This is a genomic window from Rathayibacter sp. AY1B5 (genome assembly GCF_002932795.1).
GTDB lineage: Bacteria > Actinomycetota > Actinomycetes > Actinomycetales > Microbacteriaceae > Rathayibacter.
Genome location: NZ_PSWM01000021.1, coordinates 1 through 56,894, shown reverse-complemented (window position 1 = coordinate 56,894; position 56,894 = coordinate 1). Strand labels below are relative to the sequence as shown.

Genomic DNA, 56,894 nt, shown 5'->3' with positions numbered 1-56,894 from the left:
GCCGGCTCCGCGGCGCCGACGCGGGCGACGAGGAGGAGCGAGCCGACACCGGCGAGGACCGCGGCGATGATGTACACCGCGATGCGCACGCGCCCGGCCTTGATGCCGTTGGCGACCGCGCTCTCCTCGTTGCCGCCGACCGCCTGCACGTGCAGGCCGAAGCGGGTGCGGAACATGACGACCCAGGCGACGACTCCGATGACCGCGGCCAGGATGATCGGGTAGCCGATGATCCCGATCGAGCCGGTGGTGAGGCGGAGCAGCTCGGGGCTGCCGACCGTGATCGGCTTGCCGTCGGAGACGATCAGCGCGAGGCCGGTGGCCACCGAGAGCGTGCCCAGTGTCGCGATGAAGTCGGTGACCTTGCCCTTCGCGATCAGGAAGCCGTTGATCACTCCGATCAGCCCCGCGAAGAGCAGGGCCGCGAGCGCCGAGAGCCAGAAGCCCCAGCCGGCGCTCCAGCCGATGCCGAAGCCGACCGCTCCGACGGTCATCGTCGCCGAGATCGAGAGGTCGATGCCGCCGGTGGTGATGACGAAGGACTGGCCGATCGAGAGGATGACCAGGATCGCGGCGGCGACGAGCATCGCCTTGATGTTGCCGAGGCTGAGGAACGTCGGCGTCGCGATCGAGAACACGATCACCAGAGCGACGAGCCCGATCGGTGCGGCGTTCTCGGCCCAGAAGCTGAGCTGACGGAGGTTCGCCAGCAGCGGGGAGGCGCTGGCCGGGGGTCGGGCGGTGACTGAGGTCATGGTCGCTTCCTGGGTTGCCATGGGCGGGAGGTCCTACTTGCTGGGGACGAGCGCGGCGAGCGGGTTGTCGAACTCCTCGAACGGCTGGGGGAAGGCGCCGAGGGCCTGCTCCGCGGTCTCGGAGGTCACGAGCGCGGTGGGCGACTCGATCTCGGCGGGGATCTCCTCGCCGGCGCCGACGGCCTCGCACGCCTGCACGCCGAGCTGGCCGATCGCGTACGGGTACTGGGCGACGGTGGCGGTGAGGCCGCCGTCCTTCACGGACTGCAGCGCGTCCTCGTTGCCGTCGACGCTGACCACCTGGACGGAGCCGGTGAGGCCCGCGTTCTCGACGGCCTTGACGATGCCGAGGCCCATGTCGTCGTTCGCGGCGAAGAACGCCTTCACGTCGGGGTTCGCGGCGAGGATGTCGGTCGCCTTGGTCAGCGCCACCTCGCGCTTCCAGTCGGCCGCGGCCTCCTGGACGACGGTGAGGTCGGAGCCGATCGCGGCGGTGAAGCCGTCGACGCGGGCGGCGCTGGTGACGTCTCCCGAGACTCCGCCGATGACGGCGACCTCGGAGCCGGCGGGCAGCTGCTTCAGGAGGAAGTCGCCGGCCTTGCCGCCTGCGGCCTCGTTGTCGGTGCCGATGTAGGTGGTGACGTCGAGGTTCGCGGCCTGCACCGCGTCGGGGTCGAGCGGGCTGTCGATGTTGACGATCGTCTTGCCGGTGGCGGAGGCGAGGGCCTGCACCAGGTTCGTGCCGCTGATCGGGTTGACGATCAGGCAGCCGAAGTCCTGACCGGCGACGGTGGTGAGCTTGTCGGCCTGGCCGGTGGTGTCGCCGATGTCGGCGGCGGCCTGCACCGAGACGTCCACGGAGTCGTCCTTCGCGGTGTCCTCGATGCCGTTCTCCATCGCCTGGAAGAACGGGTTGTCGAGGCCCTTGATGACCGCGGCGACCTTGGTCGATCCGGAGCCGCCGGCGGCCGTGTCGCCACCCGAGGCGCAGCCGGTGAGGAGGAGTGCGAGGGCGCCGACCGGTGCGAGAACCGGGAGGAGGCGGCGTGCTGTGCGGTTCATCGTCATCCTTGAAGATCAGGGCACCACTGCGTGCCGGTGTACGAAAACTACCCGGGCTTTCGCGTTACCGCAATACGAAAGTCGGGGAACTTCAAGTTCCTCGTCGGCAGCCATGTACGCTGACCGTGACAAGAGGGGGAGCGATGACGGGGTACTCCACCGGCGAGGCCGGTTCGCACGTGGCCGACGTCCTCGCGCTGTTCCGCGAGCAGGGCGAGGTCTCGCGCAACGCGGTGATGGAGCAGACGGGGCTCTCCCGCTCCACCGTCAACCAGCGCCTCGCGACCCTCGTGGAGCTCGGCCTGATCGCCCCCACCACCGGCGGCGAGTCCACGGGCGGGCGCCCCTCGAGCATGTTCGCGATGAACCTGGTCGGCACGGTGTTCCTCACCGCCGACATCGGGGCGAGCGGATTCGTCGCCGCCGCCTGCGACCTGCGCGGCACACCCCTCCGGCACGAGAGCGGTGTCGTCGACGTCTGGGAGGGGCCGGACGCCGTGCTCACGCTGGTGCTCGCCGCGTTCGAGCGGCTGCAGCAGGGCGACGCGGTCGCCGGCATCGGCGTCGGAGTCCCGGGGCCGGTCGAGTTCGCCGCCGGGCGCGTGCGCAACCCGCCGATCATGACCGGCTGGGACGACTTCGACATCGCCGGCTACTTCGCCGAGCCCTACGAGGGCGTGCAGGTCGTCATCGAGAACGACGCCAACGCCCGCGCCCTCGCCGAGTCGCGCCATCACGGCTCCGACAACCTGATCAGCCTCAAGCTCGGCACCGGGATCGGCTCGGGCCTCGTCTTCAACGGAGCGACGATCCGCGGAGCCGTCGGCGCGGCCGGCGACATCGGCCACACCCGCGCGGTCACCGGCACGGTCGACGCGGATCCGCTGCCCTGCCGCTGCGGCAACGCCGGCTGCGTGGAGGCCTACGCGAGCGGCTGGGCCCTCGTCCGCGACCTCTCTGCCGACGACCCCTCGATCAAGCACGTCGCCGACGTCACGGCCCGCGTGCTCCGCGGCGACATGCGCGCGACGCAGGCCGTGCGCCAGGCCGGCCGCGTCCTCGGCGAGGCGGTCGCCGACCTCGTCAACATCCTCAACCCGCGGACCATCGTCATCTCGGGCCAGCTCGGCGACTGCGGAGAGGTGCTGATGTCCGGCCTGCGCGAGCGCGTCTACCTGCGCACCCACCCGCTCGCCACGCGGCACCTGACCATCCACACGTCGGACCTGGGCGAGCTGGCCGGCGTGATCGGCCTCGCCCTGACGACCGCCGACCAGGTCTTCAGCCGCGAGCGCTTCGACCGCGAGGCGAGCGCCGACACCCCCCGCGCGGCGGCCGCCGCGAGCTGAGCGGGAGCGCGAGCGGGTTCAGTGACGCAGGGTCGCGGTGATCCGGCAGAGCACCTGGATGTGGGACGGGGCCTCGGGGTTCACCTTCTCGGCGACCGCCTCGAACTCCCATCCGGACGCCATGAGCGCGGCGACCTCAGCGCACAGCCAGTCCGGCACCCATCCGATCCGCTCTCCTGACACCGAGGCCACTTCGTAGGCCTCCGGGTTGCGGCAGTTCGAGGCGTCGGGCACGAGGACCAGCCCGCCGCCCTGCTCGAGAGGCAGCACCGGAAGCGGGAGCTCCGCCCGATGGCGGACTCCCGACACGAAGAAGCGACTGATGAGGGTCTGCGCGGTGCGGAGAGGCTTCTCCACGACGTGGAAGGTGTCGGTCGCTCGCGTCGCGCCGGTCCGGACCATGATCTCGACGGGGAGGTCGGGGGACGCCGCCTCGAGACCGAGCCATCCCAGGTAGTCCTCGTACGAGCCGCGCTCGGACGACATCACCCTGTTGGCGAAGAACGGCGGAAGGGACGAGCTCCGGTACTCCGCATCCACAAGGGGGAACTCCGCGAGCGGGAAGAAGTCCTCGTCGGCGACAGCGTCCGGCTCGTACCGGAAGAGGAAGCCGTCGACCCCGACGGACAGCACCGCCGCGCGGAGGAATCGGCGGGTACGAGGGTTCTGCCAGACGAGCAGCAGCTCACGGACACCAGGGGCCGGACGCGGCGCCGGTCGATCAACGAGGAGAGTCATCGAGGATCCTCCTCCGTGTCGCTGCCAGCAGTCCTTCCGTGAAACTAGCGCACGTCTCCGACATCAGGGTCGGAGGAACCGCCGCGAGGACCTCGCGGACCGCAGAGGGATCGATCGCTCGGAGTCGAGCAGGCCAGAACGCCTGCGCCTCCGGAGAGGCCGCCGCGAGGGCCTCCATCGCGAGGTCGACCAGCAGCGGCCTCCCGGCGAAATGGTGACTCCTTCCTCTCCGCACCCACCGGTCGAAGAGAGCCTCATCGGCGAGGCAGGCGGCGCGCTTCTCCTCGGTCTCCTGGAACCCGAGGGCGTTGCCGTGATCGAACGAGGGCGAGAGGGTCCGATGACCGCGTCCGGCGATGACCGCCCAGTTCTCGTCGTGTCGATCCCGTCCCGCGACCCAGGCATCGAACAGCAGGTAGCCCGCCCACACGTCGAAACCGCTCAGTCCGGCGACGGCGTCGAAGCCTGTGGGAGCGTCGACGCCGTCGAGAGCACGTCTCACCGCATCGACGGTGTAGCGGTCGTTGGGCCGCCTCCGAGTGGGGTCGTAGTGGCGATCGGAGTGGCGCAGCAGGCTGTTCCCGATCTCGAGGCTCTGGATCTGCTCGCGCTCGATGACGTTCCTCGACATGATTCCGCGCCGACCGCCCACCGTCGCAGGTCGGATCTCCGCGCACGGGACGTCGAGCATCCGCGCGAGATGGAACGACACCCACTCCGCCCAGTCCTCACCGCGGGTCTCGTCTCCTCGCTGGCGGGCGAACTTGAAGAGCCACAGATCGCGGTCGGCGACGAGCCAGAACTTCTCCTTCGTCCCCATCGGCTCGTCCGACCACCCCTCGTCGAAGGCGCGCTCGATGGTCGTCGACTCCCACTTCGGCTGCATCCGGTCAAGGTAGCCCGCGTGCTGCCGGCCGCGGCGGACCTGTCGCGTCTCGCGGCCTCGCCCCCTCCGCTCCGCGCAGTGTTACGCCCGGCGACGAAGGATGACGCCGGGCGACGCGGGCCGGGACGAGCGGACCCGCGGTGCTCCATCATCGTGTCCGGGACGACGCGGAGAGGCCGCGGCCGCCCGACCCGTCCGAAGGAACACGATGATCCGGCTCGAGCAGCTCAGCAAGTCGTACGGTCAGGCGACCGTGCTCGACCGCCTCGACTTCTCGGTCGCGACCGGCGAGATCTTCGCCGTCGTCGGCCCGAGCGGTGCGGGCAAGAGCACGCTCGCCGCCTGCGTGAACCTCCTGGAGCGGCCCACCTCGGGCACGGTCGTCGTCAACGGGGAGGCGCTCTCGCAGCTCTCGGAGGAGCGGCTGCGCGTCGCCCGCCGCCGCATCGGCACCGTCTTCCAGTCCGACGGCCTCTTCAGCCGCCGCACCGCCGAGCAGAACGTGGCCCTGCCGCTGGAGTACCTCGGCGTCACCGCCGCCGAGACGAAGCGCCGCGTCGCGGAGCTGCTCGAGCGCGTCGGTCTCTCCGACCGCGCCCGCTACTACCCGCACCAGCTCTCCGGCGGTCAGCGCCAGCGCATCGGCATCGCCCGCGCGCTCGCCCTCCGCCCCTCGGTGCTGCTCTCGGACGAGGCCACCTCGGGCCTCGATCCCGCCTCGACCAGCGCGATCACCACGCTCCTGAAGGAGGTGCGCGACGACCTGGGCCTCTCGATCCTCTTCATCACCCACGAGATGGAGACGGTGCGCCAGGTGGCCGACTCCGTCGCCCGCCTCGACCACGGCCGCATCGTGGAGTCGGGGCGCCTCGTCGACCTGCTGCGCGACCCCGCGTCCCCGCTCGGCCTCGCCCTCAACCCGGTGCGCCCCTCCGTCGCGCCCGGCCCGGGCCTGGGCGAATGGGTGGTGGGCTACTCCCGCTCCGGAGTGCCGTCCGACTGGGTCACCCGGCTCACGGAGGCGGTCGGTCCGGTCGCGCTGCTCGGCGCGGCGATCGAGACGGTGGACGGGCAGGCGGTCGGCCACGCGACGATCGGGCTCGGCCCGGTCGACGAGGCGCGGCTCACCCGCGCGGCGGCCGAGCTCGGCCTGTCCGTCCGGTCCGCCGGCGTGCGCGTCCTCGCCGAGGGGGTGGCGGCGTGATCCTCCACCTCGACAACAAGGTCCCGCTCGAGCAGATCCCCGCGCTGGTGCTGCCGGCGCTCGGCGAGACGCTGATCATGGTCGGCATCGTCATGGCGGTCGTGGTGCTGGTCGGCGTGCCGCTGGGCGCTCTCGTGCACAACCTCGCTCCGGGCGGGCTGGCCGAGAACCGGGCCGCCCACCAGGTGCTCAGCGCCGTGATCAGCGTCGGCCGCTCGCTGCCGTTCCTCATCCTGATGGCGTCGATCATGCCGTTCACGCGCCTGATCACCGGCACCAACATCGGGATCGCGGCCGCCGTCGTGCCGATGTCGATCGCGGGGATCGCCTTCTTCACCCGGATCGTCGAGAACGCGCTGCGGAGCGTGCCGCTCTCGCTCACCCGCGTCGCCCGCGCCTCCGGAGCGTCGCGGCTGCAGGTGGTGCGGACCGCCCAGCTGAGCGAGGCGGTGCCGCAGATCATCGGCGGCCTGACGATCAACACGATCGCGATGATCGAGTACTCGGCGATCGCCGGGACGATCGGCGCCGGCGGCATCGGCTACGTCGCGGTGACCTACGGCTACCAGCGCTTCGACACCACGGTCATGCTCGCGACCATCGTGATCCTGGTCGCCACCGTCGCGACCGTGCAGCTCACCGGCGACGCCCTCGTCCGCGCCACCACCCCGGGAGCCTCCCGCTCGCGGCGAGCGCCGCGGGTCGCGGCCGCCGTCTAGAACCACCACTCCTCCTCCTGCGCCCTCGGGCGTCCCTCCCGCGCGCCCGCGCACCCCCTCCTCGAAAGGCACCGCCATGTCCACTCCCGACGACCTCGGATTCGACCTCAAGAAGAAGCGCCGCTGGCCCTGGATCGCCGGAGCGGCCGTCGTCGTGGTCGGCGTCGCCTCCGCGATCGCCGTCCCGCTCCTCTCCCCCGCCGTCTCGGCCAACGAGCAGGAGGGCGCGACCCTCTACGTCGCGACCGCCGAGGGCAACGCCTCCGAGCAGGCCCTGGTCGACTTCGTCGCGAAGGAGGTGGCGCCGCGCTACGGGATCACCGTCGCCTTCAAGGGGCTCTCGGACAGCAACACCATCAACCGCGCGGTGAGCAAGGGCGAGGTCGCGGCCACGGTGTACCAGCACAAGCTCTGGCTGGGGCAGGTGCTCGAGGCCAACCCCGACTTCGAGGAGGAGGCCGCCACTCCCGTCTTCCGCTGGGGCTTCGGGCTCTGGAGCGACAAGTACTCCGACGTCTCCCAGATCCCCGACGGCGGCACGGTCTCGCTCTACTCCGACCCCGCCAACGAGGCGCAGGGCCTCTGGCTGCTGCAGAACGCCGGCCTGATCACGCTGAAGCCGGGCACGGAGCCGGGCACCGCGACCCAGGACGACATCGCCGAGAACCCGAAGAACCTGCAGTTCACCCTGCTCGACTTCGCCGCCCAGTCGCGCGCGCTCCCGGACCTCGATGCGGCCGTCGGCTACACCGAGTACTACCTCGCCGCCGGCATCCCGATCGAGCAGCAGATCTTCGCCCCGCAGGCCCCCGACGACTTCGCCGGGCAGCTCACCATCGGCTCGGAGTACCGCGACACCGAGAACGTGAAGAAGCTCGTCCAGGCCTTCCAGGACCCGGCCGTGCAGGAGTTCCTCGCCACGGACGAGACGGTGAAGGGGATCCTGCTGCCGATCGACGGCTGAGCAGGGCCGGAGCGACGGGGTCGCCTGAGGAGTCGCGCGCGGCTTCTCGGGCGACTCGGCGTCTGCGGTCGTAGCGTGAGCTCATGAACACGTTCACTCTCCACAACGGTGTCGAGATCCCCGCCCTCGGACTCGGCGTCTTCCAGACTCCGCCCGACGAGACCCGCGCGGCCGTCGCCGCCGCGCTCGACGCGGGATACCGGCACATCGACACGGCGGCGGCCTACGGCAACGAGCGCGAGGTGGGCGAGGCGATCGCCGGCCGCGACGACGTCTTCCTCGAGACGAAGGTGTGGATCAGCGACTACGGCTACGACGAGACGTTGCACGCCTTCGACAAGAGCGCGGGCAAACTCGGCGTCGAGCGGATCGACCTGCTGATCCTGCACCAGGCCCTGCCCGAGGCCTTCGACCGCACTCTCGACGCCTACCGGGCGCTCGAGCGGCTGCTCGCCGACGGGAGGGTGCGGGCGATCGGGGTGAGCAACTTCATGGTCGAGCACCTCACGCGCCTGCTCGCCGAGACCGACGTCGTCCCCGCGGTCAACCAGCTCGAGGTGCACCCGTACTTCCAGCAGCGGCGGGTCGAGCGCTTCGGCTGCGAGAACGACATCCTCACCCAGGCCTGGTCGCCCATCGGCGGGATCACCGCCTACCGCGACTCCCCGCGCCGCAGCTTCGACGACCCGGTGCTCCTCGAGCTCGGCGCCAAGTACGGGAAGACGGCCGCGCAGGTGATGCTGCGCTGGCACCTGCAGGAGGGCCGCCAGGTCATCCCGAAGTCGACCCGCCCCGAGCGCATCGCCGAGAACATCGACGTGTTCGACTTCGCGCTCTCCGGCTCGGAGCTCGCCCGCATCGACGCCCTCGAGGCCGGCGTGCGCGGCGGACCGGAGCCCGAGGCCGTGACGCTGGAGGCGTTCGGCCGCGCCATCCCCGAGGCGTGAGGAAGGCGCCCGCGACGGGAACACCGGAGCCGTCGCGGGCGTTGCCCTCACCATGAGCGTTCCCCTCTCCATCCTCGACCTCGCCCCCATCGCCCCCGGTGAGACCGCTCGCGACAGCTTCGCCGCCTCCGTCGCCCTGGCCCAGGAGGCCGAGCGGAACGGCTACCGCCGCGTCTGGTACGCCGAGCACCACAACATGGCGAGCATCGCCTCCAGCGCGACCTCGGTGCTCATCGCGCACGTCGCCTCGCAGACCTCCACGATCCGCCTCGGCTCCGGCGGTGTCATGCTGCCGAACCACTCCCCGCTCACCATCGCCGAGCAGTTCGGCACCCTCGAGACGCTGCACCCGGGCCGGATCGACCTGGGGCTCGGCCGCGCCCCCGGCAGTGACCAGGCGACCTTCCGCGCGCTCCGCCGCGACCCCGACTCCTCCGAGCGCTTCCCGCAGGACGTGCTCGAGCTGCAGGCCTTCCTCGCCGGCGAGTCCCGCATCCCCGGCGTCAGCGCGACGCCGGGCGCCCGCACCCGTGTCCCCCTCTACATCCTCGGCTCCTCGCTCTTCGGCGCGCAGCTCGCCGCCGCCCTGGGCCTGCCCTACGCGTTCGCCTCGCACTTCGCTCCGGACGCGCTCCACCAGGCCGTCGCGGAGTACCGCCGCGGCTTCCGCCCCTCCGAGCAGCTCGATGCGCCGTACGTGATCGCCGGGATGAACGCCATCGCCTCCGACACCGAGGAGGACGCGCAGGAGCAGTTCGCGCAGATGAAGCGCGCCCGCCTGATGATGCTGCTGCGCCAGAGCGGGCAGATCCCCGTCGGCCAGACCTTCGACGACGAGGAGCTCGACGCCCTGCTCAGCGCACCGATCGGCGCCCACGTCGCGAGCATGACCACCTACACCGGTGTCGGCACCGGCGACCAGGTGGCCGACTACGCCGCCGACTTCGCCCGCTCCGCCGACGCCGACGAGGTCATCGTCGCCCACGCGTCGCTGCAGACGGAGGCCCGCCTGCGCTCGGTCGCGCTCCTCGCGCAGTCGAACGCGCGCGTCGCCGCCTGAGCCCGTCCGCAACCGAGGTCGAGCGGCCCGGCACTGGCCTGATGGGCCCCGTCGGACGCTCCGAGCCTCGGTTGCGAACGGCCGGCCCTGCACAGAGGGGGGACGGGCGGCGCGCATCGGCGGACGCGAGCAGAAGTGAGCCTCTAACGGGGGCCATCTTTGGGGGCACGACCCCGGGAGGAGCGCGTCCGCGGTGCCAGGCTGAGCCCTGTGTCGACGATGACAGGCAAGCGGCGTGAGCCCGGGGACGGCCCTGCGCGGTCGGCGGCCCTGCTGCTGCGGGTCTGCGCGGGCGACCGGACCGCCTTCCGGCAGCTCTACTCGCTCACCGCGAGCAGGGTCCTCTCCGTCGCGGACGCGGTGCTCGACGACCGCGCCGCCGCCGAGGAGGTCGCGCAGGAGGTCTACCTCGAGCTCTGGCGCACGGCGCGCTCGCTCGACCCGGGCCGTCCCGTCCTCGCCTTCCTGGCCCAGGTCGCGCACCGTCGGGCCGTGGACCGCGCCCGGGCGGACCGGTCGGCGCGGCGCCGGGAGGTGCAGTACACGGTCCTCGACCGGCCGAGGGATCACGAGTGGGAGCGCTCGGACGTCCGACTGGCCCTGGCGCCCGCGGCCGGCGCGATCCGGCAGCTCGCCGCCATCCACCACGACGTCCTCTACCTCGCCTACGTCCGCGGATACAGCCACTCCGAGATCGCCGAGGAGCTGTCGATCCCCCTCGGCACCGTCAAGACGCGGCTGCGCGACACCCTCATCCGCCTGCACACGCAGCTGCAGCCCCGCAGCCCGGCGGACCCGGACGACGGACCGGGGCGGCGCATCCGGCGGTGACCGCCGGTGCGGACAGAACTGCGCCACCGGGTTCGCACGCCCGAGGACCGGTGCCCGGCGCCCTCAGCCCGCCTGCGTCGCGCCCGAGACGGCGAGCCCGACGATCACCGTCAGCACCGTCGTCCACAGTGCGATCGCGACGCCCTGCCAGAGCAGGATCCGCCCGCGGCCGACTCCCGCGCCCGCCAGCATCACCGCGGTGAAGTGCGTCGGGAGCAGCAGCGGCCCGAGCAGGCTCACGCCCGGGACGCCGTAGCGGGTGAAGGCCCGCTGGAACTTCTCGCGCCGCGGACTCGTCCGCTTCGCCTCCGAGCGGCCGGTGATCGCCGAGCGGACGCCGGTGCCCAGCAATACGAGCAGCGCCACGCAGACGAAGTTGCCGATCGCCCCGGCGAGTCCGGCGACCACCGGGTGGATGCCGCCGATGATGCCGATCGACGCCGCCCCCTCGCCCTCGATGAAGGGGACGGCCCCGGCCGCCGCGACGACGAGGGGCTGTACGAGTTCCGGAACGCGGCCGATCAGGTCCTGGAATCCGAGGATCGCGTCGCTGATGATCGTCATGGTCGTGCCTTCCGATGCGGGGCCCCGGCTCTCGGGACTCCTCCATCCGACCGTGTCCGGGAGCGCCGCGGCAGTGCCGCCGGGTCACCGCTGTCCGGGACGATCGACGGTCCGAGGGGTGACAAGTGTCATGGTCGTAGCCTGGGCCGCATGGTGAACACGACCGAGGCGGATCCGCCCGTGCGCGCAGGCCGCGGCGTCGCAGTGACCTGGTGGTACACCCTCGCGTCAGCCGCCTCCTTCGTGGTGGTCGTCATGGCCGTCTGGTCCGTGGCGGTGCTGAGCGCCGAGGCCGAGGAGTGGCGGAAGGGCGCGTACTTCCTGGGCGCGGCCGTCTGGGTCGCGGTGTTCTCGCCGACCGCGCTCGCGTACCGGCGCGCCGACCGCGAGGGCCCGGTGCGCCTCCGGGCCGCGCCGACCCTGGTCTTCTGCCTCGGAGTGGCGGCCGCCGCGCTCACCGGCGCGGCCGCCGGGAGCCTCGCGCTCGGGCTCTCGCTCGCCGCGACCCTGGTCGCCGTGCTGCCCTGGCAGAGCGGGGTGCGGCTCCGGGTGATGGTGCTCTGCACGATCGTCCTCGGGGTCGCGGCGGTGCTCGAGCAGACGCGCGCGGCACCGGACGCGTCGGCCGCGCTCTCGACCCTCCTGCTGTTCGCGACGCTGCTGCCCCTGACCGTCGTCAGCGCGCTGTGGTGGTGGGACATCGTCCGCGAGCTCGACCGGGCGCGCGCCGCCGAGGGCCGGCTCGCCGCCGCCCAGGAGCGCCTGCTGCTCGCCGGCGACGTGCACGACCTCCAGGGCCACCACCTCCAGGTCATCGCGCTGCAGCTCGAGCTCGCCGAGCGTCTCCTCGGGAGCGACCCGGAGGCCGCGCTCGAGCAGCTGCGCGCCGCCCAGCGCTCGGTCGACGGCGCCCGCACCGGCACCCGCGAGCTGGCGACGCGCTTCCGCAGCGTCCCGCTCGTCGACGAGCTGGCCAACGCCGCCGACCTGCTCCGCTCGGCCGGGCTCCGCGTCGAGCTCGAGGTCGACCCGGCGGCGGCCCAGGCGCCCGCCGAGACGCTCGGGCCGGTGGTCCGCGAGACGACGACGAACATCCTCAAGCACGGAGGCGGCACCAGCGCGCGGCTGCGGCTCGCGCGGGAGCGCGACGAGTGGCGGTTCGAGGCGGTGAACGACCTGGCACCGGATGCGGAGGAGGCGGACGGGACCGGCTCGGGCGTCCTCGGCATGGCGGAGCGGGTCGAGCGGGCAGGCGGGACGCTGCGCACCGGGGCGGTCCGCCGCTCCTTCGAGCTGGACGCGCGCCTGCCGGTCGGGAGCGACTCGTGATCCGGGTGCTGATCGCCGACGACGAGGACATGATCCGCACGGCGCTGGCCGCGCTCCTCCGCCTCGAGGAGGACCTCGAGATCGTGGGCGAGTGCCGCGACGGCGAGCAGGCGGTCGCGGAGGCGCTGCGCCTGCAGCCCGACGTGTGCCTCTTCGACGTCGAGATGCCCGGGCTCGACGGGATCGAGGCGGCGGAGCGGCTGCGCCGGGTCTCGGCGACGCGGGTCGTGGTCGTCACCCGGCACGCGCGGCCGGGGGTCCTGCGGCGGGCGCTCGGAGCGGGCGTCAGCGGCTTCCTGCCGAAGTCGCGCCGGGTCGAGGACGTCGCCGAGGTGATCCGCCAGGTCGCGAGCGGACGCCGCTACGTCGATCCGGAGATCGCCGCCGACGCCCTGGCGAACACGCGCAGCCCGCTGACCGACCGCGAGCTCGACGTGCTCAGCGCCGGCTCCCGCGGCGAGACGATCGGCGAGATCGGCGCGGCGCTGCACCTCTCCTCCGGCACCGTCCGCAATCACGTCTCGTCGATCCTCCGCAAGCTCGACGTCGACACGCGCCAGCGCGCGGTCATCGAGGCCCGCGAGCGCGGCTGGATCTGAGCGCACGGCCCGGCTGCACCACCGCCGACAACGCAGAAGTCGTCGCACTCGCGCTCGAGTGCGACGACTTCCGCGTTCTCGCGGGCGCCGCCGGGTCAGGCCGTCGGCGTCCAGATCCGCATCGTCGACGGTCCGCGGTTCGCCCAGCGGTGGTACGGCCGGAACTCCGCCTCGAAGCGGCGCCCCTCCTCCACCGGCACGGAGCCGTAGGGCCAGCCGGGAGCCGCCTCCCGCGCCACGAGAGCCACGCGCGCACCCTCCGCGGTCGCGACGGGCGGCACCGAGGCGTCGACCGCGATGTGCTCGGTGTCCAGACCCTCGGGCAGGTCGAGCGACTCGATCGCCAGCACGAACGGCCCGCGCTCGAGGGCGACCTGGCCGCGCACCGCGTCGATCCGGGGGTGCGGGGCCACGAAGCGGGCCGTCATCGGCAGCGAGAGCCGCACGGTGTCGCCGGCGGAGAACGCCCGGCGGACGGTGACGGTCGGCGTCGAGACCGGCTCGCCGTCGAGCAGCGCCGAGCCCCGCGCGAACGGCGGGACCCGCAGCGTCAGCGCGAACTCCGCGTCCTCGAGGATCCGCACGACGATCTCGCCGTCGGCCGGGTACTCCGTCTCGACGCGCAGCGCGACGCCTCCGGTGCGCACCTCGTAGGCGCCGTACTGGTGCAGCTGCACGCCCTCGTCGGTGGCGGTCGCGAAGCCGAGCTCCACGCTCGCCAGGGTGCGGGCGGTGTTGGTCGGGCAGCACGAGACCCAGAACCAGGGCGCGCGGAGGCTGGACTGCGCGCGGTCGGTCTCGCGCGACTCGTCCGGAGCCACTCCGTCGACGCGCTGCTGCAGCGTGTTCGTGTAGAAGAAGGCGCGGCCGTCGTCGCGGGTCGCGGGGAGCACCGCGTTCAGCAGCGTCCGCTCCATGAGGTCCGCGTAGCGGGGCTCGTTCGAGCCGAGCAGGAGGCGCCAGCTGAGCATCGTGGAGCCGATCGCCGCGCAGGTCTCGGCGTAGGCGCGGTCCGGGGGCAGCTCGTAGTCGGCGCCGAACGCCTCGTCCTGGTGGTGCGAGCCCATCCCGCCCGTGACGTAGGTGCGCCGTTCGACGGTCGCCTCCCACTGGCGGCGGACCGCCTCCTCCAGCTCGGCGTCGCCGGTCTCGACCGCGACGTCGAGGGCTCCGGAGGCGAGGTAGAGCGCCCGCACCGCGTGGCCGCGCAGCACCTCCGCGTCGCGGACGGGCACGTCGTCCTGGAAGTACTCGGCGCCGAACGCGATCGGCTTCAGCGTCCCGGTGCCGCGCCTCTCGACGAACAGGCGGGCGAGCTCGAGGTAGCGCTCCTCCCCCGTCGCCCGCGCCAGCTCGGCGAGCGCCGGCTCGATCTCGGGGTGGCCGCACACGGCGACCCTCCCGTCGGGCCCGAACTCGCGGTGCACGTGGTCGGCGAGCCGTCGGGCGACCTGCGGCAGGAGGTCGTCGTGCCCGGTCCGCAGCCGCGCCACAGCGGCCTGGATGAGGTGCCCGAAGCTGTACAGCTCGTGGCCCCACTCCAGATCGGAGTAGCGCGGGCGCTGGCCGGGCCGGCCGAAGCTCGTGTGCAGGTACCCGTCCGGGTCCTGGGCGGAGGCGACCCGCGCGACGAGGTCGTCGTACCGCTCCTGCAGCCCGGCGTCGTCGCTCCGGCCGAGCTCCCAGGCCATGGCCTCGAGGAGCTTGTAGACCTCCGAGTCGACGAACTCGATGCCCGCGTGCGCGTCGCCGCCCTCGGCGGACGAGATCGAGCCGTCGGCCGCGCGGTCGAAGTTGCCGGCCCAGCCGACGCGCTCGATCCACGAGCGGCAGTGCTCGATGACGGCGGAGGAGTTGAGGTCCTGGTAGTGCTTCCAGAAGCCGCCGGTGAGGCGGATCTCGTCCTGGCGGAGCGGCCGGAGCACGCTCCGCGAGGGGGCGACCGGGCCGCCGAGGGCGGTGGCGGTGGGGGCGGTGAGGGTCACGGTGTCTCCTTGGAGGGACGGGTCAGTCCTTGACGGCGCCGGCGGTGACTCCCGCCGAGACGTACCGCTGGGCGACGACGAGGAGGACGGCGGCCGGGAGCGAGGCGACCACGGCGGTCGCCATGATCGAGTTCCACTCCTGGTTGTTGTTGCCGATGTACTTGTAGATGCCGAGGGTGATCGGCTGGAGCTTCCCGCCGCTGTCGAGCGTCGAGGCGAAGATGAAGTCCGACCAGGCCCAGAGGAACGCGAACAGCGAGACGGTGACCACGGAGTTGCGGCTGATCGGCATGATCACCGAGGTGAAGGTGCGCCAGGCGCTCGCTCCGTCCATCCGGGCCGCCTGGGTGAGCTCGTCGGGGATCCCCGACATGAACGCCGTGAAGATCAGCACGCCGAACGGCACCGCGATGGTGGAGTCGGCCACGATCAGGCCCGGGATCGAGTTGAGCAGCCCGAGGTTGAGGTAGATGGCGTAGAAGCCCATCGCCATGATGATCGCCGGGATCATCTGCGCGATCAGGAGCACGAACGAGAGGGCCTGCCCGCCGCGGGGCCGCAGCTTCGCCAGCGAGTAGGCGGCGGGGGCGGCGATGGCGACGGTCAGCAGCACCGTGCCGAGGCCGACGACGAGGCTGGTGCCGAGGTAGGGCAGCTGCTCGCTCAGCACCGCCTGGTAGCCGGTGAACGTGGGCGAGAAGGGGAACCAGTCCGGCGGATCCTTCCGCATCGAGCCGGTCTGGGTGAGGGAGACGTTGATCATCCAGTAGACGGGGAACAGCATGATCGCCGTGAGGGCGATCCCGACCACCGTCAGGTACCAGGGGCGGCGCGCGGTCACGAGTCGGCCTGCTTCCGCTGGACGCGGATGTACACGAGACCGAAGACGAGGGCCAGGATGATCAGCAGGTTGCCGACCGCCGCGGCCGGTCCGAAGTCGGGCAGCATCGAGCCGAAGCCGAGCTGGTAGGTCCAGGTGGCGAGCGTGGTCGAGGAGTCGGCGGGGCCGCCCTTCGTCATGATCCAGATGATGTCGAACACCTTCAGCGTGTAGACGAGGCCGAGCAGGATCGTGATCGCCGACACCGGGCGCAGAAGCGGCAGCGTGATCCGCCAGAACTGCTGGGCGCCGGTCGCGCCGTCGAGCGAGGCCGCCTCGTAGAGGTCCTGCGAGATGTTCTGCAGGCCGGAGTAGAGGATCACCAGGTTGAACGGGATGCCGATCCAGATGTTCGCGATCAGGACCGCGATCAGCGAGGTGCTCGGCGAGGTGAGCCAGTTGATCTGCCCGATCCCGAACGACTCCAGGAACGCGTTGACGATGCCGGAGTCGCTGTTCAGCATCCACGACCAGGTCGACGCCGACACGATCAGCGGCAGCAGCCACGGCACCAGGAACAGCGCCCGGAGCGTGCTCGCGAGCGGGAAGCGGCGGTAGAAGAACACGGCGAGCGCCAGCCCCAGCGTGAACTGGAAGACGAGCGAGACGCCGGTGAACACCGCGGTGTGCAGCAGCGCCGGGCCGAAGGTCGCGTCCTGGAACACCTGGACGTAGTTGTCGAACCAGACGAAGGGCGCGTTCCCCTGCACGAACGAGCGGACCGTGTAGTCCTTCAGGCTCAGCTCGAGGTTGCGGTAGAGCGGGAACGCGTAGAAGACGAGCAGGTAGGCGACGAGCGGAGCGAGGAACGCCCAGGCGACGAGGCGGCCGCCCTCGGGGCGCCAGCGGCGCCGGCGGCTCTCGGCGGCCGGGGCGGGCGGGGCCGGCGGCTCGGTGCCGCGCCGCAGGAGGCGGGCGGTCTCGGTGGCAGTGGTCATGGTCTCTCCCGTCCGCCCGGCCGGTGCGCGGAGCACCGGCCGGGCGGACCTCGTTCGGGGAGCAGGAGCCCCCGGTCGTCCTACTTCGTGGCGGATTCGGCGGCCGACTGGGCGGCCTTCAGGGCGTCCTCGGGCGACTGCGAGCCGCTGAGCACGGTCTGCACCGCGCCCCACAGCTGCTCCGAGATCTTCGGGTACTTCGTCCCGAGGTCGTCCGAGGTGCGGCCCTTCGCGGCCTGCACGGCGGTGACCCACGGCTCGAGGTCGGCGTTGCCGGCGACCTGCTCCTGCTGCGCCTCGGCCGTCGGCGCGATGTACGAGAGCGTGTTGTCGGTCGTGACCAGGCTCTCCGTGGAGGTCAGGCACTCGGCGATCTTCTTCGAGGTCTCGTAGCGCGCCGTGTCCGACTGCATCGGAAGGGTGAGGAACTCGCCTCCGGTCGGTGCGGGGGCCGCTCCGCCGTCCTTCGACGGGATGGTCAGGACGCCGTAGTCGATGCCCGACGCCTTCGCGTTGGCCAGCTGCCAGGTGCCGTTCTCGCCGAACGCGTACTCGCCGGTCTCGAACTCCTGCCAGCTCGTGGTCTGCGTGTTGCCGATCACGGAGTTGGGCGCGTAGCCCTTGTCGAGCCAGTCCTTCCAGAGCGAGACGGCGTCGACGGCGTCGGACGAGTCGAGCTGCGTCAGGTCGGCCCCCGAGCCCCAGAACCAGGGCAGGAACTGGAAGGTCCCCTCCTCCGTGCCGATGCCCGAGAACGTGATGCCCTTGCCTCCGGACGCGGTGACCTTCTCGAGCGCGTCGGTCAGGCTCGCCCAGTCGGTGATCGAGGCGACGTCCACGCCGGCCTTCTCGAGGACGGCCTTGTTGTAGTACAGCGCGAGCGTGTTGGCGCCGATCGGCACTCCGAAGGTGTCGCTGCCGGTCTGACCGGCGGCGAGGATGTTCGCATCGATGCCGTCGGTGGAGAGTCCGTTCTCGGCGGTGGTGGTCAGGATCCCCGATTCGGCGAGCGTCGAGACCACCGGGTTGTCGACGAGCAGGAGGTCGGGCGAGTTGCCCTGCTGGCCCGCGAGCAGCGCCTTGTTGGTCAGGTCGGTGGTGTCGTAGCCGGTGCGCTCGACGGTGACGCCGGCCTCGGTCCCGCAGGAGTCGATGAGCTTCGCCCAGTCGGACGTCTCGTCGAACTGGGGGTACGGATCCCAGAACGTGTAGCTGCCTCCCGCGGCGGAGCCGGAGTCGCCCCCTGTGCCGCTCGCGCAGCCGGTCAGTGCGGCGGCGGCCGTTCCCAGCAGGACGGCGGCGGCGAGGCCCCGAGCGTGCTTCCTCGTCTTCACGGATGATCCCTTCGTCGTTGACGGATTCCTCGGCAGTCGTCCCGATCGTCTGCGCCGGGCCGAAACTACTTTCTGTCGGGTAAACCTAGGCAGAGTGGGGCGTTCCGTCAAGAGAAGCCACCTTTTCGGTCTTTTCGGTTTTTCCGCGGAGTCGTGCGAGGATCGACGCGGCGGCCCGTCGGGCCCGGAACGGAGGACCGGTGTCACCACGAAAGCCCACCGGCACCATCACGCTCACCGACGTGGCGGCCGCCGCCGGCGTCTCGATCGCCACCGCCTCGAAGGCGCTCAACGGCCGCGACCAGGTGCGCGCCGAGACCCGCCAGCGCGTGCTCGACGCCGCCGAGGCCCTCTCCTTCACCCCGAACCCGTTCGCGCAGGCCCTCAACTCCCGGCGCACGGGCACCATCGGGATGCTCACCAACGACCTCGACAACCGCTTCGTGCTCCCCGTGCTGCTCGGCGCCGAGGACGCGTTCGGCGCCGGGTCGACGTCGGTGCTGCTCTGCGACGCCCGCGGCGACTCGATCCGCGAGCAGCACCACATCAAGAACCTGCTCGCCAAGCGCGTCGACGGGATCGTGGTGCTCGGCCGGACGACGAACCCCCGCCCCTCGATCACGCGCACCATCCCGGTGCCGGTCGTCTACGCCTACGCGCCCTCGGAGGATCCCCGCGACTCCTCCTTCACGCCCGACAACGTGCAGGCCGGCGTCCTCGCCGCCCGCCACCTGATCGAGCGCGGACGGACCAGGATCGCGCTCGTCAACGGCGAGCCGAGCTACACCGCCGCGCACGACCGCGCCGGGGGCGTCGAGCAGGCGCTGACGGAGGCGGGGCTCCCGCTGGTCGGCGGCGGCGTCCTCTTCGGGCAGTGGTCCGAGAGCTGGGGCCGCCAGTGCGCCGAGACGCTGCTGCGCGCGCATCCGGACCTCGACGCGATCATCTGCGCGAGCGACCAGATCGCCCGCGGCACCCTCGACCATCTGCGCGAGACCGGCCGGCGCGTGCCGCAGGACGTCGCCGTCGTCGGCTTCGACAACTGGGACCTCCTCGTCGAGGCCGCCCGCCCCCCGCTCTCGAGCATCGACATGATGCTCGACACGCTCGGCCGCGCCGCCGCGGAGGAGCTCTCGAACGCGATCCACGGCCGCCCGACCACCGGCGTGCAGGCCATGCCCGTCCGCTTCGTGCCGCGGGAGTCCTCCGGCTGACGGCGCCCGCCGCCCGCCCGCCGCGAGTCCTCAGAAGTTGTCGCACTCGACGCCGAGTACGACAACTCCTGCGTTCTCGCGGGCGGGCTCCGCCGAGACGCCACCCTGTGACCCGAGACACCGCCGTCACCGGGGCGTCTCGGTGGTTCGAGCGACGGAGCGGAGCGGCGGAGCGACGGAGCGACGGAGCGGAGCGGCGGAGCGACGGAGGAGCAGGTCGGGCGGGCATCCGAGAGACGCCCGTTAGACGAGCGGAGCGGAGTCGTGGGCGCAGACGTGCGCCGGACCCCTCGGGATTCCGGCGCACGGCCTGGCGGTGATCAGCTGCCGGTGGTCATCCGGGATCAGCTGCCGGTGCGCTCACCGCGGCGTCGGAGGGTGAGGAGCATCAGGCCGCCGCCGACCAGGGCGAGCAGACCGAGCACTCCGGCGGTCGCCGTCGCTGCGGAATCGACTCCGGTCGAGGCCAGGGCCGGTCCGCGGGGTCCGTTCGAGCCGGCGGCGGGAACGATCGCTGCGTGCGAGGGTGCCGGGCGCGGCGCTGTGGTCGCGGTCGGCGTGGGCGTCGCGGTCGGGCTCGCGGTGGCAGTGGGAGTGACGGTCGGCGTGACCGTGGGAGTCACCGTCGGAGTCACGGTCGGCGCCACTGTCGGAGTCACCGTGGGCGTGACCGTCGGCGTGACCGTCGGAGTCACCGTCGGAGTGACCGTGGGGGCGACAGTCGGCGTGACCGTGGGGGTCACCGTCGGCGTGATCGTGGGGGTCACAGTCGGAGTGACACTCGGAGTCACCGTCGGAGTGACAGTCGGGGTCACGGTCGGAGTGACCGTGGGGGTGACAGTCGGAGTCACGGTCGGAGTGACCGTGGGGGTGACAGTCGGAGTCACGGTCGGAGTGACCGTGGGGGCGACGGTCGGGGTCACAGTCGGCGTGACCGTCGGGGTCACCGTCGGCGTGACCGTCGGGGTCACCGTCGGCGTGACCGTCGGCGTGATCGTGGGGGTCACGGTCGGCGTGATCGTGGGGGTCACAGTCGGCGTGACCGTCGGCGTGACCGTGGGCGTCACCGTCGGCGTCACAGTCGGCGTCACAGTCGGCGTCACAGTCGGCGTCACCGTCGGAGTCACAGTCGGCGTCGCAGTCGGAGTCACCGTCGGAGTCACCGTCGGGGTCACCGTGGGCGTGACCGTCGGGGTCACAGTCGGCGTCGCCGTCGGCGACGGTCCACCGTCGGAGGGCTCGCAGCCCGGCTCGGTGAAGTCGTCGGAGTCGAGCGTGACCGCCCCCGTGCGGGCCAGTGCGCGGCCCTCGACGGAGACGCCCGTCGTCACCGTGACCGAGACCGAGGCGAGCACGGAGCCCACGAAGTCCGAGTCGGTGCCCAGAGTCGCGGAGCTGCCGATCTGCCAGTAGACGTTGCAGGCCTGCGCCCCGTTGATCAGGGCCACCGAGCTCGACGACGCCGTCGTCAGCGTCGACGCGGCGCGGATCAGGAAGACCGCCTCGTTGACGCCCTCGGCGTCGAGCGTGAGCGTCCCCGTCACTCCGACCGGTCCGGCCGCGGTGTAGACCCCGGGCTTCAGCGTCCGGCCGCCGATCTCGGCGCCGATCTGCGCGGTCGTCGCCTGCGAGGCGAGCTGTCCGTAGGCGGTGCCCACGTCGGCCTGGGCCTGCGCCGCCTCCGCGTCTCCGCGGTGGATCACTCCGTCCGTCCGCCCGGGCGGGAACCCGGTGACGGCGGTCAGCGGGCTGACCCCGACGTTCTGGTCGAGGACGCTCGACCCCGTGTTCGTCACGGTCGACGCGGCCAGGACCGAGTAGTCCTCCGCCGTGCCGAGGTCGGGAGCAGTGGCCGCCTGCGCCGAGACGCCGGCGAAGAGCGCGGCGCCGACGACGGCGAGGACGACACCCGTCCCGATCGCCCCTCTTCTGCGGTTCTGCCGATGACGGCGGAGCGAGGTGCGAGAGGACACGTGCGGCATGAGGCCAGCGATCTGCCCACGTCAGCGTGAGCTCAATAACCCGAGGTGGGAGGCTCGAACCGTAGGTCGCGCTTCTCGCCCGCGTCTACGCCGCGACCCTGACGGGGGGCAGGATCCGCCGACGGTGTCCTCCGCTCCGCGACACCCCCGCCGCCGGAGTCCTCGCCCCGGTGACGGCGGACCGGAGCCGACCCCGGCCAGCAGCGCCCGGTGCCGGCGGACCGGCGCGGACACGGTCGACCGGAGCCGACGCGGCCTCCGCCGCGGACCTCGTCGGGCGACCCGCGCCGCCGCGCCGTCCGGCACCGCTCAGCCGAGAGCCGCCACCCGCTCGATCACGCCCTCGCCCAGCCGGGCGACGTACCCCTCCGGATCCGGCCCGGCCGGCGCCAGCTGCACGTGGTCGATCCCCAGCGCCGCGTACTCCTCCATCGCGCGGACGAAGCCGTCGGGGTCGCCGATCGGATCGCCGCCCCCCGTGATGGTCTTCGTGATCGTCGCGTAGTCGCGCCCGAGGTCGTCGCAGTGCCGCTTGAGCACGTCCAGCTTGTGCGCCACGTCGTCCGCGCCGGTGCCGAACAGGTTGCAGGCGTCGCCGTACTGCGCGACCAGCCGCAGCGTCTTCTTCTCGCCCCCGCCGCCGATGAGGATCGGCGGGCCGGGCTGCTGGATCGGAGCCGGGTGGTTCAGCGTCTCGGCGAGCCGGTAGTGCGTCCCCTCGAACGGCCCGTCGTCGTCGCTCCACATCTGACGGCAGATCCGCAGCGTCTCCTCGAGCCGCTCGAACCGCTCCTTCAGCGGCGGGTACGGCACGCCGAGCCCGAGGTGCTCGCGCTCGTACCAGGCCGCGCCGATGCCGAGCATCGCGCGCCCGCCCGAGAGCACGTCGAGAGTGGTGACGATCTTCGCGAGCAGTCCCGGGTGGCGGTACGTCACGCCGGTGACGAGGAGCCCGAGCCGCATCTTCTCCGTCCGCCCGGCGACGAAGCCGAGCGAGGTGTATCCCTCGAGCATCGGATCCTCGCTGGTCGCGAAGTGCTCCATCTGGAAGTAGTGGTCCATCAGGGTGAACCAGGCGCAGCCGACGTCCTCGGCCGTCCGCGCGGTCGCTCCGAGGATCGGCGCGATCTGCGCGCTCCCCCCGGGCAGAGTGAAGTTCATGAAGTGAATGCCGAGCTGCACGCGCGTCTCCTGTCGTCCCGGGATGTCCAGGAGCCAGTGTGCGCCGAGCCACCGCTCAACACGCCGACGCGCCCGCCTCTGAGCGGCGTCTCATCCGTTCCGCGGTGTCTCGGCCGATCGCACCCGTCGAGGCGCGGCCGCGCTCACTCGCAGACGCGGAAGCGGTTCCGGTCGAACCCGACGACGTCGCCGACGACGAGCTGGCGCCCGCGGCGCAGATCGACTTCGCCGTTGACGGTCACCATCCCCTCGGCGACCGCCTCCTTGGCCTCGCCGCCCGAGAGGATCCCCGCGAACTTGAGGAACTGGCCCAGGCGGATCGACCCGCCGCCCAGCGGGACGTCGACGGGCTCGGGGACGGCAGCGGCGCCCTTCACGTCTGTGAACGCGCCCGCGAAATGTCGCCGCAGGCCCCCTGGATCAGCGGGTTTCCCACGTAAGTGTCGCCGCAGTTTCCAGCACAACGTGTCGCTCCGAACATGCCCGCGTGATTCCGCGGATCTGAGGCCTCGATGGGGTCATTCGGTGGCCCCTCGCCGCGCAGGAAGTGCCCGGCGGCCATACGAGGTCGGGTTGGCACAGACTTCGGGTTCAGTCTCCACGAAGCCTTCCTCGGCGTCGCGGTCGGCGTCGGAGCTGCCGCCCTGCGCGGCCTGCTCGAACGGGCTGGCTGCCGGAAAAGCCGCAACAAGCGAGGCGTCAGGGCGATGTCGGTGCGGCTGTTTCGCATGCATGCCTGCGGGCGAAGCACTAGAGGGCGTTCTTCGTGGTCGCCAGGTACTCCGGCGTGGCGAGCGCTTGCATGGAGAACCAATGTGTCGCCTCGAGGCTCGCCTCCAGGTGTCGCCAACCGTTCGAGACGAACGAGCTCGTCTGCGCGCCGGTGAACATATAGACGACGGCTCGAGCGGCAGTCGGGATATCGACCTCGGCGCGAAGATTGCCTTCAGCTCGTGCCTGTTCGAGAAACAACGCTATCGCGTCGAGCCAGACTGGATCCGGCAACTTCGCAACGCCGGGGAATTCAGATGAGGCTTGTGCGACGAGACGCAGGCCTGCTTGCGCCGTTGGATCGTGCTGCACTGCTCTCGCGAGGGACCGGGACAGCGTGAGCAGTGAAGCGAGGCCGTCGTCGCCCGACTCCAGAATCGAATCCCGGAGGAGGATGAAGCCCTGGTCCTGGCGGCGGATGATCTCCTCCGCCACCTCGATCTTGCCCCTGCGGAAATGAAAGTAGAAACCACCCTGCGTGACGGATGCTGCTTCTAGGATATCGGCGACGCGAGCGGTCGAGTAGTGCAGGCGCGCAAACACCTTCGCCCCACCGAGAACAATCGCCTCTCGTGTGGCGATCCCGCGTTCCTGTTGTGCCACGCGCACCTCCGACTGATCCCAAAGCCACTCTATCGGCCCATGGTTCAGCGTCTCTGCCGTCTGGTCCCCGTTCGGGAGGGTTCACGCTGAGTAGCCGAACGCCGCGCTGGCGCTCGCACCGTGCTCGGATGTCGAGACCAACCTCACGTCGCGGAGGGTTCGGCCGCCGATGACGACCTCGGCGTTCCTGCGCACGGACGTGCGAGCGGAGAATCAAGCCTGGCCGCCGGACGGAGCGGGCGTCCGAGAGACGGAGGCGCGCCTGAGCCAGAGGTTCGGTACAGCGGAGCGGCTGGTGTCATTGACGGCGTCGATGAGGACTTGCGCCAACTGACCGAACATGACGAGTTCATCGACGGCGTCAAGGCGGGGCGGGGCGGCTGAGTACCCTGCCTGGGATGATGTGACGGAATGGGACGTCTCGAGGTGTCCATCGACGAGGTCCACGCGATCGACGTGGGACGACATCTGGATCGAGTCGCCTGCTGCCGCATGGGTGAGGCCGGGTGCCGCCTCGGCTGCGCCCGGTCGGGCTCGGCTCGGGGCGCACTCCAAGTCGACGTTCAGTCCGCCGATACGAGCCCGCAATGACTTGGTGCTGACGAGCGGTCCGCCGTGATCGGTCGTGATGCCGATGGTGACAGAGCCCACATCAGTCGTCGCCACACGTCCGGCGACGACTGAGAACCCTGTGACATCGAACGGCCCTTCCCACCAAGCGCCGCGATTCGTGTTCTCACACAGGCTGATGGTCTTCAGCGCCAGGCTGATCGCATCGATAGAACTGAGATGCACCTCGCGGGGATCTCCTGCCGCGTCCAGCGACCAGCGGGGCGGATAGATCGCCTGCTTAACCGCCGAAAGTCGGATCCTGTCACCGTCGACGTGTTCGGCCACCTGGCTGACGGTATGCCTGATGTGTCGATGACCCGAACCGAAGTATCGGCCGGACTCCTTGCCGAGTATCTCCTTTAAAGGCCGCCCATCAAAGTGGTGCATCTCGTCCCTTCGGATCTTCTGATCGGTCTGGTGATATGTGCACGCCTGGAAGGTGTCTCGCCGGATTCGATCCCAGGATCTCGAGCGGCGTCATGCACCCGGACCGTGCCTCGGCTGCGAGGGCTGCCGGTACTTCCAGGCAGATCGCAGCCGCAAAGGCTGTTCCAGACCCAGCAGTCAGAACGAACGATGCACGATCGCCGGCGCTGCCTTCCACGGTGACTCGGAGACGAGACTTGATGATGGTGTTCGCGGTCGACGTGAGCATCCGAGGCCGCGTTCGCCGATGTGATGGAAGCCTGAGAGGGCGAACTGGGTGCAGCGAAGACAGCACTCGCAGGAGCGGGAGTAGCAGGAGGAGCTGGCCGCGAGGCAACCCGAGCTCGGCGAACACCTGGATGTCGGTCGCCGCCGTCGTCCTCCGCAGAGCGAACAGGTCGCCGGTGTGCAGTGTCAGGTGAGAGCTCGTCTCAGAGGTCTCAACTGCTCTTCCACCTCTCAGCCTGACCAGCGTCCCGGACCGGAAGCGCCAGCTTCCTGAAGCGAGAACTGCCTGCGACGAAGCTGTGACGCCTGGTGACTTCGAAGTCCTGCCACTCGCGAGGCTCGTCAGGCTGACCTTCTGCGGCTGGTCTATCGTTCGGAGCGCATGCTCGGCGAGCACTTCGGCCAGATACGTGCCGAACCCCGCGCCGGGTACCACGGCGATGCCGCATTCTCGCCAGTGGGCATCCCGTTTCCACGCGTACTCGTGTGTGCGGCCCTCATTCGACAGGTCAGCGTAGGAGACGCAACCTTCCGCGCTGGCCTCCATGAGCGGCTGCGCGGTGGAGGACTATGGTCCGGCTGCGTTGAGCACCCCGCTGACGCCGTCGAGGTGTTGCGTCAGGGAGCTCGCACGCTGCCGGAGGTCGAGCTGCATCCTCGCGACGCCGTACCGGTCAGCCAGCATGTCGAGACTCGCGCCGTCGCGCCCGGCGAGGAGGAACGGCATGCCCCGGCGCCTTGCCTGCATCGCGAGTTCCGCTGCAACCGAGCCCGTGCCGTAGATCAGCCAAGGTGTCACCGGATCGACAGGGATGGTGCTCTCCCGGAGTGCATCGTGCTGGACGCTAGGGGAGGGGCGTTTCTCGCCGGTCGTCGTCGACGCCCGGCGGGGGGACCTGGCGTGCCGCGCGCACGGCGATCGCGCTTCCGAGCAGCACGAAGATCAGAAACGCCGACAGGCCTGCGAGCACGAACGCGTTCGAGTGCGTGGGGTCGACCACGAGGCTGAGCGAGCCCCCCGTGACTGCCAAGAATGCGCCGATCCACACGCAGGGTCGGGCTGCCTGATGGCCCCGCTGCCAGGCTTCATCGGAAGCCATGACCGAGGCTGCTCTGATCCCGACCAGGTTGTTCGGGCCGAGTCGCCCTCGGGCGGCGCATTCGACGGCTGCGACGACGGCAGCAGCAGCGAACACGAGGACGAGCACTCCGAAGACCATGAACCAAACATACACGCACGGTTGTATCTCGTCGTTCGCGCCGTCGGTCGTCGCGCCAATTTTCGCGCCTAGAAACAAAGCACCGTACATGTTTGGTTTGATTCGACGAGTCTGCGAAGTGCAGCTCGCGATGTGGCGCTGGCAACTCGCCTCCGCTCCACTGGTCCACGAGCCCGTCCCTGGCGCTCGAGGCCATCACTCTTGGGGGAACATTGGCTATCAGGATGAAGTCGGCTGTCTCGGTGCTGTGTGCGGCAGCGTTGGTACTCGCGGGGAACCTGCCTGCGGTTGCGGCGCCCTCCGGCGCGAGCCTTGTTGCACAGCACGAGGCGGCGACGACGACGTCGTACACGGACCACGACATCATCAGCTTCCTGGTGCTCGGCTCGGGTCCGGTCTACGAGGACCACAAGGCACTCTCGCCGTATGCGCCGGAAGTGGATAGCGTCACCGTCGAAGCACGAGACGAGATGTACGCCCTGTTCATGGGTGTCGAACCGAACTTCAACGAGCTCGTTACCGTGCCGCTGCAGTCCGGTGATCCTCGTCTCGTCGACGTTGCTCTCGAGAACTTCTCCGAGATCTCCTACGGCGTAGCGGAGGTCATGGGGCTCAACGTGCCCGACAAGGAGGAGTTCGTCTCGGCGCGATCGATCGTCTTCGTCGTCGTCGTGGCTGCTGTCGCCGGAGCGGCCGTGGCGACGGTCGCCGCGGCGGGGAACGTGCGATGGGTCTGGAACACCATCGATTTCTGGGGGACGAGCACTGAGCAGAGCCCGATCTCGCATGAGAAGCGCGCGGCCCAGTTCGCTGCGGCTCTCGGCAAGTAGGTGAGGCTGCCTCCGCGCTCGAGGGAGAGGGGAGTGATCGCGGACAAGGCTGTCTGGTTCTTCGGGGCAGCCTTGGCCGTGCTCGCTGTTTGGATCGGGGCAAGCGTGTACTTCGTGCTCCCGCCCAATGTCCTGTCAAGTGAGTCGGACGTGCACAAGAACCTGCAGCTGGCATTCACAACGGTCTCCCCACAGGGGTGGGGGTTCTTCACGAACGCACCACAGGCGACTGAGATCGCCGCATATGACGCGGAGACGATGGCGTCGTTGATGCTTGCACCTCAAGGGCGGGTGGAGAATCTCTTCGGCCTCAGCAGGGCGCAGCGGGCGCAGGGGCCCGAGCTCGCACAGCTCTCCGAAGCCGTCGGGCAGTGGCACGAGTGTGAAACTGGCCAGACCCGCGAACACTGCCTCGCCGAGGCTAGTTCATTGCAGCCACAGAAGATCACCGTGAACCTCGCTCACCGTACGCTTTGCGGCCCGATCATTCTGACCACAGAGACGTTCACGCCCTTCGAATACCGAGAATTCGATCTCCCCATGCACTCCATCGAGACCTTCACGACCGTGGACGCGGTGTGCTGATGCACGAGCGACCCGGGCCAGCGCTACGGCTCCAGATCGCCTTGCAATCGTTGGAGGTTCGGCAGCGTGCCTTCACGCTCGGCCGCGGCGCTCTGGCGGCCGCCCAGATCTCCATCCTCGTTTTCACGCCGTTCAGCGCACTGATGCAAACGGTCGGAGGAGCCGAACCGGCGCCTTACTGTGCTGGGGCGCGGATCATCTCCGCCTTCTGCATCGGTGGTCCAGAGGTGCCCTCGATCGTGCGGGTCATCGTCATGATTGTTTTGCTGGGCCTCGTGCTCGTCGGGTTCCTGCCGAGGGTGATGGCGTTCGTTCATGCCTGGATCGCCATCTCCATCTCCACCGGAATCTCATTGCCCGATGGCGGCGATTCTGTGGCCGCGATCGTCTCGGTGATCATCATCTTCATCATGGCTGCGGATGATCGGAGATGGGCATGGTCCAAGGAGCGCCGGCCCGTCGGACCAGTCGGTCGAGGTGTTGCACTCGCTGGGATCTATGCCCTGCGACTCCAGGTGACCTTGATCTATCTCAATAGTGCATTTGAGAAGTTCAACGTCGATGACTGGTCCAACGGATCGGCCGAGTACTACATCTCTCGCGGGTACATGTTCGGCGCAAGCGGCCTCATCGCAGGTGTGCTGCACTGGGCGACGTCAGTCCCACTCCTCTTAGCCGTCATCACCTGGGGTGTCATCGTCGCAGAGATCTGCATCGGAATTCTCGTTGTGACCATTGACTTCGGTCGACGGATCGCGTTCATTATGGCGGTCGCATTGCACGTCGGGATCATCCTCAGCATCGGGCTGTGGAGTTTCGGGATCATCATGATCGCAACCGTCGGGATCGCGACGATGAAGCTCGTCCCGTCCTCCGCTTCGCCCGGTTCTGCGAGTGACGAGGACGACTCTCCATCGATCCTCGGAGACGACGATGCCGCTCGGCGATCGGAGGTGTTGTGATGCTGCGATTCCTCCGGTCGGCCAGGCCGCGGCAAAGGCGTGAGGCGCCGAGCACGGGTGGTTGCGTCCGGCGCGCAGTCCGCACGGATCACGCCTACTGGCGCAAGCTCGCCGTTCCGCTCCTCCTGTGCTCGGTGCTGGTCGGATGCAGCCTGAATCTGGCAGAAACTGTTCCGACAGCGGGCACAGACCTGACCGCTGAGGAACTCCGGACCCAAGATCTGATGCTGTGGGCGGTCGAACGGCTGAACGCAGAGGAGGACTTGACCACTGAGGCTGTCGAGTCGAAATCGGACGCGGGTGCGTTCGACTCGGAGTCCACCGCGCATCTGGTCACCATGGTGAATTCGAGCCTTCGGCCTCTGGGCCCATACACGGTGAAGTCCTTCGAACTTCGACCCGCGGGAGCTCTTGCTGTCGTCCGCAATCGGCTTGGCATTCTCCTCGATCTGCAGATCACCGCGAACGCGAACGGAGAGCTCAGAGCGCTCGTCGTGAACGCGGCGGTTGCCACTGCATCACCATCGATTGCATCCTTTGCCGAAGCAGCGGCTCGTCTCGAAGCGCTCGTTCCTGCGTCATCACTGCTCATGCAGGTGACACGCGGGTCGCACACGGAGTCGGTTCACGAGCGGGCGCACGACGTTCTCCGTCCGGTTGGATCGGTGATGAAGCTGTACGTTCTGGCAGCTGTAGTGGAAGCGATCAAAGAAGGGGATCTCTCCTGGGAGGACGTGCTCATTATCGACGATGGGAAGAAGAGTCTCCCAACCGGTCGGCTGCACCTCGAGCCGGACGGAACAGAAATTAGCGTGTTCGAGCTCTCACGTTTGATGATGCAGATCAGCGACAACACAGCAGCCGACGTTCTCATGGACGCTGTCGGAGCCCAGCGGTTGTCGGCCGCGGTGCGCGATCTCGGGCATCACCAACCTGACCTCCTCGAACCGTTCCCGACGACGAGGAAAATGTTCCAGTTGACGCTCGGCGGCGACACGTCGCTCGCGAACGACTGGAACGAGGCATCCAGCGCGGCTCGCCATGGCATTCTTGAGAAGTTGAGCAGTCAGCCGCTGACAGTGGACCCGGCATGGATCGAGCGCGCGCCGTTCTGGCCACGCGACATCGATTGGTTCGCGAACGCTGAAGACGTGGCGAATGCGCACCGGGCGGTCGTGGAGCTGGGACGCGACGATCCGCGCATGTCGCAGATCCTCCGGTCACCCGAGATCGCGTCTTCTTCGCCGTTTGTAGAACGCGGGTTGGTGACACTCTCGGAGAAGATCGGAAGCTCGCCGGGCGTCGTGGCGGTCACGCTGGTTGCCGTGGGGAGCGACGGTGCCGTCTATTCCGTGGTTGCCCTGGGCGTATCCGAACAACCCGGTGACCCACTGGAGCTCTATCGATCGAAGTTCATCGATGTTGCCAGGAGCGCCCTTGACCTATTGATCGAGTGACGCGACATCTCGGATTCTCGACAACCGGTTCGGATCCGTTCAGAGCACGGCGCGGCTGGCGTTCACCTGCTGTTCCGGTGAGGCGGGGTGTCCGATGATGGCATTCCCGCTGAGGAGCGCCGACAATTTCGATGCAAGGAGAGCGCTTCGGCAATTGGCTCACCGGCAAGTGTGGGGAGTGGCCGAGATCGATCCGACGCCGATTGTATTCGGACGCGATCGGAAGCAGTCTGCCGTCATCGATGCTATTGCACGGAACGCTGAACAGTACGGTTCCAGCTGCAGTTCGGTCTTGCCTCGGTGCCCTTGCATCCACCTCGCACTGAGTAGGTCAAATTGGGAAGATCATGACCGGGATTCGCCCCTGTCGGTAGCACACGTCAGACCGCCGGGATGTCGGCGAAGCGCGAGAAGTGGCCGTGGAAGCCCACGGTCACCGTGCGGGTCGGGCCGTTGCGGTGCTTGGCGACGATGAGGTCGGCCTCGCCCGCGCGCGGGTTGTCCTTCTCGTAGGCGCTCTCGCGGTGCAGGAGGATCACCATGTCGGCGTCCTGCTCGATCGAGCCGGACTCGCGGAGGTCCGAGATGGCGGGGAGCTTGTCGGCGCGCTGCTCGGGGCCTCGGTTCAGCTGCGAGAGCGCGATGACCGGCACCTGCAGCTCCTTCGCGAGGAGCTTGAGGGCACGCGAGAACTCCGAGACCTCCTGCTGGCGGCTCTCGACCTTCTTGCCGGAGGTCATCAGCTGCAGGTAGTCGATGACGACCATCTTGAGCCCGACCCGCTGCTTGAGCCGGCGGCACTTCGCCCGGATCTCGACGAGGGTCATGTTGGGCGAGTCGTCGATGTAGAGCGGCGCGTCGTTGATCCGGCCGCGGGTCGAGGCGATGGTCGTCCAGTCGCGCTGGTCGACCGTGCCCTTGCGCATGTGCTGCAGCGGCACGGACGCCTCGGCCGAGAGGAGGCGCATCGCGATCTCGCTGCGCCCCATCTCGAGGGAGAAGAAGATCGTGGCCATGTTGTGCTTGATCGCGGCGGCGCGGGCGAAGTCGAGCGCCAGCGTCGACTTTCCGAGCGCGGGGCGCGCGGCGACGATGATCATCTGCCCGGCGTGGAAGCCGTTGGTCAGGTCGTCGAGGTCGGCGAAGCCGGTGGGGACGCCGGTGAAGCTGCCGTCCTTGTGAGCGGCCGCCTCGATCTCGTCGATCGCGACGGTCACCGCGTCGGTCAGCGGGACGTAGTCCTCCGCCGTCTCGGAGCCGGTGACGTTGTAGATCTCGGCCTGCGCCGTGTTGACCAGGTCGAGCACCTCGCCCTCGCCCTGGTAGCCCATCTGCGCGATGCGGGTGCCCGCCTCGACGAGGCGGCGCAGCAGAGCGCGCTCGGCGACGATGGAGGCGTAGTACCCGGCGTTGGCCGCGGTGGGGACCATCGAGGTGAGCGTGTGCAGGTAGTCGGCGCCGCCGGCCCGCTGCAGCTCGCCCTGCTTCGTGAGCTCGTCGGTGACCGCGATGACGTCGGTCGGCTCGCCGTGCGAGTAGAGGGCGAGGATCGCGTCGAAGACGATCTCGTGCTTGGGGATGTAGAAGTCGGTGCCCTTGACGCTCTCGACGACATCGGCGACCGCGTCCTTCGAGAGCAGCATGCCGCCCAGCGCCGACTGCTCGGCGAGGAGGTCGTGCGGAGGGGTCCGCTCGTTCCCGCGCGACTCGCCGCGGTCTCCGCGACCGTCCCGTCCGTCCGAGCCGGGTACCGCCAGGTGCGCGATCGTCATGCCTTCGCCTCCTCCTGTCGGGTGCTGCGCGTCCGGTCGAGCCGGTGTCGGGATCCGGTCTACCAGCGACCTCCGACAGCGGCGCACGGGCGCCTGCCCGCACCCCTCGCGGGGCGCTGCGCCACCCTACGGACCGGCGCCCGGGGCACGCAAACCGCCCTGTGGAGGGAGCTGTGCAGAACCGAGGGGAAACGCCGGGCCCACTGTGGGCAACATGTGGACAACCCTGTGGGAACAGAGGCTATCGGCAAGTTTTTTCCGACCGCTGACCAGGCATTTCCCGCTTTCCACAGGTGTGTGGGGAAAAGAGTCTCAAGACCACAGTGAAGGTTGGTCCCGCCGGAGGGTGTATGTGGATGGAGCTGTGGAGAACGGGAACGACGAAGGGCGGTGCGAGGGGACTCGGAAGTCCCGTCGCACCGCCCTCCGCGGCGTTCTCGCGGCCTTACTTGGCCGCGACCACCTGCAGCTTCACGGTGGCCTGGATGTCGTCGCGCAGACGCACCACGGCCTCGTGCTCGCCGACGTGCTTGATCGCGTTCGAGATGACGATCTTGCGCTTGTCGAGCTCGCCGAATCCGGCCGCCGCCACCGCGTCCGCGATGTCGGAGGTCTTCACCGAGCCGAACAGGCGGCCGTCCTTGCCGGCCTTGACCGTCAGCTTCACGCGGTTGGCCTCGAGGACCTGCTTGGTGTGCTGGGCCTCTTCGATGGTCTTGTGCTCACGAGCGGCTCGCGCCGACTTGATCTGCTCGACCTGCTTCTCGCCACCGCGGGTCCACGCGACGCCGAAGCCCTGCGGGATGAGGTAGTTGCGGGCGAACCCGTTCTTCACGTCGACGACGTCGCCGGCCGAGCCGAGTCCGTCGACCTCGTGGGTCAGGATGACCTTGGACATACCGTTACCTACCTTCCGCTGCCGGCGTAGGGCAGGAGCGCCATCTCGCGGGCGTTCTTGACGGCACGGGCGATGAGGCGCTGCTCCTGAACGGAGACGCCGGTGATACGACGGGCGCGGATCTTCCCGCGCTCCGAGATGAACTTGCGGAGGGTCGCGACGTCCTTGTAGTCGATGACACCCACGCGGACCGACTTCGCGGGGGCCGCGTTCTTCGCGCCCTTGCCGCGGATCGGCTTGCGGCGGTCGCCGCTGCTCTTTCCAGCCATAGTGGTTTCCTTAGATTCTGGTTCGCCCCTGCCCCGCCGCGAGCGATCGCGGTGCGGGGGAGGCGTGATTCAGGTGAGGAGAGCGTCCGAGCCGGGGCTCAGAACGGCGTCTCGTCGTTGTAGCTGCCCGGCGTGCTCCACACGTCGCCACCGGCGGGAGCGCTCGGCGCCCACGGCTCCTCGGCCTGACCGCCACGGTTGCCGCCGGCGTTGCCGGAGCCTCCCTGACCGCCGCCGCCGAAGCCGCCCTGGCCGCCGCCGATCTGACCGCCGTTGCCCTGGCCGCCGCCGGCCTGGCCGCGTCCGCCTCCACCGGAGGCGCGCGTGACCTGCGCGGTCGCGTAGCGCAGCGAGGGCCCGATCTCGTCGATCTCGAGCTCGATGCTGGTGCGCTTCTCGCCTTCCTTCGTCTCGTAGGAGCGCTGCTTCAGGCGGCCCGTCGCGATGACGCGGCTCCCCTTGGTCAGCGTTCCCGCGACGTTCTCGGCGAACTCGCGCCAGACGGAGGCGCGGAGGAACAGCGCTTCGCCGTCCTTCCAGTCGTTCGCCTGACGGTCGAAGGTGCGCGGCGTGGAGGCGATGGTGAAGTTCGCGACCGCGAGCCCGCCCTGCGTGTAGCGCAGCTCGGGGTCGGCGGTGAGGTTCCCCACCACGGTGATGATCGTCTCGCCGGCCATGAGCGCTACGCCTTGGGAGCGGCCGAGGCCTTGGCGGCCTTGCGGGCGGCCTTCTCGTCGGCGAGCTTCGCGGCGGCCGCGACCTGGGCGATGCCCTCTTCGGCCCGCAGCACCTTGGTGCGCATGACGGCCTCGGACAGCTTCAGCTGACGGTCGAGCTCGTTCGCTGCGGCGGAGGTCGACGTGAAGTCGACGACGGCGTAGATGCCCTCGGACTTCTTGTTGATCTCGTACGCCAGACGACGGCGGCCCCAGACGTCGACCTTGTCGATGGATCCACCATCGGTGCGGATGACGTTGAGGAACTTGTCGAGACTCGGAGCGACGGTGCGCTCATCGATCTCGGGGTCCAGGATGACCATGATCTCGTACTGATGCGTCACTAACCCACCTCCTTCGGACTGAACGGCCACGGTATTTCCGTGACAGGAGGGTATGTAGCATCTGCCCACTCCCGCGGACGCGAGTGCGTCTGGTCGTGGACAACCTGTACAGACTACAACAGGACCGCCGCGACGCGCCGGACGGATCCGCTCGAGGCGCACCACTCCGGGGCCGGGCGAGGCAGGCGCGCAGTCCGTGCCGGCTCAGCGCCTCAGCGCGACGCCCACCACTCGCGGAGCCGCTGCGTCGCGACCTCCTCGCCGAGCGGACCCTCCTCCAGCCGCAGCTCGAGCAGGAACCGGTACGCCTGTCCCACCTCGGGGCCCGGGGCGAGGCCGAGGATCTCCATGATCCGCGTGCCGTCGAGGTCGGGGCGCTTGGAGGCGAGCTCCTCCTTCTCGGCGAGCTCCGCGATGCGCGCCTCGAGGTCGTCGTAGGCGTGCGCGAGCCGGTCGGCCTTGCGGCGGTTGCGCGTGGTCACGTCGGCGCGGGTGAGGATGTGCAGCCGCTCGAGCAGGGGCCCGGCGTCGGTCACGTAGCGGCGCACCGCGGAGTCGGTCCACGCGCCGTCGGTGTACCCGAAGAAGCGCAGGTGCAGCTCGATGAGGCGGGCCACGTCCTTCGTGGTCTGGTTGTCGAACTTCAGCGCGCGCATCCGCCTGATCGCGAGCTTGGAGCCGACCAGGTCGTGGTGGTGGAAGCTCACCACTCCGACCGGCTCGAGCCGACGCGTGGCCGGCTTGCCGATGTCGTGCAGGAGCGCGGCGAGCCGCAGCACGACGTCCGGCGCGGATCCGGGGTGCCGCGACTCCTCCAGCGCGATCGCCTGCTCCAGCACGGTGAGGCTGTGGGTGTAGACGTCCTTGTGGTGGTGGTGCTCGTCCTGCTCCAGGCGCAGCGCGGGCAGCTCCGGGAGGAAGCGACCGGCCAGACCGGTGTCGACCAGCAGCTCCAGGCCGGCGCGGGGCGAGGCGGTCGCGAGGAGCTTCCGCAGCTCCTCCTGCACGCGCTCCGCCGAGACGTCGTCGATCCGGCCGGCGAGCTCGGCCATCGCCCACTCGACCTCGTCGGTGGTGCGGAAGCCGAGCTGCGAGGTGAAGCGCGCGCCGCGGAGCATCCGGAGCGGGTCGTCGCCGAAGGAGAGGTCGGCGGGGGAGGGGGTGCGCAGCCGGCCGGCGAGCAGGTCCTCCACTCCTCCCGAGGGATCGACGAGGACGACCTCCGGGAGCCGCAGCGCCATCGCGTTGACGGTGAAGTCGCGCCGCACCAGGTCGCCCTCGAGCGAGTCGCCGAACTCGACCTCGGGCTTGCGGCTCACCCCGTCGTAGCTGTCGCTGCGGTAGGTCGTGATCTCGACCGTCTCGCCGGCCACGCGGGCGCCGATCGTGCCGAACGCCCGGCCGATGTCCCAGTGCGCCTCGGCGATCGGAGCGACGATCCGCACGATGTCGTCGGGGCGCGCGGAGGTGGTGAAGTCGAGGTCGTGCACGCCGTGGCCGAGGAAGGCGTCGCGGACCGGGCCGCCGACCAGCGCGAGCTCGTGGCCCTGCGCTGCGAACGCCGTCGCCAGCCGCGCCACCGTGGGCGTCCCCGCGAGCGCGCGGAGGGTCTCGAGAGCGGTCTGGACGCTGTGCATTCGCACGATCCTAGTAGCGGGGGGTGTCTCGACGACCGGTGACCGTGCCAGGGGGTTACCGGCCCGACCGGGCGCACAGCGGACGCACCGCCTGCCCCGAGGAGGGCTGCCCGTAGAATCACCCGCATGGAGGCCGAGTGAGTCCGATGCATCGGCGCGACCCCTCCCTCCGCTCCCGCCGCTCGCGGGCGGCCCTCCTCCTGCTCCGCTCGGCAGGGGCCGCCGCCCTCGCGCTCGGCCTGTCCGGCGTGGCCTCCCCCGCCCTCGCGGCCCCGGGATCCGTCGCGACGGCGACCTCGACGCCCGCTCCCGGCACCGTCACCACGACCGCGGGAGCCGGCAGCGACGGCGTCCTGCGGCCCGGCCAGGACCTCGAGCTCTCGATCGCCGTGCGCAACGGCACCACGGAGGCGATCGACAGCGCCGACGTGACGGTCGCCCTCTCCTACGCGACCCTCGACACCCGCGCGGAGCTGCACGACTGGCTCGACGCCGAGGCCGACAACGACACCGACCCGGTCCGGACGACCGCTCAGCTGCGACTGCTGCCCTCCAGCACCGCCGAGGCCGGCCTCACCGTGCCGGTGGACCAGATCCCCTTCTCCAACGACCGCACCGCGCTCGGCACCCACGCCGTCCTCGTCACGGTCACCGGTCCAGGCGGTGTCGTCTCGACCGCCCGCACGGCCGTCGAGCTGACCGACGACGCGGCGGCCCCGGAGCGCGAGACCGGCGTCAGCGTCCTCGTCCCGCTCACCGTGCCGGACACGGCCGACGGCCTGCTCTCGGCCGAGGCCCTCGCCGACTACACCGACGGCACGGGGACCCTCACCCGTCAGCTCGACGCGGTCGCGGGGAAGGGCGTCACGATCGGGGTCGACCCGCGCATCCTCGCCTCGATCCGCGTCCTCGGCAGCGCCGCTCCGGAGTCGGCCCTCGACTGGCTCGACCGGCTGCAGTCCGTGCCGAACGAGCGCTTCGCCCTGCCGTACGCCGACGCCGACGTCTCGGCCCAGGCGCAGGCAGGGCTCTCCACGCTCCTCTCTCCCACCTCCTTCGAGTACGCGATCGACGACACCCGCTTCGCCGCGGTCCCCGGCACCGAGAGCCCGGCGCCGACGGCCGCCGTCGACTCCGATCAGCCGGCCGAGGACCTGCCGGCGCGTCCGAGCACGGAGTCGCTGCTCGCCTCCGACTGGAGCACCTCCCTCGGCAGCGTCGCGTGGCCCGACGAGGGCACCCTCCGGGGATCGGACCTCGGTGTCTACGCGGCCAGCGGCGTGAACCGCACGGTCGTCCCCTCCTCCGGGCTCCTGCTGCCGGAGGAGGTGACCACCACCTCGCGCGCCGCCGTCGGCGACTCGGACCTGGTCGTGGCCGACTCGCGCCTCACCGAGGCGTTCGACGCGGCCGCCACCGCCTCCGACGACACCGAGTGGCGCGCCCGCATGTCCGAGATCGCCACCGATCTCGCCGAGGTGCAGGAGGAGGGGACCGCGCCGGACGTCGTGCTCACCCTCGGCCGCGGGTCCGCGATCGGCGCCGCGCGCCTCTCCGAGACCCTCGACGCGATCGAGTCGCTGCCCTGGGCCCGCGGAGTCGCCCTCTCCACCGCCCTCGCCGTCCCCGCGACCGAGGGCGCGAGCGTCGTCGACTCGCCGGAGTCGGAGTCGCGGCTCGACCGCGTGCGCGCCCTGCTCGACGCCGGCTCCGAGGTCGAGGCGTTCTCCTCCGTGCTGCAGGAGCCGGAGCTGCTGTCGGGCAAGAGCCGCAACGACGTGCTGGCGCTGCTCTCGGTGACCTGGCGCGGAGACGGCAGCGGCTGGGGCGACGCCGTCGGCGCGGCCATGACCGAGGCCGACCGGACGCTCTCGCTGGTGTCGATCGACGCGACCGGCAGCATCCTGCAGGTCTCCCGCGACTCGAGCATCCCCGTGTACGTCCGCAACGAGCTCCCCTGGCCGATCGCCGTGCGGATCCAGGCCTCCACCTCCAACGCCGTCCTCGACATCGACGAGGAGGCGATCGAGACCACGGAGATCGACGCCCGCTCGCAGGGCCGCGTCCTCATCCCCGTGAAGGCCCGGGTCGGCAACGGCGAGACGAGCCTCGGCCTGCAGCTGACCTCGGCGCAGGGCGTCCCCATCGGCACCCCGACGGGAATGACGACCAGCGTCCGCGCCGACTGGGAGACCGTCGGCACCCTGGTCATCGGGATCGCGCTCGTCGTCGTCTTCGGCGCCGGCATCCTCCGCAACATCCGCCGTCGCCGTCGAGGCGACACCCCTGAGGACGAGGAGGACCCGAACGCCGTGCTCGAGGTCCAGCCCGACCTCGACGACCAGCGATCGGACCCGCGTGGCTAGCTTCTCCCTCGGACGCGCGAGCGCCGTCCTCGCCTCCGGCACGATGGTCTCGCGGATCCTCGGCTTCGTCATGTCGATCGTCATGGCGAACACGATCGGAGCCGCTGTCGCGCCGGGCGCGGACGCCTTCACGACGGCGAACCTGCTGCCCAACACGATCTACTCGATCATCGCGGGCGGCGCCCTGAACGCCGTCCTCGTCCCGCAGATCGTGCGGGCGGGCCTCGACGCCGACGGCGGCCGCGGCTACATCAACCGCCTGCTCACCCTGGCGCTCGGCCTGCTCCTGGTGACCACGATCGCCGCCACGGTCCTCGCTCCCCTGCTCGTGCGCCTCTATGCGCCCGGCTACGGGCCGGAGCAGTACCGGCTGGCCGTCGCCTTCGCGTTCTGGTGCCTGCCGCAGGTCTTCTTCTACGGCCTCTTCACCATCCTCGGCGAGGTGCTCAACGCCCGCGGCTCGTTCGGCCCCTTCACCTGGGCGCCCGTGCTCAACAACGTCGTGGTGATCGCCGGGCTCGTCGCCTTCATGGTGCTGTTCGGCGCCGATCCCGAGGGGAACCGTCCGGTCGACTCGTGGTCCCCGGCCATGGTCACCCTCCTCGGCGGGAGCGCGACGCTGGGCATCGTCGTCCAGTCGCTGTTCCTGATGCTCTTCTGGCGGAGGGTCGGCCTCAGCTACCGCCCCGACTTCCGCTTCCGGGGCGTCGGCCTCGGCACGGCCGGACGGATGTCGCTGTGGTCGTTCGCCACGGTGCTGCTGACCATCGTCGCCGGCATCGTCGAGAGCCAGGTCTCCTCCACCGCCTCCGGCGAGGGCCCCTCGGCCGCGGCGCTGCAGAAGGCGTGGCTGATCTTCATGCTGCCCCACTCGGTCATCGCGATCTCGATCGCCATGGCGTACTTCACCAAGATGAGCGGCCACACCGCCCGGGGGGAGATGAAGGAGTTCCGCTCCGACATCTCCACCTCGCTCCGCCTGGTGCTGATGATGCTCGTCTTCGCCGCCGCCGCGATCGTCGTGGTCGCGGTGCCGTTCGGCTCCGTCTTCACCGACTCGTTCGCGGACGCGCAGGCCATCGGAGCGATCGCCATGGCCTATGTGATCGCCCTGCCGCTGTTCTCCTCGATCGCCATCATGCAGCGCGCGTTCTACGCCCTGAGCGACGGAGCGCGGCCGTTCCTGTTCACCCTGGTGCAGGTCGTGGTGGCGGTCGCCGGCTACCTGGTCGTGCTCCGCCTCCCCGCCGACCGCACCGCCGTCGGCATCGCCGCTGCGACCTCGCTCGGCATCTGCGTGCAGGCCCTCGTGGCGGCCCTCCTCCTGCGCCGCCGGCTCGGCGGCCGGGGAGGAAGGCGGATCCTCGTCAGGCTCGCGCAGTTCGTCCTCGCCGCGGTGCCCTCCGCTGCCGCCGGCTACGGCGTCCTGGTCGCCCTCGGCGGGACACGCGCGGGCGGCTTCGCGGTGTCGAACTACGTGGAGCCGCTGCTCTCGATGGTGGCGATCGGCACCGTGATGGCGCTCGTCTACTTCGCGGTCCTCTGGTTCCTCCGGGTGCCGGAGCTGCGCGCCGTCCTCGCTCCGGTGCTCCGCCGACTGGGCCGCTGATTCTGTTCCGGTGAACCCCTGGTCAGAGGTCGTTTCACGGACTCTTGAACCGACAGCACCGTGACGCGAGCCACACTCCCGGGCCCGCGGAATAGCGCCCGCCTAGGATGTGTTGTAGCCCACGGAGCCGCGGAACGATTCGAGCGACCGGCTCCGGGTGCTCGGCTCCCGCCCCACCCGTCACCGCTCGTACAGACCCCGAGGAGTTGCCGTGCGCGACATCGTCATCATCGGATCCGGCCCCGCCGGCTGGACCGCCGCCATCTACGCGGCGCGCGCCGAACTGCACCCGGTGGTCGTGGCCTCGTCGGTCGAGATCGGCGGCGACCTGATGAACACGACGGACGTCGAGAACTTCCCCGGCTTCCCCGACGGCGTCCTCGGTCCTGAGCTGATGACCTCGATGCAGGCCCAGGCCGAGAAGTTCGGCGCAGAGACCTTCTACGACGACGTCACCTCCCTCGATCTCGAGGGCGAGGTCAAGACCGTCCACCTCGGCTCCGGCGAGAGCATCGAGGCGAAGACCGTCGTCGTCGCGACCGGATCCGCCTACCGCAAGCTGGGCCTCCACGACGAGGACCGCCTCTCGGGACACGGTGTCTCATGGTGCGCCACCTGCGACGGGTTCTTCTTCAAGGGGAAGACCATCGCCGTCGTCGGCGGAGGCGACTCCGCGATGGAGGAGGCGACCTTCCTCACCAAGCACGCTGCGAAGGTCTACGTGATCCATCGCAAGGACTCGCTCCGCGCCTCGAAGGTCATGCAGAAGCGCGCCTTCGACAACGAGAGGATCGAGTTCGTCTGGAACGCCGAGGTCACCGGCATCACCGGCGAGAACCACGTCGACGGCGTGAAGCTGCGCGACACGGTCGACGGCACCGAGTCCCACCTCGACCTCGACGGCCTGTTCATCGCGATCGGCAACGACCCGCGCACGCACGTCGTGCACGGCAAGCTCGACCTCACCACCGAGGGCACCATCTCGGTGGTCGGCCGTTCCTCCCAGACCTCCGTTCCCGGCGTCTTCGCCGCCGGCGACGTGATCGACCCGACATACCGTCAGGCCGTCACCGCCGCGGCATCCGGAACGGTCGCCGCCCTCGACGCGGAGCACTACCTCGCTGCGCTCGCCGATGGCACCGCGCACACCGAAGGCTCACCCCGGGCCGAGCTCATCACCCGCTGACCGTCCGGTCATCGCACATCGGAGCCGGCAGCCCGCCGACTCGTGAAGGAGAGAACACCATGTCCACCGCGAAGAGCGTCACCGACGCATCGTTCCAGTCCGACGTCCTCGACTCCGAGAAGACCGTCCTGGTCGACTTCTGGGCCGAGTGGTGCGGCCCGTGCCGCATGGTCGCGCCGATCCTCGACCAGATCTCGGCCGAGCACGGCGACAAGATCGAGATCGTCAAGCTGAACGTCGACGAGAACCCGCAGACCGCCGCGAAGTACCAGATCACGTCGATCCCGGCGATGAAGGTCTACCAGAAGGGCGAGGTCGTGAAGACCGTCATCGGCGCCAAGCCGAAGCCGGCCCTCGAGGCCGACCTGGCCGCGTTCCTCTGAGTCCGCACCCCCTGACCGCTCCGCGCGGTCTCCGAGAGCCCCTGTCACGTCGTGACGGGGGCTCTCCTCGTTCCTCGGCCTGTTTCACGTGAAACAGACCCGTTGAGGCGCAGGCCACGATCCCTGCGGTGGCGCCCGACCGCCCCGCCGCAGCACAGGACCGGCCGGTACTGTGGATCCACCCGGCTCCGGCCGGAGAGACCCCGTCCACTGAGCGAAGCGGAACCATCGTGACCAACCGCGGCACCAACCTCGACCCCTGGTACAACTCCTACGCGGAGCGCACGGCCGGTCTGGCCGCCAGCGAGGTCCGAGCCCTGTTCGCCGTCGCGTCGCGCCCCGAAGTCGTCTCGCTCGCGGGCGGGATGCCGTTCGTGTCCGCGCTCCCCCAGGACCTGATCACCGGTGCCATCGACACCGTGATGAGGGAGCAGGGGCCCGTCGCGCTGCAGTACGGCTCGGGCCAGGGCGTCCCTGTCCTGCGGGAGCAGATCCTCGATGTGATGGCCCTCGAGGGCATCTCCGCCAGCGCGGACGACATCGTGGTCACCACGGGCTCTCAGCACGCGCTGGAACTCGTCTCGAAGCTGTTCCTGGACCCGGGGGACGTCGTCCTCTCCGAGGGCCCCAGCTACGTCACGGCGATGGTCATCTTCCGGTCGTACCAGGCCGAGGTCGAGCACGTCCCGATGGACGAGCACGGGCTCATCCCCGCAGCCCTCCGCGAGCACATCGCTCGCGTGCGCGCCGCCGGCAGGACGATCAAGTTCCTGTACACGATCCCCACCTTCCACAACCCGGCGGGCGTGACCCTCAGCTGGGAGCGCCGCGTCGAGATCCTCGAGATCTGCAAGTCCGAGGGCATCCTCGTGCTCGAGGACAACCCGTACGGCCTCCTCTACTTCGAGGACGTCCCGCCGAAGGCGATGCGCTCGCTGGAGGAGGACGGAGTGATCTACCTCGGCACCTTCTCGAAGACTCTGGCTCCCGGATTCCGCGTGGGCTGGGCTCTCGCCCCGCACGCCATCCGTGAGCGGCTGATCCTCGCGAACGAAGCGGCCGTCCTCAGCCCGTCGTCCTTCAGTCAGCTGGTCATCTCGAAGTACCTCGAGACGGCCGACTGGCGCGGACAGATCGACACCTTCCGCGGCGTCTACCGCGAGCGCAAGGAAGCGATGCTGAAGGGCCTGCAGACCCATCTGCCCGGCCTCAGCTGGACGAACCCGAACGGCGGCTTCTACGTCTGGGTCACGCTGCCCGAGGAGCTCGACTCCAAGGCGATGCTGCCGCGTGCCGTGAAGGAGCTCGTCGCCTACACGCCGGGTACCGCGTTCTACGGCAACGGAGACGGACGCCAGAACATCCGCCTCTCCTTCTGCTACCCGACGCCGGAGCGCATCGGGGACGGGATCCGCCGCCTCGCCACGGTCATCAACGGGGAGCTCGACCTGCTGTCGACCTTCGCGGGCACGGGCCGGCTCAGCAGCGCCGACGCGAGCAAGCGCGACGCCGTCCTGCCTCCCAACGTCTCCTGACACCGCTGATTCGATAAGAAAGCCCTGGTCATGACCGATTTCTCTGTGCTCGACCGTACTCTCGACATCGTCGTCATCAGCGGTGGCATCAGTCACGAGCGCGACGTCTCCCTGCGGTCCGGCCGCCGCGTCGCGGACCGTCTCTCCGCCATGGGCCACCGCGTCTCCCTGCACGAACCGGACGCCGGGCTCCTCTCGACGCTCCTGCAGAAGCGTCCCGACGTCGTCTGGCCCGCCGTGCACGGAGCGAGCGGTGAGGACGGAGCGCTCCTCGGGCTCCTCGAGGCCGCGGGCTTCGCCTACGTCGGCTCGCAGACGGACGCGGCGCGCCTGGCATGGTTCAAGCCCACCGCGAAGACGCTCGTCGCCCGCGCCGGCTTCTCGACTCCGCGCTCCGTCACCCTCCCCCGCGAGACCTTCCGCGAGCTCGGAGCCGCCGGAATCCTGGAGCAGGTCGAAGCCCACCTGCCGGGCCCCCTCGTGGTGAAGCCGGCCCAGGGCGGCTCGGCCCAGGGTGTCAGCATCGTGTCGGACTCGTCGCAGCTCCCGCGGGCCATGGTCGAGGCGTACACCTATGGCGACGTCGTGCTCATCGAGCAGCAGATCCAGGGGACCGAGGTCTCCGTCGGCGTTCTCGACCTCGGCGACGGACCATTCGCCCTGCCTCCGGTGGAGATCGCCCCCGTCGCGGGGCAGTACACCTTCGAGGCGCGCTACAACGCGGGGGAGACGCACTTCTACACCCCCGCCCGGATCGCTCCGGAGATCACGGAGGAGGTGTCCCGAGTGGCCGTGGCGATCCACGAACTGCTGGGGCTCCGCCACCTGTCGAGGCTCGACTTCATCATCGACGAGGCCGGACTCCCCTGGTTCTTCGATGCGAACGTCCTGCCCGGAATGACCGAGACGTCGCTCGTTCCCCAGGCCATCGAAGCGTCGGGCCGCTACCTCGGCGACGTCTACTCCACCCTGGCGAAGCTCGCCGCGTCCTGACTCCGCTCCGTTTCACGTGAAACGGTGCTCTTCGACGAGCCTTCTTCGGGTCAGGAAACAGTGACTCCATCATCGAGTCGGCTCTTGCTCGTCGAGTAGCCGCGTCGCGGCGTATCGAGATCCACCGATGGCGCGCTCTCCATCGCAAGCCTGGTCCAGGACACATGCAGCCCCGTGGTCACCCCACCATGACAGCGGCTGACCACTTCGAACCTCCTTGCCCCCGATCAGAAGGAGTGACTGCCTAGTCTTCGACTGGTCTGGCGGAGACTCCCGCTGAGCTGCCGAAGTGATGTCCGCGCGCCGACCGACCGTGCGGGCTTCGAGAGTTCCAGAGAAGGAGCGTTTCACGTGAAACGCTCCTCCAGCTGTTGAGCGCGGCCGTCAGACCATCGCGACTCCTCATGAGAGGGGAGAGCCCAAGGGCGGTTGTGTCCGCTGACGACCTGGTCGTTCTCCAGTGGTGGATCCCACTCCGCGCTTCACCGTTTCACGTGAAACGGCTTTGCTGGCGGCACCTCCGACGCTCGCCACTGATGCCAGTGCGCGCTATGGGCTGTCGATGGGAGGGGTGAGAGAGCGGATCAACCCTGACCGAACACACTGATGCGCCGTGCCGTTCGCCTTCATCTCGGCCACCCGACCGCTCATCGATTCGTTGGGGCCTGTGACACGCCCGTCGCGCACGAGGCAGTGCGGACTGGACCGACATCTCCTGGCTGCGGTGCAGAGCGGGAACCGTTTCACGTGAAACACTCGGGCCGCCGTTCCCCGGCGGTGAAATCTCGCACGTACTCGCCGAGCCTGACCCGGATGCCAGTGAGCGACGAGGCCCGGGCGCAGCCGGCCCTCGTGAGGGCACACGCCGCCTCTTCGACCGACAGAAGAGCGCCCTGAGCAGAGTTCTCCAGAGATCCACCTACCGGATGGCAGACGAACACCGAAGGACATTCCGTAGCGACGTCGTCGCTATCAAGACCTGCATCAGTAGGGCGCTACTGAACTTCGGATTTCTTCTCGAGAGAAACGTGCCAGCGCACAGGGCTTATCGATCACCGAGACACGTTCTCTACGAGACTGCCCACACCACACGGTATCTCGTCGGTCACCTCGCCCTGGTCTCAGTGACGTGGTGAAGAGGGGGCGAGTACCACCCGATCGCGACTATCGCCGAGGCCCCAGCATCGCCGTGTCCTCATCAGCCGCGGTGCACAGGACACTCCGCGGCCCGGCCGACTCCCTACGGAGCGAGCGACACCTCGGTGGGCTCGCCGATCTCGGCGAGGATGCGGTTCAAGTCCTGGATGGTGGCGAAGTCGATGACCATCTGGCCCTTGCGGGCACCCAGAGTGACCTTGACGCGAGTGTTCAGCCGGTCGCCGAGGTGATCCGCGATCGACGAGAGGTGCCCGGAGTGCCCGCCCTGTTCCTCCACCACGGGACGCGCGGCCGTCCGCGGCGCCTTCATCTGCGCGGCCGCAGCCTCGGCAGAGCGGACGGACAGGTCCTCGTGGACGATCTTGTCGGCCAGGCGGCGCATCAGCTCGACGTCGTCGAGCGACAGAACCGCGCGCGCGTGTCCCGCGGTCAGGACGCCGGCAGCGACGCGAGCCTGCACATCGGCCGGCAGGCGCAGGAGACGGAGCGTGTTCGAGATCTGCGGCCGCGAGCGTCCGAGCCGCGTCGCCAGGGCCTCCTGGGTGATCCCGAAGTCGCTGAGGAGCTGCTGGTAGGCCGACGCCTCCTCGAGCGGGTTGAGGTCGGCTCGGTGCAGGTTCTCCAGCAGTGCGTCGCGGAGCATGTTCTCGTCGGCCGTGTCCTTGACGACCGCGGGGATGGTCGTCAGTCCCGCGGCCTTCGATGCGCGGAGACGGCGCTCGCCCATGACGAGCTCGTACCTCGCTCCGCCACGGGCCGTCACGGGCCGGACGACGATCGGCTGCAGCACCCCGAACTCGCGAATGCTGTGGACGAGTTCGGCGAGGTCGTCCTCGTCGAACACCGATCGCGGCTGCGCCGTGTTGGGGGTGATGTCGGCCAGGGGGAGTCGCGCCAGGCGCGCTCCGGGGACCTCGAGCAGCTCCTCGGCGCGTGCCGAATCGCCGACCTGATCAGGGAAGAAGACGTCGACGGGCCGGGAGCGCGACTCGTCGCTGGTCGGGATGAGCGAGCCGATCCCCCGGCCGAGTCCCGTGCGCTTGGTCGCCATCAGCGTGCCTCTCCTTCATGTGCCGTCTCGGGTGTCCTGCGGGCTCCGCGCCGCGCGAGCTCCGCGGCGGCCTCCAGATACGCCAGCGAACCGGACGACTGCGGGTCGTAGCTGATCACGCTCTGCCCGTAGCTCGGCGCCTCCGAGATCCTCACGTTGCGCGGGATCACCGCGCGCAGCACCTCCTTCGGGAAGTGCTCCCGGACATCCGCTGCCACCTGCTGCGAGAGGTTCGTGCGGCCGTCGTACATGGTCAGCAGGATCGTCGAGACACCGAGGTTCGGGTTGAGGTGCCGCTCGATCAAGTCGATGTTCTTGAGCAGCTGGCTGAGCCCCTCGAGCGCGTAGTACTCGCACTGGATCGGGATGAGCACCTCGCGAGCCGCGACGAAAGCGTTGATCGTCAGCAGACCGAGCGACGGCGGACAGTCGATGAAGACGTAGTCGAACGGCTCGTCCATGGTGTCGAGCATGCGGTCGAGCGCACGGCGGAGCCGCTGCTCCCGCGCGACGAGCGAGACCAGCTCGATCTCGGCGCCGGCCAGGTGGATGGTCGCCGGCACACCGTAGAGAGACGAGAACTCCGGGCTCTTCTGCACCACGTCCGCGAGGGGAGTGTCGTTGACGATCACGTCGTACACGCTGGCCGTCTCGGCACGGTGCTCGATGCCCAAGGCCGTCGACGCGTTGCCCTGCGGATCGAGATCGATGACGAGCACCTTCGCCTCGCCGCGGGCGAGCCCGGCGGCAAGATTGACGGTCGTCGTCGTCTTGCCGACGCCGCCCTTCTGGTTCGAGATCGTGATGACCCGGGTCGACTCGGGCTTCGGCAGCGGCTGAGCGTTCAGCAGTGCGCGCCGGCGGGTCATGTCCGCGATCTCCCGAGCCAGGGGAGTCGAGGAGTCGAAGCCTCCGGTCATACCGGCGGAATCGGGTTGTTTCACGTGAAACCTTCGCTCAGCGAGTGGGACGGACAGCAGCACCGAGGAGTCGACGGACGAGGAGTCGGAGGCTCACTGCGGCGTCGTGGCGATCAACCCACTGTAGCCCGGACGACCCTCGTCACCTCGGAGAGCACGCCGTCGCCCAGCAGGACGACCTCGGGCGGGGAGAGCCGGAAGCGACGGATCTGCTGGGCCGCCGCCTCGATCTCCTTCTCGGCGTTGACGCCCTTCAGCAGCACCAGCTCGCCTCCGCGACGCAGCAGCGGCGCGGTCAGCGGGATCAGCTTCGAGAGAGCGCTGACCGCCCGGGCGGTCACCTGGTCCAAAGGCTCCGCGAGCTGCGCCTCCTCGGCGCGCGCACGAAGAACTGAGACATTCTCGAGTCCGAGTGCGTCGACCTGCTCATGGAGCCAGACGACGCGACGCTCCATCGGCTCGATGAGCACGAACCGGACGTCCGGCCGCACGATGGCCAGGACGAGCCCGGGAAGGCCCGCGCCACTGCCGATGTCACCCACGAGTCCCGGACGCAGGAGAGGGGCCACCAGGGCGCTGTTGAGCACGTGCCGCGTCCAGAGCCGGGGGAGCTCCAGCGGCCCGATCAGGCCGCGCTCCTCGCCCTGGGCGGCCAGAGCCTCGGTGAAGCGCCGCAGGAGCGGCAGTCGGTCGCCGGCGATCGCCGCAGCGGCTGCGGGCTCGGGCTCGAGGGTCGACTCCACTCCGCTCAGCCGCGGGTGATGACGGTGTGGCGCTCGCGCGCCTCACCGCGGGACTCCGACACGAAGCCGCGCTCGCCCACCATGTCATGGACCAGCTTGCGCTCGTACGACGACATGGGCGGGAGCGAGGCCGACGTGGCGCCGTCCTCGATCCGCTCGATCGCGCGGTCGACCAGCTGGGCCAGCTCCGCCTCGCGGGCGTCGCGGGAGCCGCCGATGTCGAGGATGAGGCGGGAGAAAGCGCCCGTCTTCGTCTGGACGGCCAGGCGCGTGAGCTCCTGCAGCGCCTGGACGGCGTCGGGGCGGGAGAGCACCCGGAGGTTGGTGTCACCCGAGGCGGTGACCGAGAGGTAGGCGCGGCCGTTGCGGACCTCGATGTCGATGTCGCCGTCGAGGTCGCAGATGTCGAGGAACTCCTCGATGTAGTCGGCGGCCACGTCGCCCTCGTCCTCGAGCTGCGAGAGCGTGGACTCGGGCGCCTCGTCGGCGGTTGACGCGTCGGCGTCCACAGCTGCGGACGCGTCGTCGGTGAGGGTCTGCATCGGATCGGTCATGACGGCTCTACTTCTTTCCGGCTTGCTTCTTGGAGCGGTTCCTGCTCACGGGCTGCGTGCGCTGCACGGCCTTCTTCTCGACGAGGGTGACGTCGCCGGCGGCCGTGGTCTCCTCGACCAGCTTGCCCTTGCGGCGCAGACGCTCCTCGCGGGCCTTGGCGGCCTCGCTGCCCGGGGTGGGCATGTTCCGGATGACGATGAACTGCTGGATCATCGTCCAGATGTTCGAGGTCAGCCAGTAGAACATCACTCCGAGGGGGAAGGCGAAGCCCGAGAAGGCGAAGACGAGAGGGAGGATGTAGAGCAGGATCCGCTGCTGCTTGAACGTCGGCGAGGCCTTCGCCTCGGGCGACATGTTCTTCGAGACGATCTGCAGCTGGGTGATGAACTGCGACGCCGTCATGAGGACGACCATGATCACCGCGATGATGATGACCGGCTCCTGGCCGCCCTCGGCGAGTGCGCCCTGGATCGACTGGTGCAGCGGTGCGACGCCGAAGAGGTTCGCCTCGCCGAACTGGCGGGCGAGCGTCTCGTCGAGCGGTCCGACGCCCTTCTGGCTGTGCTGCGCCGCGTTCAGCACCGAGAACAGGCTGAAGAAGATCGGCATCTGGATCAGCAGGGGCAGGCAGGAGGCGAGCGGGTTGGTGCCCGTCTTCTTGTAGAGCTCCATGGTCTCGCGGGACATCGCCTCGCGGGACAGCTGATCGCGCTTGCCCTTGTACTTGTCCTGGATCTTCTTGAGCTGGGGTGCGACCTCGAGCATCCGGCGCTGGCTCTTGATCTGCTTGACGAAGATCGGGATGAGCGCGGCGCGGATGACGATGACCAGGCCGACGATCGAGAGGACCCAGGTGATTCCTGCGGCCGCCTCCATGCCGGTGAAGGTCAGCAGCTGGTGGAAGGCGACGAGGAGCAGCTCGACCACCCACTTGAGGGGCCAGAGGATCGTGCCGAGGAGGTCCATGGAGTGGGGTCAGTCCTTTCGAGGGCCCACGACGAACCCGGCTCGCGTCACGGCGAAGCGGGTCCGGCCGGAAGCCGGTCGGTGCAGGGGGATCGAGGTCGGGACGTCGTCGATGCCGCCGGCCGCCCACGGGTGGCAGCGGAGCAGACGGCGGGCCGCGAGGACGGAGCCGAGGACGAGCCCGTGGAGCTGGACCGCCTGGAGCGCGTACGCGGAGCACGAGGGGTAGTAACGGCAGACGTCCCCGTAGAGAGGGGACACGACCGCCCGGTAGACGATCAGGAGCAGGACGCCGATGTTCCTCGGCAGCAGGAGGATCGCCCACCCGAGCCGGACGAGCGGCGCCTCGCGGCGGGGGAGTACGGCGGTCACGAGGACGCCCCGCTCTTCCGCGCGGCTCGCGCCATCGCGGACCACACCTCGGAGCGCAGCTCGGACCAGGGCGCGTCGGCGCTGCCGGGCAGCGCGCGGACGACGACCTCGGTGCCGGGGTCGATCTCGGGGACGAGCTCGAACGCCACGGCCTTGAGCCGACGGCGGACGGTGTTGCGCGTCACCGCGGTGCCGACCGTCTTCGCGACGATGAACCCGAACCGCGCCGGACCGCCCGCGGAGGACCGGCGGACATACGTGACGGTGTGCGGTCCTGTGGACCGCACACCGCGACGGACGACTGTCCGGTACTCGCCTCCGTGGACGATGCGATTGGCTTTGGCCAGCACCGCTGGTCGGTACCGCTCGCTGCTAGGCGGAGAGCTCGGTGCGCCCCTTGGCGCGGCGCGCGCTGAGGATGCCGCGGCCGGCACGGGTGCGCATGCGCAGACGGAAGCCGTGCACCTTGGCGCGACGACGGTTGTTCGGCTGGAAGGTTCGCTTGCTCATAATCAGATCTCCACGTACGTGTTCCGCGGCGCGAACCGGCACCACCCGCTCGGGCGGAGACTCGGATCCTCCGGGAAGAAGGGGTGCCCGGCTGCGGAATCCGCTCGGCCTGCGAGGGCCGCACGGACGACACCGGGCAGGCGTCAACTGATTTAAACTACGGCCTGTTCCGCCACCGGTCAAATGTGGACGGCGCGAAACCTCGATCATGCACACGGGGCACGGGGTTCCGCGCATTGACACGCGGGTGTCGCTGTGGTGGATTTGTCTCCCGTCGGCTCCGTTCGTTACGGTGTTGAGCCGCAGTTATCCACAGGTGGGATCCGCGTCCTCCCGCGCCCGCACAGGCATCGCTCGAGGCCGGTGGACAACCCTGTGGAGAGAGCGGCACTCGAGACCCCGGCTCCGCGCCCGGTCCGCGACGCCCCTGCAGCGGGCGGCGACGGGTCCGGCGGAGGCGGCGATCCCGCAGCGACTTCACAGCGACAGCACCCAGGACCGGAGACAGATGGCAGACGACACGTCGATGGTCGACGCGTGGAACGTGATCCTCGGCGCACTGTCCCAGGACGAGCGGATCACCGCTCCCCTCTACGGGTTCGTCTCGCTCGTGGAGCCCAAGGGCATCATGGCGGGCACCTTCTACCTGGAGGTCCCGAACGAGTTCACCCGCGGGATGCTCGAGCAGCGCGTGCGCGTGCCCCTGCTCAGCGCGATCGGGACCCTCGACGACTCCTTCGGCGTCACCACGTTCGCCTTCGTGGTGAACCCCGACATCGAGCACGAGCCCCTCAGCTCCCCGTCGTCGCAGGAGTCGGTGAACCCGTTCGAGCCGATCACCGCCTCCTCGGCGACGGTCGCGCCGACCCGCGGGGTCGAGGAGCTGCGCACCGTGCCGGCGACCGACACCCGGCTGAACCCGAAGTACAGCTTCGACAACTTCGTCATCGGAGGCTCCAACCGGTTCGCGCACGCCGCGGCCGTCGCCGTCGCCGAGGCTCCCGCGAAGGCCTACAACCCGCTCTTCGTCTACGGCGACTCCGGGCTCGGGAAGACGCACCTCCTCCACGCCATCGGCCACTACGCGATGAGCCTCTACCCGGGGATCCGCGTGCGCTACGTCTCGAGCGAGGAGTTCACGAACGATTTCATCAACTCGATCGCGAACAACCGGGGCAACGCCTTCCACGGCCGCTACCGCAACGTCGACATCCTCCTGATCGACGACATCCAGTTCCTGCAGGGGAAGGCGGAGACGCAGGAGGCGTTCTTCCACACCTTCAACCAGCTGCACGACCACAACAAGCAGGTCGTGATCACGTCCGATCTGCCGCCGAAGGCCCTGACGGGCTTCGAGGACCGGATGCGCTCGCGCTTCGAGTGGGGCCTCATCACCGATGTGCAGGCTCCCGACCTCGAGACCCGCATCGCGATCCTCCGCAAGAAGGCGGTCAGCGAGAAGCTGCTCGTGCCCGACGACATCCTCGAGTTCATGGCGTCGAAGGTGTCGAGCAACATCCGCGAGCTCGAGGGGACGCTCATCCGCGTCACCGCGTTCGCGAGCCTGAACCGGACACCCGTCGACATGTCGCTCGTGCAGACCGTGCTGAAGGACCTGATCACGCTCGACGAGGACAACGTCATCTCGCCGGTCGACATCATCAACCACACCGCGGACTACTTCAAGCTCACGGTCGACGACCTCTACGGCTCGTCTCGCTCGCAGGCCGTCGCCACCGCGCGCCAGATCGCCATGTACCTGTGCCGTGAGCTGACGAACCTCTCTCTGCCCAAGATCGGCCAGCTGTTCGGCAACCGCGACCACACCACCGTCATGTACGCGAACAAGAAGATCTCGGAGCTCATGAAGGAGCGCCGCAGCATCTACAACCAGGTCACCGAGCTGACCACCCGCATCAAGACGAACCGCTAGCCGGCGGTCGGACGGCCCCCGGTACCGCCCGTCGGGAGGTGGTGCGCCCCGGGGCCGATCGACGTCCGTGCCCGCTGGTCGGCGGTCGCCGCATCCCTCCTCGCCTGAGGGGAGGCGACGGTGGTCGCGCCGCGAGGAGCAGGACGCACTGAACGGTGTCGGCGCGCGTCGAGATCGGAGAGACCGTCCTGTCGGAGGGTCCCGGTACGCCGCGCTGCGGCGCCTCGACCAGCACGGAGTGGCGCTCACGGCGACTGATGGAGCAGCGCGGGGGAGAGGGAGCGGCCGTCGTCTTCTGCGCCGCTCGGACGGCGGGGGCCGCGTTCGACGGCCTCCGTCGTGACCGGAGACGTCGTCCGCTGACTCCCTCGACCTGTCGAGCGCGCCTCGGACACGCCGCCTCGCGCGCCTCCGAAGGCCGATTTCCACAGTGTGAGGAACCTGTGGATAACTGTGGACAACCGCCTCGGGACTGTGCGCCGGGAGGGCCCGCCTGTGGAGGGCGACCGGTCGGCCCGGATCGCTCCACAGGGCGTCCACGGGCGCGCTCACACTCCCTCCACAGGGACGGGTCCCTCCGATCCCACCCAGGAGTAGGGGTCTCGAACGTTTTCCACAGTTTCCACACGTGTTAACACTGTTAACGCAGTTCTCTCTTTAATGAAGCCTCGACCGGCAACCTCTCCACAGCGGCTCGGCAGTGCTCGGCGGTCCACCCCCCTTCCGAGCTCGCCGAGCCCGGCGGGTACGATGGGCGACGGTCTTCGTCCGCGACTCGTCAGGGGTGTACTCGTGAGGTTCCAAGCCAACCGCGATGTCTTCAGCGAGGCGGTGTCCTTCGCGGTCAAGCTGCTTCCGCAGCGCACGACCCTGCCGATCCTCTCCGGAGTCCTCATCGAGGCGACCGCCGAGGGTCTGACGCTGTCCTCCTTCGACTACGAGGTGTCCGCGCAGACGCAGATCGCCGCCGACGTGGAGGAGACGGGGACTGTGCTCGTCTCCGGCCGTCTGCTCGCCGACATCGCGAACCGCCTCCCCAACGCTCCCGTGCGCATCGCCACGGAGGAGTCGCGCGTCTCGGTCTCGGCCGGCTCGGCGCACTTCACACTCCTGCAGATGCCCGTCGAGGAGTACCCGAGCATCCCCGAGATCGACGCCTCCACCGGCCTCGTCCCGGCCGACGCCTTCGCGGCCGCCGTCTCGCAGGTGGCGGTCGCCGCCTCCCGTGACGACGTGACCCCCGTCATCACCGGCGTGCAGCTCGAGATCACCGAGAACACGATCGGCCTCGTCGCGACGGACCGCTACCGCGTCGCCGTCCGCGAGATCGACTGGGACAACGGGGACAACCCGGCGCCCACTCAGCCGCTCACCGCCCTCGTTCCCGCGCGCACGCTGCAGGAGGTCGGCAAGACCTTCGGCCACTCCGGCACCGTCTCCGTCGCGATCACCAACCGCGACGAGCGCGAGCTGATCGCCTTCACCGCTGACCGCAAGACCGTCACCTCGCTGCTGATCAAGGGCAACTTCCCGCCCGTGAAGCGCCTCTTCCCCGCCTCCGTCGAGAACTACGCGGTCATGTCGACCAGCGACCTCATCGAGGCCACCCGTCGCGTCTCGCTCGTGCTCGAGCGCGAGGCGGCACTCCGCTTCAGCTTCAGCAGCGACGGCCTCACCCTCGAGGCGATCGGCTCGGAGCAGGCGCAGGCGTCCGAGAGCATCGACGCGATCGTGACCGGCGACGACGTGGTCGTCTCCCTCAAGCCGCAGTTCCTGCTCGACGGCCTCGCCGCCGTCCACTCGGAGTTCGTGCGCATCGCGTTCACGAAGACCGAGAACCCCAACAAGCCCGGCCCCGTCCTGATCACCGCGCAGACCTCGCGGGAGCAGCCCGGCAGCGACAGCTACCGCTACCTGCTCCAGCCCAACCTGCTGCTGCGCTGACCACTCCCCGGATCGCAGAGCCGCGATCGCCCCGCTCCCGACGAGCGCTCGCCCGCCGGACAACGAATCCAGGAAGGTTCACCATGCACATCGGACTCGTCGGCCTCGGCAAGATGGGCGACAACATGCGCTCCCGCCTCCGCTCCAAGGGGCTCGAGGTCACCGGCTACGACCGCAATCCCGACGTCTCGGACGCGGCCTCTCTCGACGAGATGATCGCCGCACTCCCCTCGCCCCGCATCGTCTGGGTGATGGTGCCGGCGGGCGAGATCACCGACGCGGTCGTCAAGGACCTGTCGGAGAAGCTCAGCGAGGGCGACCTCGTCATCGACGGCGGCAACTCCCGCTTCACCGAGGACTTCAAGCACGACGCGCTGCTGAAGCCCAAGGGCATCCACTACATCGACGCGGGCGTCTCCGGCGGCGTCTGGGGACTGCAGAACGGCTACGGCCTGATGGTCGGCGGCCCGAAGGAGCTCGTCGAGTACGCCATGCCCGTCTTCGACGCGCTGCGCCCGGAAGGCCCCCGCGAGGAGGGCTTCGTCCACGTCGGCGAGGTCGGCGCCGGCCACTACGCGAAGATGGTCCACAACGGCATCGAGTACGCCCTGATGCAGGCGTTCGCCGAGGGCTACGAGCTGCTCGAGACCCGCAGCGACATCATCAAGGACGTCACCGGCACCTTCAAGGCGTGGCAGCGCGGCACGGTCGTGCGCTCCTGGCTGCTCGAGCTCCTCGTCCGCGCCCTCGAGCAGGACCCGGACTTCAAGAACATCGAGGGCTACGTGCAGGACTCGGGCGAGGGCCGCTGGACCATCGAGGAGGCCATCAACAACGCCGTCCCGGTGCCCACGATCAGCGCCTCGATTTTCGCCCGCTTCGTCTCCCGCCAGGAGGACTCCCCCGCGATGAAGGCCGTCGCAGCGCTCCGCAACCAGTTCGGCGGGCACTCCGTCAAAGCGGTCGACTGAGTCGGCTGGTGAGGACTGCCTCCGGCAGTCCTCACGGCGGTCGGCTTCTGGAGGTGGGCGCGTTCTGCAGAGCCGGTGACGGACGGCGGTCTGCGGCCCGCCGCCCCCGTGAGGCAGGGATGCTCTCACGGGGGCGGCGGGCCTCCGGCCGCCTCCACCTCGCTCCGGACGTCGGGCGGCGGCGGGCCTTCGGCCGCCTTCGCAGGGGAGGACCGGGCGGCGGGCTTTCGGCCGCCTTGGCGGGCAGGGACGGGTGCCGCCGGTCATGGTGATCGAGTAGCGGGGCAGGGGCGTACCGAGATCCGGAGGAAGGCTCAGCCGGCAAGGGGAGAGCGGTCGGCAGGCGCCGAGACGGGCGAGGAGCCCGCGGGGGTGCAGTGAAGGCCCGCGACGACGGGTGGAGGAGAGGAGCGCGACGTGCAGGTGACGCAGCTGGCGCTCAGCGACTTCCGGAACTACGAGTCGGTCGACGTCGAGCTCGTGCCCGGACCGAACCTCTTCGTCGGCCGCAACGGCCAGGGCAAGACCAACCTCGTCGAGTCGCTCGGCTACCTCTCCACTCTGGGCTCGCACCGCGTGTCGAGCGACCAGGCGCTCATCCGCGCCGGCCGGGACAGCGCCGTAGTGCGCGCCCGCCTCCGCAACGGCGAGCGCGACCTGCTGGCGGAGGTGCAGATCAACCGCTCCTCCCCCAACCGCGCGCAGATCAACCGCGGCGGGATCAAGCCGCGCGAGCTCCCGCGCTTCTTCTCCAGCGTCCTGTTCGCCCCGGAGGACCTGCTCCTCATCCGCGGCGACCCGTCGGCCCGCCGCCGCTTCCTCGACCAGCTGGTGATCCTCCGCACCCCGCGGATGAGCGCCGTCCAGGCCGACTACGAGCGGGTGCTGCGCCAGCGCAACTCGCTGCTCAAGTCCGCACGAGCGAGCGGCGTCCGCGACCCCTCCAAGCTCGGGACCCTCGACATCTGGGACGAGCGCCTGATCGCGCTCGGGACCGAGATCATGCAGTCGCGCCTCACCCTGGTGGAGGAGCTGAGCGGACCGGTGCGCGCCGCGTACGAGGCGGTCGCCGGCGCCGACCAGCGTCCGGTGCTCCGCTCCCGCCTGAGCATCGAGGGCGCGGTCGACGACGACGGCGAGCCCGTGGAGCAGTCGGGAGCCGCGTCGCCGTCGGCGGGCGAGGGACTGGCGGAGGCGTTCGCGTCCGCGCTGGCCGGGGTGCGCCGCCGCGAGCTCGACCGGGGCGTCTCCCTCGTCGGCCCGCACCGCGACGACGTCCAGTTCGAGCTGAACGCGCTGCCGGCCAAGGGGTACGCGAGTCACGGCGAGAGCTGGTCCTTCGCGCTGGCGCTGAAGCTGGGCGCCGCGGAGCTGCTCCGGCGCGACTCCCCCATGGGCGATCCCGTGCTGATGCTCGACGACGTCTTCGCCGAGCTGGACGCACGCCGACGCGAGCGCCTCGCCTCGGTGGTCGCCGACTACGAGCAGGTCCTGATCACCGCGGCCGTCTTCGACGACGTCCCGGAGGCGCTGGCCGCGCACATCGTGCGGATCGAGGCCGGCCGGATCGTCGGCACGGGAGCCGCCGCCGAGCCGATCGCGGTGCCGGAGCCGACCGCGTCCGATCCCGCCTCCTCGGATTCCGCGTCCTCCGACTCCCCTTCTCCAGGCCCGGTCTCTTCCGTCGACTCCTCTTCCGTCGACTCCTCTTCCCCGGATCAGGCGTCCCCGGATCAGGCGTCCCTCGATCCCCTTGGAGCGGAGGCGGGAGCGCATGTTGTCGCCCATCTTGCCGAGGCCGACGAGTCCGATGTGCATGGTGAACCTTCCTGGATTCGTTGTCCGGC

Annotated in this window: 53 protein-coding genes and 1 pseudogene (1 of these 54 running past the window's edge); 24 read left to right on the top strand and 30 right to left on the bottom strand. The window is 69.7% G+C overall.

What is annotated here, in order from left to right; genetic code table 11:
* Together C5D44_RS13165 and C5D44_RS13160 are read right to left on the bottom strand one after the other, a co-directional pair.
* A protein-coding gene (locus C5D44_RS13165; RefSeq protein WP_104222714.1) for an ABC transporter permease crosses the window boundary here: on the bottom strand, positions 1–755 show its 5' portion. Its footprint begins 226 nt before the window's first position; the window shows 755 of its 981 coding nt (coding positions 1–755); it begins with the start codon at positions 753–755; its stop codon lies off the left edge, out of view.
* Positions 756–788: 33 nt separating this feature from the next.
* Positions 789–1,817, bottom strand: coding sequence for a substrate-binding domain-containing protein (locus C5D44_RS13160; RefSeq protein ID WP_104275450.1), 1,029 nt, complete (start codon positions 1,815–1,817; stop codon positions 789–791).
* A gap of 143 nt (positions 1,818–1,960) precedes the next feature.
* On the opposite strand from C5D44_RS13160, the gene C5D44_RS13155 reads away from it, so the two are divergent.
* The gene (locus C5D44_RS13155; RefSeq protein ID WP_104275451.1) at positions 1,961–3,166 is read left to right on the top strand and encodes an ROK family transcriptional regulator; all 1,206 of its coding nucleotides are present in this window, start codon (positions 1,961–1,963) and stop codon (positions 3,164–3,166) included.
* Between the two features lie 18 nt (positions 3,167–3,184).
* Here the strand turns inward: C5D44_RS13155 and C5D44_RS13150 are convergent, their stop codons facing one another.
* Positions 3,185–3,904, bottom strand: a complete 720-nt coding sequence (locus C5D44_RS13150) for an HIRAN domain-containing protein (protein WP_146086092.1) — start codon at positions 3,902–3,904, stop codon at positions 3,185–3,187.
* Positions 3,888–4,790, bottom strand: a complete 903-nt coding sequence (locus tag C5D44_RS13145) for a hypothetical protein (protein WP_104275453.1) — start codon at positions 4,788–4,790, stop codon at positions 3,888–3,890. Before C5D44_RS13145 ends, C5D44_RS13150 begins: the two co-directional genes overlap by 17 nt.
* A gap of 208 nt (positions 4,791–4,998) precedes the next feature.
* Between C5D44_RS13145 and C5D44_RS13140 the strand changes: the two genes are divergently transcribed.
* The 6 genes from C5D44_RS13140 (at position 4,999) to C5D44_RS13115 (ending at position 10,515) form a co-directional block, all read left to right on the top strand.
* Positions 4,999–5,994, top strand: a complete 996-nt coding sequence (locus C5D44_RS13140) for a methionine ABC transporter ATP-binding protein (protein ID WP_104281901.1) — start codon at positions 4,999–5,001, stop codon at positions 5,992–5,994.
* Positions 5,991–6,713: a methionine ABC transporter permease gene (locus tag C5D44_RS13135; RefSeq protein ID WP_258065338.1), complete on the top strand. Its 723-nt coding sequence runs from the start codon at positions 5,991–5,993 to the stop codon at positions 6,711–6,713. The genes C5D44_RS13140 and C5D44_RS13135 overlap by 4 nt, the downstream gene beginning before the upstream one ends.
* Before the next feature lie 76 nt (positions 6,714–6,789).
* Positions 6,790–7,677, top strand: a complete 888-nt coding sequence (locus C5D44_RS13130) for a MetQ/NlpA family ABC transporter substrate-binding protein (protein WP_104281900.1) — start codon at positions 6,790–6,792, stop codon at positions 7,675–7,677.
* 83 nt (positions 7,678–7,760) lie between these two features.
* Positions 7,761–8,624, top strand: a complete 864-nt coding sequence (locus C5D44_RS13125) for an aldo/keto reductase (RefSeq protein ID WP_104281899.1) — start codon at positions 7,761–7,763, stop codon at positions 8,622–8,624.
* A 52-nt stretch (positions 8,625–8,676) separates the two neighbouring features.
* Positions 8,677–9,684: an LLM class flavin-dependent oxidoreductase gene (locus C5D44_RS13120; RefSeq protein WP_104275457.1), complete on the top strand. Its 1,008-nt coding sequence runs from the start codon at positions 8,677–8,679 to the stop codon at positions 9,682–9,684.
* Positions 9,685–9,903: 219 nt separating this feature from the next.
* On the top strand, positions 9,904–10,515 hold the full coding sequence (locus C5D44_RS13115) for a sigma-70 family RNA polymerase sigma factor (RefSeq protein WP_258067208.1): 612 nt from the start codon (positions 9,904–9,906) through the stop codon (positions 10,513–10,515).
* A gap of 63 nt (positions 10,516–10,578) precedes the next feature.
* Here the strand turns inward: C5D44_RS13115 and C5D44_RS13110 are convergent, their stop codons facing one another.
* Positions 10,579–11,079 carry a small multidrug efflux protein gene (locus tag C5D44_RS13110; protein WP_104222703.1) on the bottom strand — a complete coding sequence of 167 codons (501 nt, stop codon included), beginning with the start codon at positions 11,077–11,079 and terminating at the stop codon, positions 10,579–10,581.
* A gap of 150 nt (positions 11,080–11,229) precedes the next feature.
* On the opposite strand from C5D44_RS13110, the gene C5D44_RS13105 reads away from it, so the two are divergent.
* Both C5D44_RS13105 and C5D44_RS13100 read left to right on the top strand, forming a co-directional pair.
* Positions 11,230–12,408 carry a sensor histidine kinase gene (locus C5D44_RS13105; protein ID WP_104281898.1) on the top strand — a complete coding sequence of 393 codons (1,179 nt, stop codon included), beginning with the start codon at positions 11,230–11,232 and terminating at the stop codon, positions 12,406–12,408.
* Positions 12,405–13,007, top strand: coding sequence for a response regulator transcription factor (locus C5D44_RS13100; RefSeq protein WP_104237744.1), 603 nt, complete (start codon positions 12,405–12,407; stop codon positions 13,005–13,007). The genes C5D44_RS13105 and C5D44_RS13100 overlap by 4 nt, the downstream gene beginning before the upstream one ends.
* Before the next feature lie 95 nt (positions 13,008–13,102).
* Here C5D44_RS13100 and C5D44_RS13095 read toward each other — a convergent pair whose 3' ends face one another.
* From C5D44_RS13095 to C5D44_RS13080, 4 genes are all read right to left on the bottom strand, one after another.
* Positions 13,103–14,992 (bottom strand): glycoside hydrolase family 127 protein, encoded by a 1,890-nt coding sequence (locus C5D44_RS13095; RefSeq protein ID WP_104281897.1) that lies wholly within the window; start codon positions 14,990–14,992, stop codon positions 13,103–13,105.
* A gap of 22 nt (positions 14,993–15,014) precedes the next feature.
* On the bottom strand, positions 15,015–15,833 hold the full coding sequence (locus C5D44_RS13090) for a carbohydrate ABC transporter permease (RefSeq protein ID WP_104275461.1): 819 nt from the start codon (positions 15,831–15,833) through the stop codon (positions 15,015–15,017).
* Complete coding sequence (locus C5D44_RS13085; protein ID WP_104275462.1) at positions 15,830–16,810, bottom strand: carbohydrate ABC transporter permease; 981 nt, start codon at positions 16,808–16,810, stop codon at positions 15,830–15,832. Before C5D44_RS13085 ends, C5D44_RS13090 begins: the two co-directional genes overlap by 4 nt.
* An 80-nt stretch (positions 16,811–16,890) precedes the next feature.
* Positions 16,891–18,144, bottom strand: a complete 1,254-nt coding sequence (locus C5D44_RS13080; RefSeq protein WP_104281896.1) for an extracellular solute-binding protein — start codon at positions 18,142–18,144, stop codon at positions 16,891–16,893.
* Positions 18,145–18,344: 200 nt separating this feature from the next.
* Between C5D44_RS13080 and C5D44_RS13075 the strand changes: the two genes are divergently transcribed.
* The gene (locus C5D44_RS13075) at positions 18,345–19,358 is read left to right on the top strand and encodes a LacI family DNA-binding transcriptional regulator (protein ID WP_104281895.1); all 1,014 of its coding nucleotides are present in this window, start codon (positions 18,345–18,347) and stop codon (positions 19,356–19,358) included.
* 344 nt (positions 19,359–19,702) lie between these two features.
* On the opposite strand, the gene C5D44_RS18335 is transcribed toward C5D44_RS13075, so the two are convergent.
* From C5D44_RS18335 to C5D44_RS13040, 7 genes are all read right to left on the bottom strand, one after another.
* The gene (locus tag C5D44_RS18335) at positions 19,703–21,331 is read right to left on the bottom strand and encodes an ice-binding family protein (protein WP_258067980.1); all 1,629 of its coding nucleotides are present in this window, start codon (positions 21,329–21,331) and stop codon (positions 19,703–19,705) included.
* A 318-nt stretch (positions 21,332–21,649) separates the two neighbouring features.
* Positions 21,650–22,522, bottom strand: a complete 873-nt coding sequence (locus C5D44_RS13065; RefSeq protein WP_181118507.1) for an LLM class F420-dependent oxidoreductase — start codon at positions 22,520–22,522, stop codon at positions 21,650–21,652.
* A 143-nt stretch (positions 22,523–22,665) separates the two neighbouring features.
* A complete protein-coding gene (locus C5D44_RS13060; protein ID WP_104281893.1) occupies positions 22,666–22,899 on the bottom strand; it encodes an RNA-binding S4 domain-containing protein in 234 nt (77 codons plus the stop codon).
* Between the two features lie 373 nt (positions 22,900–23,272).
* Entirely contained in the window at positions 23,273–23,896 is a 624-nt protein-coding gene (locus C5D44_RS13055; protein WP_104266558.1) for a TetR family transcriptional regulator, read from the bottom strand.
* A gap of 213 nt (positions 23,897–24,109) precedes the next feature.
* Complete coding sequence (locus C5D44_RS13050) at positions 24,110–24,895, bottom strand: AvrD family protein (protein ID WP_104281892.1); 786 nt, start codon at positions 24,893–24,895, stop codon at positions 24,110–24,112.
* An 835-nt stretch (positions 24,896–25,730) separates the two neighbouring features.
* Positions 25,731–25,889 (bottom strand): hypothetical protein, encoded by a 159-nt coding sequence (locus C5D44_RS13045; RefSeq protein WP_181118506.1) that lies wholly within the window; start codon positions 25,887–25,889, stop codon positions 25,731–25,733.
* Positions 25,890–26,007: 118 nt separating this feature from the next.
* Positions 26,008–26,472 (bottom strand): SdpI family protein, encoded by a 465-nt coding sequence (locus tag C5D44_RS13040; protein ID WP_104281890.1) that lies wholly within the window; start codon positions 26,470–26,472, stop codon positions 26,008–26,010.
* A gap of 134 nt (positions 26,473–26,606) precedes the next feature.
* Here C5D44_RS13040 and C5D44_RS13035 point away from each other — a divergent pair, with 134 nt between their 5' ends.
* From C5D44_RS13035 to C5D44_RS13020, 4 genes are all read left to right on the top strand, one after another.
* The gene (locus C5D44_RS13035; RefSeq protein WP_104281889.1) at positions 26,607–27,212 is read left to right on the top strand and encodes a hypothetical protein; all 606 of its coding nucleotides are present in this window, start codon (positions 26,607–26,609) and stop codon (positions 27,210–27,212) included.
* Positions 27,213–27,245: 33 nt separating this feature from the next.
* Positions 27,246–27,797, top strand: a complete 552-nt coding sequence (locus C5D44_RS13030) for an SdpA family antimicrobial peptide system protein (protein ID WP_181065488.1) — start codon at positions 27,246–27,248, stop codon at positions 27,795–27,797.
* Positions 27,797–28,759 carry a sporulation-delaying protein SdpB family protein gene (locus C5D44_RS13025; RefSeq protein WP_258067984.1) on the top strand — a complete coding sequence of 321 codons (963 nt, stop codon included), beginning with the start codon at positions 27,797–27,799 and terminating at the stop codon, positions 28,757–28,759. Before C5D44_RS13030 ends, C5D44_RS13025 begins: the two co-directional genes overlap by 1 nt.
* 134 nt (positions 28,760–28,893) lie before the next feature.
* Entirely contained in the window at positions 28,894–30,216 is a 1,323-nt protein-coding gene (locus tag C5D44_RS13020) for a serine hydrolase (protein ID WP_181118505.1), read from the top strand.
* A 380-nt stretch (positions 30,217–30,596) separates the two neighbouring features.
* Here C5D44_RS13020 and dnaB read toward each other — a convergent pair whose 3' ends face one another.
* From dnaB to C5D44_RS12990, 6 genes are all read right to left on the bottom strand, one after another.
* Positions 30,597–31,988 (bottom strand): replicative DNA helicase, encoded by a 1,392-nt coding sequence (dnaB, locus tag C5D44_RS13015; protein ID WP_104225797.1) that lies wholly within the window; start codon positions 31,986–31,988, stop codon positions 30,597–30,599.
* Positions 31,989–32,433: 445 nt separating this feature from the next.
* A complete protein-coding gene (gene rplI, locus C5D44_RS13010; protein ID WP_104275472.1) occupies positions 32,434–32,886 on the bottom strand; it encodes a 50S ribosomal protein L9 in 453 nt (150 codons plus the stop codon).
* 8 nt (positions 32,887–32,894) lie between these two features.
* Entirely contained in the window at positions 32,895–33,155 is a 261-nt protein-coding gene (gene rpsR / locus C5D44_RS13005; protein ID WP_055784551.1) for a 30S ribosomal protein S18, read from the bottom strand.
* Between the two features lie 98 nt (positions 33,156–33,253).
* Positions 33,254–33,832 (bottom strand): single-stranded DNA-binding protein, encoded by a 579-nt coding sequence (locus C5D44_RS13000; RefSeq protein WP_104222691.1) that lies wholly within the window; start codon positions 33,830–33,832, stop codon positions 33,254–33,256.
* A gap of 5 nt (positions 33,833–33,837) precedes the next feature.
* On the bottom strand, positions 33,838–34,215 hold the full coding sequence (gene rpsF / locus C5D44_RS12995) for a 30S ribosomal protein S6 (protein WP_068207796.1): 378 nt from the start codon (positions 34,213–34,215) through the stop codon (positions 33,838–33,840).
* 212 nt (positions 34,216–34,427) lie between these two features.
* Positions 34,428–35,852, bottom strand: coding sequence for a CCA tRNA nucleotidyltransferase (locus tag C5D44_RS12990; RefSeq protein ID WP_104281886.1), 1,425 nt, complete (start codon positions 35,850–35,852; stop codon positions 34,428–34,430).
* A 146-nt stretch (positions 35,853–35,998) separates the two neighbouring features.
* On the opposite strand from C5D44_RS12990, the gene C5D44_RS12985 reads away from it, so the two are divergent.
* From C5D44_RS12985 to C5D44_RS12960, 6 genes are all read left to right on the top strand, one after another.
* Complete coding sequence (locus tag C5D44_RS12985; RefSeq protein WP_104281885.1) at positions 35,999–38,218, top strand: DUF6049 family protein; 2,220 nt, start codon at positions 35,999–36,001, stop codon at positions 38,216–38,218.
* A complete protein-coding gene (gene murJ / locus C5D44_RS12980) occupies positions 38,211–39,827 on the top strand; it encodes a murein biosynthesis integral membrane protein MurJ (RefSeq protein ID WP_258067979.1) in 1,617 nt (538 codons plus the stop codon). Before C5D44_RS12985 ends, murJ begins: the two co-directional genes overlap by 8 nt.
* A 211-nt stretch (positions 39,828–40,038) precedes the next feature.
* Positions 40,039–41,013: a thioredoxin-disulfide reductase gene (gene trxB, locus C5D44_RS12975; RefSeq protein WP_104281884.1), complete on the top strand. Its 975-nt coding sequence runs from the start codon at positions 40,039–40,041 to the stop codon at positions 41,011–41,013.
* 59 nt (positions 41,014–41,072) lie between these two features.
* On the top strand, positions 41,073–41,396 hold the full coding sequence (gene trxA / locus C5D44_RS12970; protein ID WP_104222687.1) for a thioredoxin: 324 nt from the start codon (positions 41,073–41,075) through the stop codon (positions 41,394–41,396).
* 230 nt (positions 41,397–41,626) lie between these two features.
* Positions 41,627–42,931, top strand: a complete 1,305-nt coding sequence (locus C5D44_RS12965) for a PLP-dependent aminotransferase family protein (RefSeq protein WP_104281883.1) — start codon at positions 41,627–41,629, stop codon at positions 42,929–42,931.
* Positions 42,932–42,961: 30 nt separating this feature from the next.
* Positions 42,962–43,924 (top strand): ATP-grasp domain-containing protein, encoded by a 963-nt coding sequence (locus C5D44_RS12960; protein ID WP_104281882.1) that lies wholly within the window; start codon positions 42,962–42,964, stop codon positions 43,922–43,924.
* A 1,240-nt stretch (positions 43,925–45,164) separates the two neighbouring features.
* Here C5D44_RS12960 and C5D44_RS12955 read toward each other — a convergent pair.
* From C5D44_RS12955 to rpmH, 8 genes are all read right to left on the bottom strand, one after another.
* Positions 45,165–46,133: a ParB/RepB/Spo0J family partition protein gene (locus C5D44_RS12955; RefSeq protein ID WP_104281881.1), complete on the bottom strand. Its 969-nt coding sequence runs from the start codon at positions 46,131–46,133 to the stop codon at positions 45,165–45,167.
* Positions 46,133–47,053, bottom strand: a complete 921-nt coding sequence (locus tag C5D44_RS12950) for a ParA family protein (protein WP_104281880.1) — start codon at positions 47,051–47,053, stop codon at positions 46,133–46,135. The genes C5D44_RS12955 and C5D44_RS12950 overlap by 1 nt, the downstream gene beginning before the upstream one ends.
* Before the next feature lie 113 nt (positions 47,054–47,166).
* The gene (rsmG, locus tag C5D44_RS12945; protein ID WP_104281879.1) at positions 47,167–47,796 is read right to left on the bottom strand and encodes a 16S rRNA (guanine(527)-N(7))-methyltransferase RsmG; all 630 of its coding nucleotides are present in this window, start codon (positions 47,794–47,796) and stop codon (positions 47,167–47,169) included.
* 5 nt (positions 47,797–47,801) lie between these two features.
* Positions 47,802–48,350, bottom strand: a complete 549-nt coding sequence (locus tag C5D44_RS12940; protein ID WP_258067978.1) for a R3H domain-containing nucleic acid-binding protein — start codon at positions 48,348–48,350, stop codon at positions 47,802–47,804.
* A 7-nt stretch (positions 48,351–48,357) separates the two neighbouring features.
* Complete coding sequence (gene yidC, locus C5D44_RS12935; protein ID WP_104275481.1) at positions 48,358–49,317, bottom strand: membrane protein insertase YidC; 960 nt, start codon at positions 49,315–49,317, stop codon at positions 48,358–48,360.
* Positions 49,318–49,326: 9 nt separating this feature from the next.
* Positions 49,327–49,689: a membrane protein insertion efficiency factor YidD gene (gene yidD, locus C5D44_RS12930; RefSeq protein WP_104281878.1), complete on the bottom strand. Its 363-nt coding sequence runs from the start codon at positions 49,687–49,689 to the stop codon at positions 49,327–49,329.
* The gene (gene rnpA, locus C5D44_RS12925) at positions 49,686–50,039 is read right to left on the bottom strand and encodes a ribonuclease P protein component (RefSeq protein ID WP_104275482.1); all 354 of its coding nucleotides are present in this window, start codon (positions 50,037–50,039) and stop codon (positions 49,686–49,688) included. The genes yidD and rnpA overlap by 4 nt, the downstream gene beginning before the upstream one ends.
* A gap of 22 nt (positions 50,040–50,061) precedes the next feature.
* Positions 50,062–50,199 (bottom strand): 50S ribosomal protein L34, encoded by a 138-nt coding sequence (rpmH, locus tag C5D44_RS12920; protein WP_055784512.1) that lies wholly within the window; start codon positions 50,197–50,199, stop codon positions 50,062–50,064.
* A gap of 208 nt (positions 50,200–50,407) precedes the next feature.
* Between rpmH and dnaA the strand changes: the two genes are divergently transcribed.
* The 4 genes and pseudogenes from dnaA to recF form a co-directional block, all read left to right on the top strand.
* Positions 50,408–52,132, top strand: coding sequence for a chromosomal replication initiator protein DnaA (dnaA, locus tag C5D44_RS12915; protein WP_374954078.1), 1,725 nt, complete (start codon positions 50,408–50,410; stop codon positions 52,130–52,132).
* 792 nt (positions 52,133–52,924) lie between these two features.
* Positions 52,925–54,076 (top strand): DNA polymerase III subunit beta, encoded by a 1,152-nt coding sequence (gene dnaN, locus C5D44_RS12910; RefSeq protein WP_104232992.1) that lies wholly within the window; start codon positions 52,925–52,927, stop codon positions 54,074–54,076.
* A gap of 83 nt (positions 54,077–54,159) precedes the next feature.
* Positions 54,160–55,047 carry a phosphogluconate dehydrogenase (NAD(+)-dependent, decarboxylating) gene (gnd, locus tag C5D44_RS12905; RefSeq protein WP_104222677.1) on the top strand — a complete coding sequence of 296 codons (888 nt, stop codon included), beginning with the start codon at positions 54,160–54,162 and terminating at the stop codon, positions 55,045–55,047.
* A gap of 417 nt (positions 55,048–55,464) precedes the next feature.
* Positions 55,465–56,625, top strand: a pseudogene (recF, locus tag C5D44_RS12900) (DNA replication/repair protein RecF); the annotation flags it as partial.
* Positions 56,626–56,894: the final 269 nt, after the last annotated feature.

What these genes read in the sequence shown, in the direction of transcription:
- C5D44_RS13160 (WP_104275450.1), bottom strand. Translation starts at nt 1,817, where the DNA reads ATGAACCGCACAGCACGCCGCCTCCTCCCGGTTCTCGCACCGGTCGGC.
- C5D44_RS13155 (WP_104275451.1), top strand. Translation starts at nt 1,961, where the DNA reads ATGACGGGGTACTCCACCGGCGAGGCCGGTTCGCACGTGGCCGACGTC.
- C5D44_RS13150 (WP_146086092.1), bottom strand. Translation starts at nt 3,904, where the DNA reads ATGACTCTCCTCGTTGATCGACCGGCGCCGCGTCCGGCCCCTGGTGTC.
- C5D44_RS13145 (WP_104275453.1), bottom strand. Translation starts at nt 4,790, where the DNA reads ATGCAGCCGAAGTGGGAGTCGACGACCATCGAGCGCGCCTTCGACGAG.
- C5D44_RS13140 (WP_104281901.1), top strand. Translation starts at nt 4,999, where the DNA reads ATGATCCGGCTCGAGCAGCTCAGCAAGTCGTACGGTCAGGCGACCGTG.
- C5D44_RS13130 (WP_104281900.1), top strand. Translation starts at nt 6,790, where the DNA reads ATGTCCACTCCCGACGACCTCGGATTCGACCTCAAGAAGAAGCGCCGC.
- C5D44_RS13125 (WP_104281899.1), top strand. Translation starts at nt 7,761, where the DNA reads ATGAACACGTTCACTCTCCACAACGGTGTCGAGATCCCCGCCCTCGGA.
- C5D44_RS13120 (WP_104275457.1), top strand. Translation starts at nt 8,677, where the DNA reads ATGAGCGTTCCCCTCTCCATCCTCGACCTCGCCCCCATCGCCCCCGGT.
- C5D44_RS13115 (WP_258067208.1), top strand. Translation starts at nt 9,904, where the DNA reads ATGACAGGCAAGCGGCGTGAGCCCGGGGACGGCCCTGCGCGGTCGGCG.
- C5D44_RS13110 (WP_104222703.1), bottom strand. Translation starts at nt 11,079, where the DNA reads ATGACGATCATCAGCGACGCGATCCTCGGATTCCAGGACCTGATCGGC.
- C5D44_RS13105 (WP_104281898.1), top strand. Translation starts at nt 11,230, where the DNA reads ATGGTGAACACGACCGAGGCGGATCCGCCCGTGCGCGCAGGCCGCGGC.
- C5D44_RS13085 (WP_104275462.1), bottom strand. Translation starts at nt 16,810, where the DNA reads ATGACCACTGCCACCGAGACCGCCCGCCTCCTGCGGCGCGGCACCGAG.
- C5D44_RS13050 (WP_104281892.1), bottom strand. Translation starts at nt 24,895, where the DNA reads ATGCACCACTTTGATGGGCGGCCTTTAAAGGAGATACTCGGCAAGGAG.
- C5D44_RS13045 (WP_181118506.1), bottom strand. Translation starts at nt 25,889, where the DNA reads ATGCCGTTCCTCCTCGCCGGGCGCGACGGCGCGAGTCTCGACATGCTG.
- C5D44_RS13040 (WP_104281890.1), bottom strand. Translation starts at nt 26,472, where the DNA reads ATGTACGGTGCTTTGTTTCTAGGCGCGAAAATTGGCGCGACGACCGAC.
- C5D44_RS13035 (WP_104281889.1), top strand. Translation starts at nt 26,607, where the DNA reads ATGAAGTCGGCTGTCTCGGTGCTGTGTGCGGCAGCGTTGGTACTCGCG.
- C5D44_RS13025 (WP_258067984.1), top strand. Translation starts at nt 27,797, where the DNA reads ATGCACGAGCGACCCGGGCCAGCGCTACGGCTCCAGATCGCCTTGCAA.
- dnaB (WP_104225797.1), bottom strand. Translation starts at nt 31,988, where the DNA reads ATGACGATCGCGCACCTGGCGGTACCCGGCTCGGACGGACGGGACGGT.
- rplI (WP_104275472.1), bottom strand. Translation starts at nt 32,886, where the DNA reads ATGTCCAAGGTCATCCTGACCCACGAGGTCGACGGACTCGGCTCGGCC.
- rpsR (WP_055784551.1), bottom strand. Translation starts at nt 33,155, where the DNA reads ATGGCTGGAAAGAGCAGCGGCGACCGCCGCAAGCCGATCCGCGGCAAG.
- C5D44_RS13000 (WP_104222691.1), bottom strand. Translation starts at nt 33,832, where the DNA reads ATGGCCGGCGAGACGATCATCACCGTGGTGGGGAACCTCACCGCCGAC.
- C5D44_RS12990 (WP_104281886.1), bottom strand. Translation starts at nt 35,852, where the DNA reads ATGCACAGCGTCCAGACCGCTCTCGAGACCCTCCGCGCGCTCGCGGGG.
- C5D44_RS12985 (WP_104281885.1), top strand. Translation starts at nt 35,999, where the DNA reads ATGCATCGGCGCGACCCCTCCCTCCGCTCCCGCCGCTCGCGGGCGGCC.
- trxA (WP_104222687.1), top strand. Translation starts at nt 41,073, where the DNA reads ATGTCCACCGCGAAGAGCGTCACCGACGCATCGTTCCAGTCCGACGTC.
- C5D44_RS12960 (WP_104281882.1), top strand. Translation starts at nt 42,962, where the DNA reads ATGACCGATTTCTCTGTGCTCGACCGTACTCTCGACATCGTCGTCATC.
- C5D44_RS12955 (WP_104281881.1), bottom strand. Translation starts at nt 46,133, where the DNA reads ATGGCGACCAAGCGCACGGGACTCGGCCGGGGGATCGGCTCGCTCATC.
- C5D44_RS12950 (WP_104281880.1), bottom strand. Translation starts at nt 47,053, where the DNA reads ATGACCGGAGGCTTCGACTCCTCGACTCCCCTGGCTCGGGAGATCGCG.
- C5D44_RS12940 (WP_258067978.1), bottom strand. Translation starts at nt 48,350, where the DNA reads ATGACCGATCCGATGCAGACCCTCACCGACGACGCGTCCGCAGCTGTG.
- yidC (WP_104275481.1), bottom strand. Translation starts at nt 49,317, where the DNA reads ATGGACCTCCTCGGCACGATCCTCTGGCCCCTCAAGTGGGTGGTCGAG.
- rpmH (WP_055784512.1), bottom strand. Translation starts at nt 50,199, where the DNA reads ATGAGCAAGCGAACCTTCCAGCCGAACAACCGTCGTCGCGCCAAGGTG.
- dnaA (WP_374954078.1), top strand. Translation starts at nt 50,408, where the DNA reads ATGCACACGGGGCACGGGGTTCCGCGCATTGACACGCGGGTGTCGCTG.
- gnd (WP_104222677.1), top strand. Translation starts at nt 54,160, where the DNA reads ATGCACATCGGACTCGTCGGCCTCGGCAAGATGGGCGACAACATGCGC.